Source organism: Streptomyces sp. NPDC103540 (assembly GCF_055584445.1).
Genome location: NZ_JBVJMA010000027.1, coordinates 1 through 56,109, shown reverse-complemented (window position 1 = coordinate 56,109; position 56,109 = coordinate 1). Strand labels below are relative to the sequence as shown.

The following is a 56,109-nucleotide window of genomic DNA, read 5'->3' as shown; positions in this document are numbered from 1 at the left end:
CCCGCGGAGCGGGTCCCTGAGCGCTGCGCGCTCAGGAGAGACCGGCCCCGCTTCGCGGGGCCGAGGGCCCTTCGGGCCCCACCCTGCGCTTCGCTCCGGGAGCCGGGGCTTCGCCCCGGAGGTCCGGCTTCGCCGGACCCATGGCCGGCCCTTCGGGCCGGGAGTCCTACGCTTCGCGCTGGCCTTCGGCAGGAGCCTTCGCTTCGCTTCGGAATTGAGGGTTCCGCTTCGCTTCACCCCTGGGCGGGGGGCCTGCTTTGTAGGCCCCCCGCAGGGCCGCGCTTCGTGCGGGAGATGACCGGTTTCACAAGGTCCGTGCCTTCGGCCCGTTCAGCGGGTCCGCTGCGCTTTCCCGCTCTGGGTCTTCTGGCTTTACCTGGCCAGGAATGAGCTCGGGGCAAGCGGGTTTGTCTCGATGACGCCGGTCGAAGCTCGACTTCCGAATCAGCGCTGAACGGTCTCAAACCACATCTGATTGTCGGTTCCGTTGGTCGGCCAGATAATCATTTGGGTGCCGGGAGACCTCGACAAGCCTGGAGGTTCAATCGACTTGCCGTCACGGTTCTTGAGATTGAAATTCAGTCCCCGGCTGACGCTTTGAGTATTCCCGCCGTTGCAGCTATAGACGATCACGGTTCCGGGGTTATGACCATTCCAAGTGTCAATGCAACTGCCGTACCCATTTACCAGCCTGGTCATAACCTCACTATCTGTTTCATAGCCCCACCAAGTCCACAGCTGCCCCCTCTCGTGCCGGTTGCAAACCTCTTGAGTCACCCAGGCGCCGGGGGTGCCTCCTGAACTTGCATGCAGGCACAGGCCGTTGGAGTTGGTCAGGGTGAACCAATCCCGCTCCCAACCGGATGAAGCGGATTGCTTCATTCCTTTCGAAGGCAGTTTTGGCGGCTCTTCCAGAGCAGACGCTTGCCCGGTTATTCCGATAACCAAGGAAAGCGTGGCACAGAGAACACCGAAGGCATTCAAAACTTTACGCGTCAGGTACATAAAACCTCTCCACAAGCCATCTTATCGCCTCACTAGACCAAGATGATCTTGGTAGAGAGTACATCCTTCGCCTAAAAAGACCAACCGGATTTTGCGCCCCTCTGGGTTGTCCCGGGGCCAGGACCGCCCCTGGCCTTCAAACCACCCCTTTCACTGCGCTTCTCGCAGCGAAAGGACCCCGTTTCACTGGGGTCCAGGCCTTCGGCCCGTTGGGGTGTCCGCTTCGCTTCCACCCCGGCCTTCCGGCTCCGCCTCCAGGCCAAGGGCCCACAAGCGGGCCCGGCCAGCAGCGGTCAGAGGGGGCGCACCTCTTCGGCTTGCGGACCCCGGCTGCCCTGGCTCGTCTCGAACTCCACGCGCTGGTTCTCGTCCAGGGCCTTGTAACCGGAGCCCTGGATCGCGCTGTAGTGGACGAAGACGTCCGGACCGCCCCCGTCAACGGCGATGAAGCCGAACCCCTTCTCCGCGTTGAACCACTTCACAGTCCCCTGCTGAGGCATCCCTGTATCCCCTTCTCTCCCGGGACCCATGCCCCGGCGCCAGAGGATCCTCCCCCGTCCCCAGGCGGGGCAACCGGGGACGGGGATGCCTGAACGGGTGAACCAGACCACCGGGGAGCGGTACAATCATCAGAATGCATCACATCCTGATGCGCTGTGTAGCATCCCGGGAATGTTGCCAGTCCCTTACGACGAACTGTTCTCAGCGGAGTGGCGAATGCAGAAGCCTAGTGGAATCACGCTCCGGCCTCACCAGGAAGAAGCCATTGAGGCCATCGTCAGAGGGCTCGATATTCCGCCCGGAAAGCGTATCCCCAAGGCTGGACTGCGGGCCACGGTGGTCGCCGCGTGCGGGACCGGGAAGACGTTCATCGCCGCCGCGGCCTCGCTCCGCCTCGCCCGGGGCGGACGGGTCCTGGTGCTGCTGCCGACCCTGGACCTGCTGACCCAGACCGCCGGCCAGTGGCGCACGGCCGGCCACGACGGGCCGGCTGTCGCGGTGTGCTCCCTGGAGGACAACGCCCAGCTCTACGGACTCCAGGTCCGCAGCACGACGTCGGCGCCGCAGCTCGCCCTGTGGCACGGGAAGGGACCGGTCACCGTCTACGCCACCTACGCCTCCCTCCCCGTCATCGCCGAGGCGCACCGCGGGGAGTACGGACTACCGATGGAGGCCTTCGACCTGATGGTCGTGGACGAGGCGCACCGCACGTCGGGGTCGGCGGGGAAGGCGTGGGCGGACGTGCACCGCCAGGAGGTGATCCCCGCGCGGCGCCGGCTCTACATGACCGCCACCCCCAGGATCTGGGCGGAACGGCCGCCCCGGACCCGGGCGCAGGAGCTGGAGCAGGCCGAGGAGCGGCGCAGGGAAGAGGCAGAGCGGCGGAAGGAGGCGGAGGCCGAGGGACGGGTCTACGTGCCCCGGTCGCGGTGGGACCGGCTCCCCAAGGACATGGCCTGTTCCATGGACGACCCGAAGGTGTTCGGGCCGGTGGTCTACGAGCTGTCGCTCGCCGACGCCATCGCCCGCGGGCTCCTGGCGCGCTATCAGGTCGTCGTCGCCGAGCTCGTCGACCCCGTCGTCACCCCGGCGCGGCTCTACAGCAAGGAACGACACGAGGAGCAGCTGCGCGGGGAGCGGCTGGCCGCGGTGCAGACGACGCTGTTGGAGACGATGGCCGAGCACGACCTGAAGACGACGATCACGTTCCACCACCGGACGGTGGAGGCGCAGGCGTTCGCCGAGGGCCTGGACCGGGTCGCCGGCCGGCTGCACGCCGTGGATCCGGTCCGGCATCCGGCGAAGGTGTGGACGGGGTGGCTGCGCGGGGAGCACGAGGCCGGGCACCGGGCCGGCGTCCTCGCCGACTTCGGGCGCCGGGCCGGGCGCGCCGTGCTGGCGAACTGCCGCGTCCTCGGGGAGGGCGTGGATATCCGGGCGGTGGACTCGGTGGCCCTGATCGACCCCAAGGGATCCGCCGTCGACATCGTCCAGGCCATCGGGCGGGCTCTGCGGCAGAAGCCCGGTGAAGGGAAGATGGCGACGCTGATCGTTCCCGTATTCTTGCGGGAGGACGAGAATCCCGAGGACATTCTCACGTCGAAATCGTATGGCCCCCTTATTCGGGTTTTGAACGGTCTTCGGGCGCATGATGAACGCGCCGTGGAGATGCTTGCAATTCCCCAGGAGAACCAGAAGCACATCGTGCAGCCGTCGCCACTGGTCGGGAAGGCGCCCGAGGAGGGCGAGGAGGAGAACCGGCTCCTGCTCCGCTTCGCCGCCCCCCGCGACCCGGCGCTCATCGCGAAGTGGATCTCGTACCAGGTGTTCAACACCGAGCGGCAGGACTGGCGTCGGGGCGTAGAGGCCGCGTACCGGTACCGCGAGCGCGAAGGCGACCTCCAGGTGCCCTACGACCACACCGAAGGCCCCCACCCGCTCGGACGCTGGCTCTCCGACCAGCGCAGGGCATTCCGGGCCGGAACCATGACCGGGGAGCGGGCGGACGAGCTCGAAGGGCTCGGGATCGTCTGGGACACCGCCGACCACGGCTTCGAGGAGAACCTCGCCGCCGCGCGGGCGTACCACCGGCTGCACGGCACCCTCGCGGCCCCGCGGGGCGCGGCGATCCTGGACGTGCAGGTCGGGCAGTGGCTGACGAACGTGCGCCGGCCCGGCGGGCTCGGGCAGGACCCCGTACGCGCGGAGCGGCGGGCGGCGGCGCTGGCCGCGGTGGATCCGGACTGGAACCCGGCCGTGCTCGGGTGGACGGTGGACTGGCAACGGCACTACGCCTACCTCACCCAACTCCTGGACGAAGGCGCTCGCCTGAAGACCGTCACCGCGGGGGTGACCCGGCACGGCGAAGACATCGGCCGGTGGCTCGCCACCCAACGACGGGACTGGGCCCGGTTGAACGCCGAGCAGCAGGTCCGGCTCGGCAGCCTCGGGGTGACCCCGGCACGGGCTGTACGGGCCCGTCAGGCGCCCCCAAAGGCCAGGACGAACGCAGGGTCCGGGCGGGGCGCAGCGGCCTTCCAGCAGGGTGTCCAAGCCCTGGCGCAGTACGTGGAGCGGGAAGGCGGCGGCCTGCCCGGCCGCCAGCACGTCGAGCACCTACCTGGGACGGTCCACCGCACCGGGGTATGGCTCGCCAACCAGCGCCAGCGCCGCGACCGGCTCGACGCCAGCCAGCTCGAAGCGCTCGCCGCACTCGGCATCGACTGGGCCTCATCGTGATCGCGTGCCGCCGGGTCGGCCCGCGTCCTGGGTCCAGGGCACTGCGGGCTGCACGAGGCGGCGGCGTCGGCCGGGATCGCGTCCGCCTCCGCTGTCCACATCTGTCTATTCGGCAGTGAGGCGCTGAAAAGCTTCGTACATGGGCATCTTCGAGAACGTCGTGTCTGGGGTCGTCGTCGCGCTGCTCCTCTGGGGCGCCCGGCAGGCCGGGGTCGTATGGCGCGGACGCCGTGCGGATGGCACCGCGGGCCACGGGTCCGTGGACGTACGCACGGCCGCGCACGAGCCGGTGAACAATGAGTCGGCCGCTTCGGCGGGGAAGGAGTAGGGGGCTGTGGGACGCAGCGGAAGCATCGAGCCAGCGGATCTGCCGCCGGGCGCCCGTCGTGATTTCAACCTGGCTCTGCACTACCTGCACCGCCGGGTGGGACGGCCCAGCGTCAGGGAGATCGCCGAGGCAAGGGGGCTGAGTCACGGGAGCGTGCACAACGCCTTCACGCAACCCAAGGTGCCCAGCTATGAGGTCATGGAGCACATCGCCGGGTACTTGACCCAGCGGGTCAAGGACTGGGGCCGCGACGCGAACCACGACGACCCGATCGGCAAGGAACTGCTCCGACTGGAAAAGCTGTGGCACCAGGCACAGGCCGAGGCCGACCACGTCGCCGCCCAGGGCGCGCCGCCCGTCATGTCCGACTACACCCGCGACCTGCTGTACGGGCTGAGCCCGGCCTGCTCGATGTGCGATCAGACCCGGGAGCTGGAGCGGCCGTACGACATCGTCGTCCTGGAGGACCCCGACGAGGAGAAGTTCGCGAAGTTCCCGGCACTGCGCAGGACCGGGCTGAAGCCCGAGGCCCCCAACCCGTGGCGTCTGCTCCGTCTGTGCCGCAGCTGTCGGCGGCGCCGCGATGCCGGTGAGTTCACCGGCCAGCACCTCCGTGAAATCCGCTTCGCCCTGGACCGGCGTGCCGGAGCTGCCCGGCACTACGCCGCCTACCTCGACCAGATCCTGCTCGGTGCCGAGCCCGTCACCGACATGAACGTCGCCGGCTCCGCACTCGCCATCGTCCAGGCCGACCCCGAGATGGATGCCTCCCCCTATGTCCTGGGACACGGCCAGATCAAGATCGACCGCACCAACGGCTCCCTCCAATGGGGGCAATACCCCTGCGAGGACGAACACCCTCCAACCGGCTGAACACCCGTCACCTTCCGCCGTCCCTCCCTGGCGGGGCCAACGGGACTGACGGGACCGAAATCCGGGACTGTGGTCACGGACGCGGATAGCCGTGGCCCGGCGGCGGGTACTCCCGGTCCGGGTCACCGCCCACACCCAGCAGCACGATCCGCTCGAACGACGCCTCCTCGCCCAGCGCGCGGACCCCGGCCTCGGTGTCGAAGGCCCGGTCCGCAGCCGCCAGCAGCCTGAGCGAACGCTCCTCATCCGCCCGCGCCCCCGCCGGCCGCCGACCGGCACACGCCCGCGTCCGTGTCCGGGGCGGGAGCCGCAGCGCGCCGGAGCGCCACGCGCTCTCACACACCAGCAGTGCGGCCACCGCAGACAGGACCAGGCCCACCACCGGCAGGCCCGAACGGTCGGCCCACCAACCGCACCCGGCCAGGACCGCCCCCGTCACACTGCCCACGAACACCCGCCGCTGCCTGCCCGACATCACCATCGCGCCCCCTTCCGGTCAGGCCGGCGGACCCGGAGCCCGGTCCCACCAGGCCGCCTCCACACGAAGCGGCCCACCCAGGGCAACGACCGACCCGTCGGGGCGGCACCCTTCCCGGATCCGGGAACCGCTACCGACCACGCCCCTGACACCGCACAGGCGCCTGCTGCCGGTGCGCGGGCACGGCAGGTTCTGCGGCCGGGGCCAAGATCACCTCATCCGCCGGTGCCGTACCTGACCCGGACGGAGCTGACCTCCTTCGAGAACCTTCCGAGGTCGGCGATGTCCTCGAAGAACTCAAGGGAACGCCCGCCGCAGCCCGCGTCCTCGAAGACTTCGACGGCCACTCCGGGAGCGACCTCCACCGAGGCGATCCGGTCGGCGAAGGGGGTGGGAAGGGTCACGCACTCCCCCCGCGCCTCCAGACCCAGACCGGAGCCGCCGAAGGCCCGGCCGGTGTAGAACGTCGCCGCATCATCGGCCGCAGCCGCCGAGCGGACATGGGACCGTGCCGCGTCGACGGCAGGAACGGCCGCCACCACAGGAGCGGGCGCAGCCGATGCGGCAGGCGGGACGAGGAACAGGGTGGTGCCGACCAGAGCCAGGGCAAGAGAGCGCGTGTTCATGATCAGCTCAACGTGGTGCGCCGACGCCGGTCACGCGCAACCCTCCCCGCCCGCCGGCCGCCGCCCGGGTGTCGGTTGTGGCCGCGGGCGACGGCGGCGAACATATGCGCCACCACGGCCGCCACATCATCTGGTGCCGCGTCGGCACCCACGACATCCTGCACCGGCCCTGATCAGCCCGGCCTCCAGCCGGTCGAGGAGGGCTTGTTCGTGGGCTAGGCGCCCCCTCGGAACGCCCTGACGAGCACGAAGGCGGCAGCGTTCATGCAGGACGCCCACGCCGCCGGGACGAGGACCTCGACGAGGCTGCCCCCCGCCGGGACCGTCCACGGCCCCAGAACCGCCCACAGGGTGAAGCCCACGACGACGGGCAGCGCCAGCGTCAGGACGCAGCCGCTCTCACCGCTCTCGGAGGCCTCCGTCATCAGGGCCCGTCCGTAGCGGAGCGTCAGCCACACCAGCGCGGGCACCAACGGCGCGGCGATCACCACCTCCAGGACCTGCCCCTTCCAGCCGCCCGGCAACTGCCAGGAGACGTGCGTACGTGCCGAGCCCGGCACCCAGCACATGCCCACCCACAGCAACCCCACCACGGCGAGCGCCACGGGCCGGGCCTCCAGCCGCTTCACCACACCTTCCGGCACTACTCCTCCTTCTCCGCGGCCAGGCGCCGCCCTTGAACGCTTGGTGCCTCGGGGCGGGCGGTCACCGGCCCCGCCCCGCGGTCCTGGCCGGGGCCGGCTGCTGCCGGTGGGCGGGCACGGCGGGCTCCGCAGGCGCGGCCTGGCCGGGTGCCGCGCCGGTGGGGGTGGTGGTGGAGCGGGAGCGGGCGGCGGTGGCGGAGGCGCGGGGGCCGTCGGGGACCGGGGCACCGGGCGGAGCGGTCAGGGCGCGCAGGGTCGTGGTGACCATGCGGCCCGCGAGCTCACCGGGCGGGCCCTGCTCCCAGTCGCCGTTGTCCATCAGGGCGGCCTTCAACCGCGCCCGCAGCCCCTGTTCGCCTTCCGGGCCGCGAGCGATGCCCGCCATGCGGGCGGCGAGCAGGGGCCAGGCCCGGGTGAAGACCAGCAGGGCGCTCTCCCGCTCGGAGCCGATGTTGTCCTTCACGATGTTCACCAGCCGGCTGTTCGCCGCTGTGCCGACGCCAAGCTGCTCAAGCGCGGCAGGCCGGTCGGACAGGTCCAGGTCGTTGGGGACGGTCAAGCCTTCGGTCAGCGGCCCCCACATCGCGCGGGCGTCCGCGCTCACCGCCACCGGCTCCGGAACTGGAGCCGGGGCCAGGGCCGGGGCCGGGGCCGGGGCCGGGGCCGGGGCCGGGGCCGGGGCCGGGGCCGGGGCCGGATCGGGAACAGCAGGGGCGGGGGCGGAGATGTCCTGCGGTGCGGCGGGCGCCGGGTTCGGGCCGGGGGCGGGCCGGGCGGCGGGCACCCCCGCCGCCGGGGCGGATCCGGCTGCCGCTGCGGCGGCGGGCTGGGCCAGGAGGGCGGCGACGGCCCGGTCGACGCCGACGCCCTGGCCGTGCGCGGCGGTCAGGAACCCGGCGACGTCGACACCGCTCTGGTCGAGGAGGCCGATCTTGGCGGCCATGTCCGGCCAGGCCGGGGAGGCGAGGATCGCGTCACGGACCAGGCCCTCGGGCATCGTCTTCGTGAGGAGGTCCGCCCAGATCAACCGCAACAAGGGGGGAAGTCATGCCGGACCCGAAGGCCGGTAGCCCCATTGCGGAGCCACGAAGACGGTAACGGGGGGGACGGTGGTGACGCCGCCGTGGTGCTTGTAGTTGACCGTCATCGAACCGACGGGCGACACGAACCGGAGGAGGACGACGGCGTCGAAGTCGACGCGGCGGACGCCGAGGCGGCGGGCGGCCTGGTCCGGGCCGAGGGGGACGTGCCGGTCGAGGAGCAGCAGCAAATCCCGGCGGCGGCCGAGGGCGGCCACCTGGTCCGGGTGGACGTCGGGGCATTCGGCGTCCCCGCCGAGGCGGACCAGCAGACCCGCGCGAACGAGGTGACCGCCCGCCGCCGTCACCCGCGGCCGGCACCGCAACGCGGCTCCCCCAAGGCCTGCGTCAGCCGGTCACCGGTACGCGGCCATGAGCCACGTCAACTACCCGGAACGGGATGAACCAACGGGGCAGAACGCCCTCTGCGCCCGCCCGCCGGGCTGAGCTCCCGGGCGCTGGGCCGGGGTGGAGCCCGGGGTACGGCCGCGCCCCCGGGGCGCCGCTGGGAGCGGCGGCCCGGGGGCGCGTGGGTCGTGGCCGTCGCCGGGCGGCGGCCCCGGAGAGGGGTCAGCCTGTCGGCTGGCAGATCGTGTAGACCTGTACGCCGGTGTCGCCCGCGGAGACCGGGTTCTTCAGCCACACCTGCCAGCGGTTGTTGGCGGTGTCCGGGTTCGAGGCCTGAAGCATCGCGTCCGAGGGGGTGACCGTCTCGTAGAAGCCGCCGCTGATCACCTTGGAGCCGTCCGGGCACACGGGGCCGTTGTAGTACCTGGAGGTGTTCCTCGGTACGGCCTGGGTGGCGCCGACGAGGACGATCGGGTCACGCGTCGGACCGGCCTGCCCCTGATCCCCCTTGTCTCCCTTCGGGCCTTGGGCTCCTGTCGCCCCCGCGGCGCCGTTCGAACCGGCGGGACCCTGCGGACCGGTGTCACCGCGGTCCCCCTTGTCTCCCTTCGCTCCCTTCTCTCCGGTGTCCCCCTTCGTGCCCTGGGGGCCCGCCGGGCCCTGATCACCCTTGTCGCCCTTGGGACCGGCCGCACCCGTGTCGCCCTTCAGGCCCTGCGCGCCCGGGTCTCCCTTGGCACCCGCAGCGCCGTTCGAACCCGCCGGCCCCTGGGGCCCGGTGTCGCCACGGTCGCCCTTGTCGCCCTGCTCCCCCTTGTCGCCCTTCGTGCCCTGGGGACCGGCCGGACCCTGGTCGCCCTTGTCGCCCTTGGGCCCGGCCGCACCCGCGTCGCCCTTCAGGCCGTCCGTACCCGGATCACCCTTCAGGCCCTGCGCGCCCGGGTCTCCCTTGGCACCCGCGGCGCCGTTCGAACCCGCCGGCCCCTGCGGACCGACATCACCACGGTCGCCCTTCTCGCCCTTGTCCCCGTTCGTGCCCTGGGGGCCGGCCGGACCCTGGTCGCCCTTGTCGCCCTTCGCACCGGCCGCACCCTGGGTTCCGGGGACTCCCGTGTCCCCCCGGTCGCCCTTGTCGCCCTTCGGGCCTGGTGCTCCGATGTCGCCCTTGGGACCGACCGGGCCGCCGGGACCGACCGGGCCCGCGTCGCCGCGTTCGCCCGTTTCACCGTCCGGGCCCGCCGGACCGGCCTCGCCCCGGTCGCCCTTGGCACCTGCCTGGCCGGCCGGGCCCGTCTCGCCCCGGTCGCCCTTCACGCCGGGCGCACCGTTCACCCCGTTGGTACCCGGCTCCCCCTTGTCGCCCTTCGGGCCGATGTCGCCCCGGTCGCCCTTCGGCCCGGCGGGGCCCCGGTCTCCGCTCTCACCCTGCGGCCCCTCGGGTCCGCGTTCACCCGCGTCGCCCTTCGGGCCCTGGGCACCGTCACGGCCGTCGGCACCGGAGGGACCGCGAAGGCCCGGGTCGCCCTTGGGTCCGACCGGCCCAGGGGCCCCGTCACTGCCCTTCGCGCCCGTGGCGCCCTCTCGGCCGTCGCGGCCCGGGGCGCCCGTGTCACCCTTCGCGCCGACCGCGCCGTCACGGCCGTCCCGGCCGTTCGCGCCGGAGAGGCCGTCCTGACCGTCGGCGCCGGCCGCGCCGGGTGCGCCGTCACGGCCCGCGATGCCCTGCGGCCCGGCCGGGCCGCGCTCGCCCGCGTCTCCCTTGTCGCCCTTGGGTCCGGATTCACCGCGGTCTCCCTTGGGTCCGGCCGCACCCGGCTCACCCTTCGCACCGGCGGGACCCGGGACACCGTCGCGGCCCTGCTCCCCCCTCGGTCCGGCGGGACCCGGCTCGCCCTGCGCCCCGGACTGCCCAAGGTCGCCCTTCGCGCCGGCCGGGCCCCGGTCACCGGTGTCGCCCTTCGGGCCCGAAGGACCCACCGCACCATCACGGCCGGGTTCGCCCTGCGGCCCGGCCGCCCCCTGGTCACCCTTATGCCCCTGGGGCCCCGCCGGGCCCGGGGCACCGTCACGGCCCGCGTCGCCCTTCACCCCAGGGTCGCCCTTGGACCCAGGGTCCCCCTTCTCGCCGGCTGGGCCCCGGTCACCGGTGTCGCCCTTCGCACCGGCCGGGCCCTTCTCTCCCTGCGCACCAGCCGGCCCCCGCTCGCCCGGCTCACCCACTTCACCAGGAGCACCGTCCTGTCCGCGTTCCCCCCTCTTGCCGGCCGGGCCCCGGTCACCCCGGTCGCCCGGGTCGCCCTTGGCCCCGTCCAGGCCCGCCGGACCGCGGTCCCCCTGCTCGCCCCTCTCCCCCGGAGCACCGTCCTGGCCCCGGTCCCCCTTCGGCCCGGCCGGACCGGCGGCCCCTTCCCGTCCCGGCTCACCCTTGGCGCCGGGATCCCCCTTCACACCCGCCGGACCCCTCTCCCCCGGATCACCCTTCGCACCCGGAGCACCATCACGGCCGGGCTCACCCCGATCCCCCTTGTCACCCTTGTCCCCTTTCTCGCCCTTCTCGCCCCGCTCCCCCTTCTGCCCCTTGCCGGTGTGACCCCCGTGGCCGTCCTTGGCCAACGGGGCCACCGCGCACCACGGCACGTGGTGGTGGTTCTTGACGTACCGCGCGGCCATCCAGCCCTCGCCGTCCGCGAGCCGGTACCAGATGTCGTTGCCGTCCACCTCCCCGCCGTGCACCTTGCAGTCCAGCCCGACACGGGCACCGCCCTTGCGGACACCGGTCCGGGCGGCCCGGGTCGTCGGGCCGTCGTACACCGGCTGGCCGGCCTGTGTGACCACCTGGCCGTCGGCCGCGCCTCCGGAACCCCCGAACGGGCTCGCGGCGGCCGATGCCGCCAGCGGTACGGCCAGGGCGAGGGAGAGCCCGAGGGTGACCGCTCCCGCAGCCAGCTGTCTGCGGGCAGCGGCAAGATCCGCCCAGGAGGCGAGAGACATGGGAGTGCGCCTTTCGATCGCGTCCGCGCGTTTTCCGGATGATCGTCAGATGTGACCGCATCCCCGATACGCCCGGCACGCAGTCTGCGGCCGGTCGGCCGAACGCAGATCACCCACCGGGCCGACGACCCGGTGGGTGATCACCGCACAAACCTGACCTGACCGCGCCCACCGGTCAGCCAGCCGCGCACAGCAACACCTCCACCTCGACGGCGAAAGCCACGGGGGGACTCGTGCGACGGGTAGCGGCCCGCGCAAGGCGTAGGCGAGTTGGCGTCGGACTTCGGCGAGGAGGTGGTGGCGCTGGAAACCGCCGCGCATCACGGACACCACGGCGGCGACGTTGACGGCGGCCAGCGCGACATCGACGACCGGACCCAGACCGGGTGGCGGCCGGAAGGCACCTCGCGCATCTCCCACGCCCACCCGAGCCGGGCGGTGACCTCCTCCATGAAGTGGAGGAGGTAGAGGGTGTCGGCCGCAACGATGTGGCGAGCATCAAGTCGGCCGACAGGTTGCCCCACGTCCCTGCTGCGGTCCGGGCGCCGGGCGCGGTCGACGGGGGCCGGAACACCAGGTCCATCGCCAGCCAGGGCGTCCGTTCCTTCGCCTTCTCGGTCTCGGGCGACTGGTTGTGCTCGATCGGGCGACCCAGCACCGTCGCCCGCCGAGCTTTCGCCGTGCAGTCCATGACCGAGCGTCCGTAGCCACGTGCACGATACGCACCGGTGCGGTGGTGCGGTGCGTGGTGCGGGTCCATCCGGTGCGCACCACGATGCGCACCACCGTCCGTCCGGTGCCCATCCACTCAGTGGGCGGTGCGCACCGACCCGTGGAAGTGGGGATCCGGTCGGTCCGTGCGGCGGAGTGGACCGGCTGAGCGCGGCGCGTTCCTCCGTGGCACGAGCCCACGTCAAGGGGAAATGCGGCAGGTGCACATCGGGTGGATGGACGCCATCGTCTCGGGCGATGGCGTCTACTCCCGCACGATGGCGTCCACTTCCACCGGGTGGGCTCCACTCGGTGGAGCGGAGCCGGTCACGGTGGCGTCCACTCCCGGGCCAGCGGTCTCCGCTCGGTGGAGTGGATGCCGCGCACGGTGGTCTCCACTCCGGTGCGGTGGCCTCCACTCAGTGGAGTGGGGTGCACCGCACCGGGTGCGGTGCACCCCAGGTCGTCTCAGTGGCCGGCCTCGCGGCCGCGGTGCGGTCCGGGCTCGGGCGGGCGGTGCGCCGGTTGGTCGTGCGGGCGCACCCGGCGCACCGCCTCGGCGTTGGCCGGGGCGGTGTGGCGGTCCGCGCGGGCGCGGGCTTCGGCGGCCATCTTGGCGGCCGTTTCCTGGATGCGGCGCAGTCGGTCGGCCGTGAGGTCGAGGGCTTCCACGTCCGTACGGGACTCCCGCAGGGCTCGCACGGCCGTCATGTCGATCGCCTCCTGGCGGCCGGGCTCCGGCTCCTGGTCGTCGTGCTCGGCTTCGGCGGCCGAGAGCGTGAGCAGCTGCTCGGGCATCGCTGCCTGCTGGTGGGCGACGACGGCGTACGCCCGGAAGCGCGCGGCGGCGGTCGTGGTGGTGCGCAGCTTCTCGCGCACCATCGCACCGGCGAGGACGGCCCGGTCGTACTGGAGCGGGATGCGGGGGATCTCCCACTCCCCCGCGTCCTGGCCCGGTGGCCGGGGCGCGGCCGGCTCGCCGGGATCGGCCGGGGGTTGCCGGTCCGGGTCGGGCGCGGGAGTGGGTGGGAGGGGCCGGGCGGGAAGGTCCCATCGGGCGGTGTAGAGGCGGTAGTCGGCCAGCAGGCCGATCGTGGTCTTCGGCTCGCTGATGTCCAGGCAGTGCGTCTCGATGGCGGCGGCCACGATCTGCTCGTCCAGGCCGGGGTCGCGGCGGCGGCCGCGACCGACGAGGGCGAGGTGGCGGCGGGCTTCGGCGAGCAGGTGCCGGCGGTGGAAGCGCCCCCCGTCGTTCATCACGAGCACGGTCGCGGTGACGTCGACGGCCGCCAGCGCTATGTCGACCGCGGCGGCGACGCGGGCCCGGATCGCCGCGGCTGCGGCGCGGGCGTTCTCGAGGAGGTTGGTGATGACGTCGGCGGCGACCCCGGAGGTGAGGATCGCGCTCGCCTTCCACCAGGCGCGCAGCTGCGCGAGCGGTCGGGTCTTCTGCTTGGGCGGGCGGGTCTTGCGGGCGGCGATCTGGTTCATTTTGGCGCGGGCCCGCTCGGAGGCCACGGGCAGGAACCGCGGCTCGCCGTCGTCGTCGACGGCGGTGACGTACTCGTGCTCCAGCTCGGCGAGGCAGGCGGCGATCTGGTCGCTGCGCCGGGCGGTCCAGCGGATCAGCTCGTGCGGCACCCCGGCAATCTCCATCACAGGCTGGCGCCCTGCCGTGACAATGCGGGGCTCGGTCGCCAGCCCCAGCGTCTCGCAGACCTCCGCGGCAACGAGCTCGTTGTAGAGCGCGGAGGCGGCCACGGTGTTCTCGTGCAGGGCCAGGGTGTGGATCGACCCCCAGCGCCCGTCCAGGCGCCGGCCCTTCACCGACAGCAGCAGATGGTCATGGAGCAACGGCCGGCCCGATCTCGCCTCGTAGTGGCGGAAGCGGGCGGCGACCAGACCGCCGGGCGGCCGCACCCGGTAGATGCCGTCCTGGCCGTACCGGATCACCGCGACCGTGTCCTCGATCCACTCCAGCACCCGTACGATCGCCCGCTCGTGCGCGGCCTCGATCACCCGCCGGGTCTCCTCATCCCCGAACGCCCACAGGAGGTAGATCGTCGGCTGCGGCCGGAACACGAAGTCGACACCGGTCACCATCACGCGGCGACCGAGGGCGCCGGCCCGATACGCCATCTTCGGGGAGTCGCCCGCGGCGAGCCGGTCGGCCTCGATACGGTCCGCGTGCGGGTGGCGGCCCCGCTCGCCGAACAGGTTCCGCAGCTGCGCCTCGGTGACCTCCTCACCCGGTGCCAGTCCGAGCGCGGCAAGTCCCCGGCCCATCCAACGACCGACCGGGACCCCGGCCTGCTCCTGGGCGGCGCGCAGCGGCGTGCGGGCCGGGCGGCGGCCGTCGCCGACGACGGTCTCGCGCAGGTAGTAGCGGTACATCTGCCCGGCACGGATGACCCTGATGTCGACTGTCATGGAGCAACGCCACATGGCCCTGACCTGCAAGGGAAGGGCGGTCAGCGGGGCTTCCCGCCAGGCGGAAGCAGCGGCCGAACTTTCTTCTCAGGTGCCCGCCGGGCGGGAAGTGGACCCGGGCCGAACGCGAATGTCATCGCTCTCCGGCAGCTGAGAGTGGGTGCGGCACGATTGTGGGACGGCTACCAGGTTTCCGTGGTGAGCGGCATGAGAGCGTCGAGGGCTTCGAAGCGGTGGATGTGGTTGATCATGGCCCCTGCCCCGCCGCTTGATGACCGGAGACAACTGCTGTGAGCGCTTCGTCGCGGACCCTGAAGCCCGCGCTGCTGCTGATCGTTGTGGAGAACACGATCGGGGAACAGGGCCAGGCGTAGCGAGCCGGCCAGGTCAGCCCTCGGTGCGCTCCCTCTGGAGCTTCTGCCACTCGCGGGCCGTGTCGATCTGCGCGCGGACCACCGTGTCGAAGAGGGCTTCCGGGTCGCCGTCGGGGCCGGCGCTCGCAGCCAGCAGTGAGGCGACTTGGGCGGCGAGGACGGTGACCAGGTCGGCCGTCCCAATGGGGCCCCGGACCTCGATCAGTTTGCGCACGGCGTCGTCGATGCGATCCATGGCTTCCTCGCTCTGGAGGAGCAACCCGAGTCGGTCGGCGAGGAACATGCGGACGACGGCCACACCGTCGGCCAGGGCGGTGTCCACGTTGAAGTCGGCGCGGGCCTTCTCCGACTCCTTGAGCACGGCCGGAATCGCGTACGTCCGCTGTTCCGGGATGAGGCCCTCCTTCTGCCACTCCTGGTACGGGATGGGGCCGACGGCGTCGCGGCGTGCACGGTGTTCGTTGGTCGGGCTGCCGCCCGCGGTGCGGCAGGCCCGCCCTGCGGCTGCCTTGCAGGTCGGGCATTCGACGCGGCGCTTCCACGAGCGCACGAGATCCATTGTGGCGTCGGAGTGAAGGTGGCGTCGCCACTCGCCGCCCCACGGGATGCTCTGCGATCCGTTCTCCACGCTCATTGGCCCCCCTGGGTCCGGTGGTGTGTGCCGTCTTGCCTGCCGTGAAGCTGACCGTACCTGCGGTGACGCCTCTCAGCGGTCGATCGGGAGAATGCCGTCCAGGCCGCTCTCGGAGAGGATCTGTTGGATCGTGTCGTCCAGGGTGCTGGCCGCGTCGACAACGGTTTCCAGGCCGCCTGGGAGCAGGTCCTTCTCCCGGTACCAGTCGCGTAGGTGGCCCTCGTTGACGTTCGTGAGAAGCTCGGCGTCTGGTTTCGTCGCGTGCCGGAGCACCGTCTCCTCGAAGGGCACGTGCAGGTAGTAGCACCGTGTGACGCTCTGGTGGGCGCGCACCAGGTCCTGGAGCATCGGGCCGTAGCGGTCGGCGTACAGGATGCCCTCCAGGACGACGTGGAAGCCGTGGTCGAGGGCGTAGCGGGCGGTGAGGTCGATCAGGCCGATGTTGGCGCCGCCGGGGCGGTCGCGTTCGCGCAGCACGGTCCGGCGGAGGTTGTCCTGGGCGACGATGGCGAGGTTGCGGCCGAACTTCTCGCGCAGGCCGGTCGCGACCGACGACTTGCCCGAGGCGCTGTTTCCGCGGAGCACGATCAGGCGCGTGTTCTCAGTCCCCACACTCCTTGTCCCTGGGGCGTTCATGATCCGGCTCCAGTGCGTACGGCTCGTAGGGGATGGCGGTTCCGTCGTCGTCGGGGCGGTCGGACGTGCCGATGTGGGTGAACCCGGCTTTGAGCAGGACGCGGCCGGAGGCGGGGTTGTCGGGGGGGTGCATGGCCTCCAGCCGGGTCAGGCTGGTGGTGGTGAACGCGGCGGAGACCACGTGGTTGGCGGCGTGGGTGGCGTAGCCGTGGCCCCAGCTGTCTTCCCGGAGGATGTAGCTGATGGTGCCCATGGTCGGGGTGCGTCGCCGCAGCGAGATCAGGCCGATCAGCTCGTCCTCGGCGACGATGCCCCAGCTCCACTGGGCCCTCGGGGTCTCGGCTGCTCGGGCGAGGGCTGCGCGGATCTTCTCGTGGGCCTGGTCGAGGGTGAGGGGTTGGCCGGTGGTGTGCCGGATGGAGGCGCCGCTGTAGACGCGGGTGAGGGCGGGTGCGTCGGCCAGGGCCAGGGGGCGCAGGGTCACCATGCGGCGGTCAGCTCCTTCGCGGTGGGGCGGTCGGCGGGGTCGGGGGCCAGGCACGCGGTGATGGCGGCCTCGAACGCGGGGAACGGCCAGGGCCGGACGTCGCGCAGCTCGGTGGTGGTGCCCTGGGCGATGACGGCGAGCTTGTCCAGGCGGTCGAGGTCGTCGTCGTAGGGGACGGGGCGGTGGCCGGTCCAGCACCAGAACAGGGAGGCTCCCAGGCTCCAGATGTCGGCAGCCGGTTGTGCCTGGACGTGGCTGTCGACGGGGGTCGCGAGGATCGTGGTGGCGAGTTCGGGGGCGGTGGTGTGGGCGAGGGCGCCCGGTACGGGACGCGCTGGTGACCGGGGTCGGGCCCGCAGGCGAGGGCGTAGTCGATGACCGCCGCGCGGCCGCCGGGCGTTGATGACGCTCTTTGAATCCTCACCCCTTGCTCAGCAGGTGACCAGACCTGCTCATGCCGATTCCCCAGCCGCACACCAGGCCGACGCAAGGCGGAAACGGAACCACACAGCCCTGACGGCCCTGGCCCTCTCAGCTCTCCCGGAAGATCAGAGCCACGCCGAGGGACGCTTCTGCCGGAACGAAGAGCTCCCCTCGGGCCGTCTCGCGTACGGGCAGGCCGTTCTCCGCAAGGAGCTCACGTACCCGAGCAATGCCGGGGACGGCAACTGTGCAGGCGACGAGCGCCGGGAGCACGGGCGGCTCCTCACCCGGCAGCAGATCCGGAAGGTCTGACTTGGTCAGGAGGGTGACCGGCCCCTCTGAGTAGACCGGTCGGCCTAGATACCGCTCGTACCGCTTGCTCACCAGGGGGAGTTGTCCGTCAGGCACGCACAGCACCGCCTCGACAAGGTCCTGGGCGCCGTTGGGGTGGTCAAGGTGACGGGTGTGCCGGAACTCCGGGTCCAAGTCGGCAACGACGCCGACCCGGCCTTCCGGCGCACCGTCGATCTCCAGATAGCGGACGGGTTCCGTGCGCAGGCCGTCGGGGGTCTCGACCGGTCGGCCGACGGTGTTCACCCCGCCGTGTCCGACACCGGCAGCGGCGAGCCTCTTCCCCGCTGCGTCGATGTCCGGCGAGGAGAACATCAGGATGTGGAGCCCTTCGAAGCGATCACGCCATCCGCCAAGCTGGGCGCTCGTTTCCTGGATCCGCGACATGACCAGGGGGAGCTTCTCCGGAGGCGCCTGGAGCGGAACGATCCGCGAGTCAGGTGGCAGGCCCGCCATGCTCCCCGGCTTCACCGGGGTCACCAACTCCATGAAGCTCCGGGGGAAGTCGGCGTGCGTATTTGCTGCCCCGAACGGCTCCGGCTCGGCACCCTCACGAGGTGCCAGCGCCGGCACGCTGGGCGGCGGAACGTGAAATCCGAGCCGCCGGTAGAGCGTTATGGCCTGTGCCATGTCGCTGACGACGTGCCCGACGTGATGTAAGCGTATGAGGTCGTGAGGCATGACCTCACCGTAGGCTCATGCTCGAAGAGCTCGCAGACCGGACCAAGCCAACATGATCCACCAGAGCGGGTACGAGGGCACGGGTGGATTGCTGCCTGCGACGCCTCAAGAGCTGTTCACGGAGCAGAGCTCCTCCGCCCTGCCCACAGACGAAGCCAGATCTCATGGCCCGACGCAAGCGACTGGGGAACGAGGAGCGACACTGGCCGTTTTCAGGGATCCTCATCAGCGTGACGAGGGTGTTGGTGGGCTGGACGTCGGCGTGGGCCCATCCGGCGGCGTGCATGCGGGCGAGGTGCTCCGTCCAGGTGCGGGCGATGCCCGCGAGCCAGGGGCGGACCGAGCACGTCTGGCCCGCCGGGGGCGCGGGGCCGGCGGGCAGGAACGTGGAGCAGCGGGTTCGCCAGCGTCGTGTCCTGGCCGCCCGCCCCGGGCAAGGAAGGGGACCTCTACCCCACGGCTACTGCGTGGGTAAGAGGTGTCGTCGGCGCGGACAGGCTTACCCACGGAGTCTGACCAGGGCCGACGAGGGGTGTCCGATTTACCGGGCTCCCACTCCCGGTCACACCTTCGGTCCCCCGCCGCAAGCAACCCTCCAGGCAACTCTCCAGACCCCCTCCGGTGCAACCCTGCCCACAGCTCCTACCGGTTGCCGCGGTGCTCGTGTGCCGAGACACGTTAGATGTCACCTGGACACGTTTGTTGTCACCGTGTGATTGTGTGGGCCACGGCTAGGATGAGCCGAGGCATGAGAGTTGACATAAAGGCAGGCGTGTTGTCACTCGGGGGCATCTGCCGGCAGCTGCGGGCACTTGGGCCGGAGTCCGCCTGCGCAGGCCAGCACTTCTGTCGCTGAGGAGTTCAGGAAGATCGTGAACACGGACGACCTGTCCACGGAGTAGACGAGACCGGTACGCACAAGCTCCTCCCCGGCCTGCCGGAGGATGTCGACAGAGGCGGCAAGGCCCCCGACCGTGCGGCCACGCCGAGCAGCCGTGCGGATACGAATCGCGAACACACCCGCGTGCCGGCTGGCGGGGACCAGACCGTCCGAGACGTCGAAGGCGCCTCCGGCAACCAAGGCGTCACGGGCAGGTCCGCATGCCGGGGTCTGTTCACGAAGCATGGCGATGAGGTCCTCGCGAGGAATGCTGGGCACCGGTACCCGTACGACCCAGGCGTCGCCCGTGTGTGACAACTGCAGCGCCTCTCTGGTGACAGCCCGACTGCTTCGACCTGCTTTCTTCGCAGGCTATCTGGTGCCGACGGTGACAACTACTGAGCCTCGGCACAGCTGAATCGCTGTCCGCTCAGTCGTCAAAGTGGAGTTCAGGTCGGGTCCAGAGGGTGAGGTCGCTACTGGTGGCGACCGCCAGGGTCAGTCCGGAGGGAGAGAACCCGGCTGCGCGGAGTTCTGAGTACTCGGAGTGGAAGATGTGCCACCACGTCCCTCCCGCCGGGCCTTTGTGGGACCCGCCGTCGGCGGAGAGGATGATCCGGTCGCGGGGCCACTCGGGGCTGACGACGTCCAGGGTCCAACCGTCTGGTGTGGTGCCGTGCAGGCCGCCGCCGAATAGCCCGGCGATACGCACCGGCATTCCCTCGATCGGGCCGAGCCCGGGACAGGTGAGCTCCGGCGACGCGTCCGGAGTGCTGGTGTCGGGGTCTGGGTCCCGATCGCGGGCGACCTTTTCGCCGGTGACCGCGTCGAAGAGTCCATGGCCGTCGCTGGACACGACCATTACGAGGTCGTGCCCGCTGTCGGGATGGACGGCGAAGCCAATGCCGAGCAGACCCCCGATGGGGGTCCTGCGGTCCAACACCGGCTGCCACGGCTCCGGGGCTGGCATGACGGTGGCGCCGATGTAGCGCTCGCGCAGCTTCTGCTGGTACTCCGTGATCAACTCGTCTCCCCGGGGCTGTCTGTGTCGAGAGTAGAGACCACAAACGATCTCAAGGTGACAAGGACGACGCACCTTCGGTGACAGCACCTTGCTCACGATGCCTCGGAGGGCGGGGTCGGGGCAGCTGTCAGGTGACAAGTCCGTGCTCAGGCAGAGGTCGATGGGGCCCTCCGGAAGCCGCCGTGTTTGGTAATGATCTCCTCGGCCGTTGCCGTACTGCTCTGGCCGCGTCGATGAGCCAGGAGGGCGACCTGGAGTGGGAAGGACGTCCCAGGCCTGGTTCGAAGGGCATAACCCACCTTTCGGTGAATGTAGGTCGCTTCGACCGCCAGGGGTTCGAGGTATCGGGCTGCCTCGTGTTCGTCCGGAGCGCTGAGGAAGCGGTCCGCCATCTCCAGGACCGCGGCGGTGACCGTGGGGTTCTGGGATGGAGCGATATAGACGCTGACTTTTCGGAGATAGGCGCCTGGGGTGTCCCGCACGTTCTCGAACGCCCGGTGCCGTTGCTCGGCTTCCTGATCGAGGATCTTGGCCAGTGTTGACGTGGCGGCATGGGTTCGTGCTTCGGGCCAGGTCATGAGGATCAGCGTGGCGACCGTCCGTAGGTCGGTGAAGTACTGGGCCGTGGGGACGAGCCAGCCAACACTGCTGACGTGCTCCGGTCCGTCCGATGCAAGGAAGGACACCAGCCGTTCCTGGGTGGCGAAGACAGCCTCGCGACTGCGACTTGCCGTGGGCAAGAAGTCTTGCAGTTGGTCGGTCTTGGCCAGATTGGCTCCGCAGGCCGGCCGGGCCGCCCGGAGGGTTTCGACCGGTGCGGATCCCCGGCACTGGGTGGGGTGGAGCTCTCCGTCCCGCGGCCGGGCGATCAGGTTCTTCGCCTCGCCCTGGACCTGCTCGCCGCAGTGGGGACAGCGCTGCCGAAGGAAGCGCCCGTGCCGAAGGCAGGCGAAGACAGCGGACAGTCGCCAGATCCGTAGCCATGCTCCGCCGTGGGCCTGCTCGATCTGCGACGATCTATCCCCGGCGAGGCAGTCAGGGCAGTACTGGGTTCGGTCCGACAGAACCCACGGAGAGACGAACCGTGACCGCGCATCGGCCTGGGACTTGGAATACTCGGTGCTCAGAGGTCCGTAGCGGACTCCCAAAGGAGCCACCAGCAGCCGGGTGACCTCCTCACGGGACAGGCGGGTCGTGCGGGAGAACGCGTCCAAGCTGACGTCGTCGAGGCTGAAACCGAGAGCCGGCGAGACCCTGGTGATCTTCGTTCCTTCGGGACGGGAGCCGGTGAGTCCGGTGCGGACGTAGAGGCTCAGGGGATCGACGCCGAGGCGATGGGCCAACCGCAGGAGGTAGCCGGACAGAGCCTCGCCCTCCAGCGGGTCCAAGCTTCGTGCGATAGGACGGAGTTGCCTCGCATCAAGGGCCTCAGGCATCCGCGGTTCGCCCACCCCGGTCGTCGAAGACAGTGTTTCGGCCCCTCCGGCGTTTGACGGTGCTCCTGGCAGACTCGGCGGCCGGGATCTCGGGGATCTCGCCGGCGCTCGGGTCGCGGTCAGCGACGTTGCCGAGCCGGATAGGGATCGTGGCCAGCAGTTCCGGCGTCAGTTCCTCGGCCCCCGACTCGATGGCCTCCCTGCAACCGTCCTCGATCAGCCGCTTGAGCAGGCCGACGATGCCGCGGGTGCGGCGGAAGAGGTATTCGGGCATCTCGCCGTCGGTGAGCATGCCGTCCTTGGCCCTCAGCAGCCGCAGCCGGTCCTCGAGGCCGGCCAGGTGGTCGATGAACGCCGTCATGCCCTCGGCGGTGTCGTAGTCGAACGGGTCAAGGTCGACCAGGTCGAACCGACGCTCGGTCTGGGTGGCCGCGGAGGGGTTGAAGCTGCTTCCGGCCTTGGCCGGGCCCAGAACCCACTGTCCCGTCCGGGGGTCTGCGTGACCGCCCCTGATCAGCCCTGAGTTCGGGATGTTGACGCCGACGAGGACGAGCGTGACGTTGAGGTCCATCAGTTCGCGGACCAGGTCGAGGGTGTCCTGGTCGTCCTCGCGGTGGAGCCGCAACCGGGTGATGTCGTCCAGCAGCAGCGCGGTGGTGTGATGGTCGCGGATCGAGTCGCGAACCTGTCGCATCATGCCGTTGAGCGTCTTGGGGTGCGGGGCGCCGAAGAAGTCGAGGATGGCCGCGCAGAGCCCCTTCGGTGTGGCCCGCACCGGGGTGCGGCAGTAGGCGACCGGCACGAACAGGTCGCGGGTTCCAGGAACCGGCCTGGGCAGAAGCTGTCGGTGCAGGTCCCGCCAGAGCTGCTCGAAGGCCGCGGCGGCCGCGCAGGCTGTCTCGGTCTTCCCCAGGAAGCCGCCGCCGCTGATCATGAGGCCGTCTCGCGTACCCGGCTCGAAGTTCAGGGCGTTGTTCCGCAGTCGGCCCCGCATCAGCTTGGTGAACCTCGCGCTCATCGGGGTCTCCAGCAGCCCCATGTTGACGTGGGTGACCGTGCGGTGCAGATCGTTCAGCGCCCGTCGCCTGGGGCTCAGCGCCGCGTACTCCTCCAAGGAGAGCCGTGGCACCGGAACGAACGTGCCGCGCTGCTGCTGCCACTGCTGCCAGCCCTCCCAAGTTGTGCGGTCCGGAGGCGGCCCCGACCGGAGGAAGGGGACGATGCCGCTCTCATCCTGCGTGCGGTCCGTCATGCGGCCCCTCCTCGTCGTCCTCCGGAAGGAGGAATAGGTCCCGTCTGCCCGCAGACTCGCCCAGTGCGGGCGGTGGCGCCGGGCGGCGCCGGACGGCCTGCTCGCGCCGGTGCCGGCGCTCTGCGTCGATGCTCTGCTCGGCCTGCCTGACCCGCTGGTTCCACCGCAAAGGCGTCACAACAGCTCCTTCTTCGGCCGCATCCGGGGTGCAAGCAGGTGACATGTCCAGCGGCCGGTCGGCTCGCGCCGCGGCCGCCTGGGTCACCTCACGGGCATGCTCGGTCCGCTCCGCCTTCCGCAGGCTCTTCCAGCCGCTGACCGGGGCCCGCAGCCCGACCAGCTCCAGCAGCACCGGCAGCAGCTCCCGGTCGGACTTCGGCTGCAGCCCGCTGGCGCGGACCTTGGCCATCAGCTCGCGTACCCGTGCATCCCCGAAGGCCGGGGCCTGGCCGTCGGGCGGTAGCCCGGTCCAGTCCAGCGGGTGCCAGTCGTGCGTGATCGGGTCCTGGAAGAACACCCGGCGACGGTCCCTCGGATCACGGCGGATGACCCACATGCCCTTGTGCCGGCCGCCCCGGCTGGACCGCTGGCCGCGGTAGTCCTCCAGTGCCGGGCCGTCATACCAAAGGTCGCGAATCTTCACCCCGCGCCGGTGGTGAATGCTGACGTAGTGGGTCGGCAGCAGTTCGTAGAACAGCGCCGGCGAGGGGATGTCCATGCCAAAGCCGGCCTGTGCGAACGATGCCGCGAACAGGGTGTTCGGGCTGTGGTCACCGCCCGGGTCCCAGCTCGGCGCGTACTCCCCCAGCCGCCGCCGCTGCCAGACCGACACGACCCACGTCGCGATCAGGTGCTCCATCGCGTCAATGGTCAGCACCGCATCGCCCTCCGGGTCGGCTCCGCAGTCGGCCGCGTCGATGCCGGTGTAGCCGGGCAGCTGCTCGAACAGCAGCGACCGGATCGAGCCGAAGGCCCGCTCAACGGTCTGCTTGTCTGTCGGCCGCAGCACCCGGGCCGGGAGGATGTTGCAGCCCAGCACCCGCTGAGCCTCCACCAAGTGGTGGTTGCGATAGACCGACCCGTGGTCCGTCGTCACGGTCTCGGGTGCGAAGAACGGCAATCCGGCGACCTTGTGACCAGCGAATTCGGCGACCACCGCCGCCGGCAAACCGGGATAGGGCCACTCCAGGTCCTCGCCCCAGTCGTCCCGCATCGGCAGCGGCAGCATCACGTCCCGCAGCAGCATCGCGACGTCGACCGAGGTATCGGACACCAGCGTGAGCCGGAACGCGCAGAGCGAGTGGGTGTGAACGTCCATCGCCAGTGTGAGGTGGGCCTTCACCGGCTCTCCGAACACGCTCTCCCGGACCATCACCGGCAGCACCGTGGTGTCCAGCGCGACGACCTGGCCCGGGCGGTGCACCAGCACGTGCCCGTTCTTCTCCGGCAGCTCGGCCGACCTGGCATACCTCTGGCGAGATCCTCCGGGGCCGAACCACTCCTTCCAGACCCGGCAAAGCGTCCGATACGACGGAACGTCCTTCTCGGGATCGAGGTCGAGCACTTCGCGTACGTACTGACGGATCATGCGGTCCTTCGTCCGCATGCTCACCCTGGAGCGGTGCAGTGTCTCCTGCCGGACGGCGAAAATCGCCTCACGGACTGCCTCGCTGACGCTCGGGTGCCCGCCGCTCTCCCGCAGCCACCGGTCGTCAGCACAGCCGATCAGTCCGAACCGGCGGCGCCCCTGCTCCCAACGGATCAGCGTGCGATAGCCGACGCGGCCCAGGCCCAGCAGCCTCGCCTGCTGCGGGTCCATAGCGCCCAGCTCGGCGACCTTCGCCAAGCGACGCTCCGTCAGCGTCGTCATGGCCGGGTCGTACTCAGGTTTCGGCTCACCTGGCCCAGGCCGCAGCGGGTCGCCACCTCGGAAGCCAGTCCCCACCTCCAGCAGGTGGGCCAGCCGCAATGCCGCCAGGTCCCGCTTGCCTGGCTCGAGGTCCTGCAGCGTCTTCGTCTGCCTGCCCCGGCCTGCCCCAGCGGATGACGTTCGTGAAGAGGAACGGCAGCCCGGGTGATTCGCCAGAAACCGGAAACTCACCCGCTGCCGGGTCCCATCGGGAGCCACCAACTGCACTCGGCCCAGCTCGGGCTCACGTAGTTCGACACTCCACTCCCTGCCGTCCAGCACCAGCCCGGCCCCCGGCGACAGGTCCAGCACCCGCGTCCCCGTCACAGGCCCGGCCCGGTGGAACGGACGACGAACGACGCATCGCCGAAGGGCCTGCTCAAATCAACGCCCACCTGACGGTGCCAGAGCAAGTGCAGCAGCTGAGCCCGAGCCACCGGAGGAACCGACGTCGCGTCCGCCAGCTCGCCGAACATCCCACCCTGCCGAGCGGCTTCAAGCAGGCCCGGACGCAGCCCCAGCGGATCACTCAGAGCCCGTCGCTGGGAGGAGAAGCCATCCACCGCCGCCACAACGTTCTCCCGCCACTGAGCGGCAACCACGTAGTGCCAACCGCAGGCCACCGCGATCTCAGCAGCCGCAGCGAACGCCTCCAGGTCTGACCTCTTGATCAGTGCCTTCGGCCGGACGTCGACCAGCCAGACGCCTGCCCTGGTAACGGCAAGGAAGTCCGGGGTGTGTGCCCGACGCTTCCCGCCGGCATCGAACCCGAACTTCACCGGCTGCGCGATCACATCGACCACTCCGCCGGCGAAGTCCAAGGCGAGCAAGACCCGGGCCTCTTCGAGACTCTCGGCGCCGTGATGCCGCCCCGTGCTGACAAGGAAGTGCAGACCGGGACGGTGCCGCTGGGACCGCCGCCACGAGAACCAGCGGGTCGGGCCACCATCCAGCACCGACGTCCGAGCAAGGTCCCGCACCACGCAGGACACCGGGCCGCGGCCCGAGGACCATGTCGCCGTCCATCTGCGGGACCACCCGTCAGCGAGATCCAGCTCTTCCAGGCCGTCTGCGAGCGACACCGGAACGAGGAGATCAGCCCAAGCACAGTCGTACGACCACAGCACCCCATCTGGAGGTGCCACCGTCACGTCGGCACGCATGCCGGACAGCCGCCCGTCGTCCATGCCCCCAGCCAACCGCCGGACCCATCAAGGGCGGGAGATTTCTCCGGATCTGGTGACAACACGACTGACCGCGTACCAGAGGTGACAACAAGCTTGGCCAACTGGTGACAACCACCGTGTCCCAGTCGTCGGAAAGGCGCAGACCGCTACCTCTCTCTGGTGACAGCTAGCGTGTCCCGGCACAGCTCGTAGACGGTGACCCGCAAATCGCTCATCGCCTCTGCCGCCCGAGCTTCGTCCTGCCCCTCGTCTATGGCTTCCAGGGCTGCGGCCGCCGATACCTGGATCTGGCGCGGCAGGCCCTCGTACGCGGAGAGCCGGTAGGCCACCGTCCGGCGAGCGGTGAGCTCTGCGGCGCTCACCCCGCCTCGCGCCAGGGGAAACATCGCCGCCTGGTACATGCACAGGCCCGCCACCACGTTGTCGGCGAGAGCTTCCGCGTCCCCGTCGACCGGCCGGGGGACCTCCCAGGCGGGCCGCAGCAGCTCCTTGAAGAAGCCGATGATCTGGCGACGGGAAAACAGCACCCAGGTTCCTGCGCCAAGCCCCCCGGCCCCGGCACAGAACAGGGACAGCATGCTGCCGGACAGCGTCAGGCCGAGTACGGCTCCGGCCAGCGCTCCAGCCACCGACACCACGAAGGCGATCATGAGATGCAGGCGGACAGGCAGCGGCGGCGTCATGGCCAGCAGTATGCCCAAGGCCACCGATGCGCAGGAGCCGCAGACCGGCCCCGGCAGCGGGTGGGCAAGCCTGCGCGGCGGGGGGCTTGCCCAGGGGAGCCTTCGGCTTGCCCGATGCCGTGACCGGCCATCGGTCACCGGTCACCGGCCACAGGGCCGCCGTGACCGATCCGGAACTCATCATCGGTCAAACCGCACGTCAGAGGGCGTGACCGGTCCATGCAACTCTCATACGGAATGACGGCTTGCCCAGGCTCCCATAAGGCTTGCCCGGACGCGGTCGGGGCGGGGTAGCTCGGATGGCCGCCCACTGCCTGCTGGGCGGCTGTCGCGGAACCATCGTGGAGGCATGTCCGCCAAGCTGATCGTCTATCCGCTTGACGAACAGGGGTGGCGCCGGGTCCGCTACGACGGCGTCGCCATCGGAGTCGCGCACCGCCCCGCCGATATCAGGGTCTCCCTCGCCGCCGCCGGCCTGGAGAACGCTGAGGACGTGGATCTCACCGACCCCGACTTCGTGGAGTGGAGGGGAGCAGGTCCCGAGGCATGGGAGCCGGTGAGGTAGCCCATGGCTCCGGAGCGGAGAGCTGGCCGGCCCTGCTGGAGGCTGGGCCGGCCCTCCGCACCCGCGTGTGAGCGGTCAGTCCTTCTCGGCGCTGGGGTGCATGGAGTTGTGGCCAAGGAGCAGAACCAGGGCCGGGTCCACGACTCCCCAGGAGCCCGTATACGGGAGGGCGCCCTCGGCCACCGCCTGGAGCAGCACCTCGAAGTCGGTGACCGTGAGGACACCGTTGGCCACCGCCCCGATCCGGACGGCTGTGTCGTCGTCCAGGTGCTCCATCGCCTTGCGCAGCTCGCCGACTGTCACAGCCCGGTGGCCCTCACCCTCCCGCCGGACCCTGTGGTTGAAGTGGAAGGTGTGGCGGCCGACGTGGTCGGCAAAGAGCAGGCATGGCTCCGGATCGGACGGGATGTTCTCGGTGTCCCGCTCGGTGCAGCCCGGCAGGATGATCAGCTCACGGGACCCGGGCCGCCAGCGGAGCCACCATTCGTCTTCGCCTGCGCTCTGCGCTCTGCGCTCTGCGCTTGGGCGTAGTGCCACTCTCCGTCGTGCCCCACTTGCAGGTCGCACCAGGTGAAGTCGTCCAGCACGTTGGCGCCGTACGGCAGATCTGCCAGGTGCCGGTGCTCCTCCACCGTGAACGAGGTGGCCACCGCACAGCTCTTGCGTGCCAGTCCCATGACGTCTCCCCCTTCGTGTCGTCGTTCGCGACTCCCATCCTCGTATCCGGCCGGGCAGCCTGTCCGGCCGCACGACAAATAGCCGGCCACGGCTACCAGTGACGGCCGAACAGGCCCCGGTTTCTCTTCCGCTCCGCTGCGGCCGCCTCACGGTCCGCGGCCTCCTCCGCCTCGATCAGGCCGCTGCGCCTACAGGGCCGCCGCCGCCATGATTGCCTTCGCCGCTTTGCGGACGACCTGCGCGCCGGGTTCTTCCGCTGACAAGCTGGCCCGAGCCGGTGGTGGCCTCCATGGGCCTCCACTCATACATGCACAGGGGGAAGCTGTGGGCAATGACAGCGCGTACTGGGAGTGGCGCGATGAGCAGCTTCTGGCTGAGAGTCGGGCGAAGGGTGGTGAGCCTTGTCGGGTCTGCGACCAGCCTGTACCGGCTAACGCGCATTGGAAGCATCGTGATCGGCACGTGTGTTCGCCGCGCTGCAATCTGAACCTGAATCGTCGCTTCAACCGGAAGGTGGAGCGCGGTGAGTTCACCCCGCCGCCTGTGTTCGCACCCGATCCGCAGCCGCCACGGCCGCCTCGCGTGTTTCGCACCTTGTCGGCGGAGGCTTCCTTCCCATACGAGCTCTTCGGCTACTCCCCGAAGCCCGGAGACCTCGTGGAACGACATGGGTCGATGACTGCGGTGCACAGGGCGGCGGACCTTCCTCCCAACGTTTTGCCCAGCGACATCCGCACGGATCGCTGGGATCTCAGTCGCGTGGCTGCGGCCATCCATACGCAAACCGGCTCGGCGTTTTACTACCTCACTGATGCCTCGTGGACGCCGACCAGTCTGATCCTGGGTCCGTACCTGGGGCTCCGTCGTCTCGAAACGTTCTCACCTTTCGAGGCTGAGGGCGGCACATGGTGCTGGTACAACGAGATCATCCGGGACGTGGACGTCAACGGTCAGGAGTACACCTGGTCAGCCTTCGTGTGCGGCGCACGCTCGGTGCCGAGGATGTGGACGCCGGCGTATGCCTCCAGATCGGAGCGTCAGAAGCGCGAGTCCCGCTCGGCCAACAGCTATGCGGCACGCATGCGCAAGTTGGGCATCGACGGCACGATCGAACGATTCGATCCGCACGCCGTCTACGAACGGGACAAATGGCAGTGCCAGATCTGCCGTACCCCCGTCGATCCTCAGCGGGAGTGGCCCGATATGTGGAGCGCCACTCTGGACCATCGCATACCTCTAACGGCTGGCGGCGAACACTCGCCCAGCAATGTGCAGCTAGGCCACTGGATCTGCAACCTCCACAAGGGGGATCGGTTCATCGTCGAACCCTGACAGCTCACGTCTCGATGGTCACCCTCTCGCTTCCATCTGGCACTGGCCGATCTCAGCCCGGACGGCGCCGAGCTCCTGGAGGTCATCCCGGCCGCCGTCGCCGCGCTCCGTGAAGGCGTCGAGCACGCCCCGGCCGCAGCCCCGCTGCCGGATGGAACCGGCGGTGCTGAGCACCGGCCTGCGGCGAGCTCTCGCCGCGCACAGCCTCACCGGGCACCGGGTCCACCAGCTCGGCCCCGCCCTGCTGACCGTCACCTTGGACCCGGCTCACGCCCAGGCCCTCGCCGTGCTCCTCGCCGCCCGACGCGAACTCCCCCGCCAGACGCCTGCCATCGAGGACGAGCCCCGGTGGGGCGGCAGGGCCAGCCGAGACGGCGGCGGCCTCCCTCGCGGTGGCCCTGGCCGGTTACGGGCCGGGTACGTACGCCCGGGGCCTCGCCTCCGGACAGGTCACCGCCGGCCTTTCCCCGACAGCAGCCGTGCAGGTGACCGCCGCGCTGAACACCCGCCCGACGCCCGCCGTCCCGGCATCACGAACCCGGCGCCGCGGGCTAGGGAACGGGTGGAAGCGCATCGACACTGGCTGCTGAGCGGCGGGAGCTCAGTTGTCGGGGGCCAGCTTCCGGTTCGTGCCGGACCGGTTGATGTCCAGGTCGAGCAGCGCGGTGAGGGCGGTGCCGCTGTTCCAGAAGCCGAGGAGGTCGATGTCGACGAGGACCAAGCTGTGGCGGGCGGCGAAGGCGCGGGCCTGCTTGGTGAACTTGCAGGAGGCGACGAAGAGCGGGACGTCCGCTCCGTGTTCGCTGCGGGCGGTGCCGTTGAACTTCTGGAGGTCAGGGCTGCCGACGGTGCGGTGCTTCGCGTAGCGCTTGCACTGCACCACGAGCTTCCGGCCGTCCGGCAGCCAGCCGATCACATCGGCGTCCAGGTCGTTCGCCGCACCCACACGCCGCACCTCGCTGCATCCGTCCCGGCGGCACAGTTCCGCGACGTATTCCTCGAACTGCAGCGGGTCCATCGCCCAGACCGCCTCCATCGACCGCACGGCCTGAATCCTCGCCTGTTCTGCGAGCCGTGCCTTCTCCGCTTCGGCTTCGCGGCGCCCAGACCGAACCAGGACCCCCACCAAGCCCCCCACAGCCAGGACGGCTATCAACAACAGCACCATCGCGCCTGTCCCCATGCTCTCCCCTCCCGTAGTCAGCTGTCCGCCAGCGGTACAGCTCCCCAGCCGAGGCGCCCTCTATCCCGGGTGCGGACAACGCCTGGACTGTCGACTGTCGATGCAGGCGGGGGCCGTGGCCCCTTAGAGGCCCTAACAGAAGCTGTTGATCATGTGACTTTCGGTTCGGATGGTCGTTGGCTTGGCTGTGGGGAAACGTCAGTCGCGGCCGTGGATCGTGTCGGATGAACTGTGTTCGCTGATCGAGCCGTTGTTGCCCGAGCCGGCGCCGAAGCAGGTGGAGGGGCGCCCTCGGGTGCCGGACCGGCAGGCACTCTGCGGGATCCTGTTCGTGTTGCATACCGGGATCCAGTGGGAGTACCTGCCGCAGGAGCTGGGCTTCGGATCAGGCATGACCTGCTGGCGGCGTCTGGCCGCGTGGAACGATGCCGGCGTGTGGGACCAGCTCCACTTGGTGCTGCTGAAGAAGCTGCGGGTCGCGAAGAAGCTGGACTGGTCGCGGGCGGTGATCGACTCCTCCCATGTCAGGGCAGCTCGGCGGGGCCCAAAAGCGGTCCCAGCCCGGTCGATCGCGCACGTCCGGGCAGTAAGCACCACCTGATCGTCGACGGCCAGGGCATCCCACTGGCTGTCTCGCTGACCGGCGGGAACCGCAACGACGTCACCCAGTTGATGCCGTTGTTGCGGAAGATCCCGCCAGTCCCCGGCCTGGTCGGCCGGCCGCGCAGGCGACCCGACAAACTTCTGGGCGACCGCGGCTACGACCACGACAAGTACCGCCGTCTGGTCTGGGCGACCGGGGTGAAGCCCGTGATCGCCCGCCGCGGAGTGCCGCACGGCTCCGGCCTGGGCATCCACCGGTGGGTCGTCGAGCGGACCATCGCCTGGCTCCACGGCTTCCGCCGACTCCGCGTCCGCTGGGAACGACGCGACGACATCCACGAAGCCTTCCTCGGCCTCGCCACCTGCCTCATCACCCACCGCCACGTCCAACGCCTCTGTTAGGGCCTCTTACGCGCCTCGTCCTCATTGCCCCTACGAGGGGTCGCAACGTGACCCCGGCCGCCGGCGCCCGGCAGACCAGTCTGGTCCTCATCGCCCCTACGAGGGGTCGCAACGAGCTGAGGCTCAGGGCCGCCGCGGCCTCCAGCCGCCCCCTCATCGCCCCTTCGAGGGGTCGCAACTTCATAGGCAGCCAGACGCTCGACGAGTTGACTCTGGCCTCATTGCCCCTCTGAGGGGTTGCAATGGTGGCGGCAGCCACCGCGTGGGCGCGTCCCGCGAGCCCGGCCACGGTCAGGATTACGGCGAAGTTGGCGAGGACGCTTCCGTCGTCGGCGGTGCGTTGCCGAGGCTTCTTGCTGGCGGCGCCGTTGCGCTTGGCTGTTTCCGGGGCCGCGAGAAGGGCCTGGCGTGCGAGGTCGACCCTGCTCAGCTCCGCCTCGGCGCTCATGCTTGCCCCCAGGTGGAGTAGCCGAGGTTCAGGTGTCCGAGCCCGGACTGGTGCTGCGCCTGGTCGACCACTTGGTTGCTGAACAGGCGTCGGGCCGACGGCTCGCCGTAGCGATCGATGTGGTCGAACACCACCTGGTGGTCTCTCAGCCCCCTCACTCTCTACTCGCGCACCTGCTCACGGGTCAGGTCCTCGAGGACGAGCTCCTGGTCCTCGTCGATGTCGACGACGGCGGGCTCCGGCTGCGGAGCGGCGACGGCCAGGCGCAACGCGGGCAGCACGACCGGTGCCACCGGCGCGGCCGAGGCGTCGAAGGCCGGCTGCGCGGCCGCGGCTTCGGCGCGGTGGGTCTTGGCGGCTGCCTGCTGGTCGCGAACCTGCGCCCACCGGTGCTCGCGGATCCATCCCTCGGCGGTCACTGCCTCGTGCAGCTGCCGGTCGGTGGCCGCACGGCGCTCGGTCTCGTACACCCCAGCCCGGCACGCCGGGCGAGAACCGTCTGGGTCAGCCCCATGCGCGCCATCCCCGCCCTCAGCCGCCGCAGCTCGGCCAGCGCCGGACTCTGTTCGTCGTGATCATCGTGCACGATGCGCGGCCCCTGACCGTGTTCGCCGGTGTCCATTTCCTCCCGGTGCACCCCGGCGGACACGGCTTCCGCGACCTTGGTGCACGTTAACACCCCACCGGATAGCGGGAGATTGCCGTGAATGTCGGCGTCGTCCCGCTCACGGCGGGCACTCGTGATCGTTCTCGCGCTGGCCGCCGCTGGCGCGGGCAAGCTCGCCCGCATGGACCACACCGGCTACCCGATGGCCCTGACCCGCGCCGCCGCCACCTTCGCCGCACCCCTCACCTGACAGCCGGCCCTCCTCAACTCCGAAGTGCCCTCGTTCCCGGCCTGGTGAGAATTCCGCTGGCGCCTTCCGCGTGGGCGCGACGACGATGAGAACCGGCAAACACACCACGGTTCGGAGGTAGGCCAGTGCCCGAGGAACGAGAGGACAGGAATCGGACCAGAGAGCCGGACGGCGATCCGCTCGCGGTACTGCGCCGCAGGCTGGCCGACGGGCTGGCAGGATCCCGGCTCGAGGGCAAGTCGCACCTTGCCGATCTGGCGGGTCTGGGACGTACGACGGTGCATGCGGCGCTCAGCGATGGCGGTGGGGTGCCTTCGGAGCGTACGGTCGCGGCCCTGGCCCGGGTGCTGAAGCTGCCTGCAGGGGAACTGCTGGGGTTACGGCGGGAGGTGGTCGGGGACATCGACCCGCATGGGCCGGGCAGGCCGATCGGTCAATGGGATCCGCACGAGCTGGAAGTCCATCCCGCCGGTCTCGACAGGGCCGCCTCCGGTGTGGATGCGTCCGGGGTCCGGGCGCTCTCCGGGTATGTGCGCCGCGGGCATGATCGGGTGTTGGCGGATGCGGTAGGGGACGCGATAGCGGGGCACAGCAGGATCGTAGTGCTCGTGGGCACCTCCTCGACGGGCAAGACCCGGTCGTGCTGGGAAGCGGTCCAGCCTCTGGCGGAGCCGGGGTGGCGGCTGTGGCATCCCTTTGATCCGACCCGCGCGGAGGCCGCGTTGGAGGAGTTGCACCGGGTCGGGCCCCACACGGTGGTGTGGCTGAACGAGGCGCAGCATTACCTCGGTGACCGTGCGGTCGGCGAACGGATCGCGGCGGCCGTGCACCGGTTGCTGGTCGATCGGAAGCGCGGGCCCGTGCTGGTTTTGGGCACGCTGTGGCCCGAGTACGCCCACCGGTACACCCTGCTACCCGTGCCGGGACAGCCGGATGCGCACAGCCGGGTGCGGGAACTGTTGGCCGGTCACACACTGGTCGTTCCGGACGCCTTCGACGCCGACGCCCTCGCCGCGGCCGCGGCCCTTGCCGAACGGGGGGACCGGCTGCTGGCCGACGCGCTCACCCGGGCCCGTGTCGGCGGGCGGGTCACTCAGGACCTGGCCGGGGCTCCGGAACTCCTGCGCCGCTACGAGCAGGCCACTGCGCAGGCCAGAGCGCTTTTGGAAGCGGCGATGGACGCACGCCGCCTCGGCGTTGGCCTTCATCTCCCCCAGGTCTTCCTCACCGACGCCGCAACCGACTACCTCTGCGACACCGACTACGACCAGCTCACCGACGACTGGGCTGAACGCGCCTACGCCGAACTCGCCGAACCGGTCCACGGCAAACAGGCCCCCCTGCGCCGCACCACTCCCAGGGCTCCGCGATGTCCGGCCACTCCCCTCACGGCCGAGAACCCGGCCGTGTTGTCTGCGGGGCCGGTGTTCCGGCTTGCCGACTATCTCGAGCAACACGGCCGCATAGCCCGCAACCACCTGTGCCCACCGGCTTCCTTCTGGCACGCTGCGCACACCCACCTCACCCACCCCGGTGACCTCAGCAACCTCACCCATGCGGCCGAGATCCGACACCGCCTGCAATGGGCCGACCACCTGCACCGCCGCGCCGTCCACCAGGGTGCCACGGAGGCCCTGGTGCGTCAGGCGGAGATGCGGGAGGAAGCCGGGGACCGGGAGAGCGCTGAGGACCTCGCCCGGAATTCCGCTGAGCACGGCGACACGGAGGTCCTGGTTCGCGTGGCCGAGTTGCGGGAGAAGGCCGGCAACCGGGCAAGCGCCGAAGCCCTCTTCCAGCAGGCCGCCGCCCGAGGTTCCGCCTGGGCCCTGTTCCGGCTGGCGGAGCTGCGGGAAGAGGCCGGGGACCGGGAAGGTGCCGAGGACCTCGCCCGGAAAGCCGCCGACCAAGGCTCCATGTGGGCTTTGGTTCGTCTGGCCGAGTTGCGGGAGGAGGCCGGTGACCGGGAAGGCGCCGAAGCCCTCCTCCAGCACTCCCCCGACCACAGCGCCGCCGAAGCCCTGTTTCGACTGGTCGAGCGCCAGGAGGAGGCCGGGGACCGGAAAGGCGCCGAGGACCTCGCTCGGGAGGCAGCCGCCCAAGGTGCCGTCTGGGCTTTGTTCCGTCTGGCCGTCATGCGGGAAGAGGCCGGGGACAGGGATAGTGCCGAGGAACTGGCCCGGGAGGCAGCCGGCCAAGGTGCCATCTGGGCCCTGTCCCGTCTGGCCGTCATACGGGAGAAGGCCGGGGCCCGGGCAAGCGCCGAAGCCCTCTTCCGACAGGTCGTCGACCACGGAGACACGCAGGCTCTGTCTCGGCCGGCCAAGCTGAGGGAAATCGTCGACAGGCTATGGCCGTACGGGTTGGACCCTGACGGTACGCCGACGCCCCCATGGAATCGTCGGTGAGCGCTGGGGGGCGGACGCATACACGTGCCCTTGCGAGAGCACTTTGGGCGACGTGCCGACGATGAACCGTAGCCGGGCGCGGGTTCGGCGGAGGTGCCTGCCGTTATCGACACGAAGGCCTGGGCCTTCCCCACGTGCTGTGGGGAAGGCCCAGGCCCTTTGGTGTGTTCCGCTGATCGAGGTCGTCAGGCCGATCGTGCGAGCGGTGCTCGATGCCTTAAGAGGTCGTTTTCGTCCGATGTTTCATCCCGGTATGGGTTCATTAGCGGCGTTCTTCGGGTCGCGCCCCTCTTCGGGATCGAGGTGAAGCCCCTGGTCCCGGGCCTGCGAGTGGTGATCTCCACGTCGATGCCGAGGGTCGCGATGTGCTCGAGGTGCTGGCGATAGCCACCATCGACCCACACCGCCTGCGCGCGATGGGCCTTCTCGACCTCGGCTGCGGTCACCTGCTCGTCGAGCCGGCGGTAGTCGGGCTGTCTGGCGAGCTTCAGCACCCGGCACGCGACCGTGACGAGCACTCTGTCACGGCCGGCTCCTTCACGAGGGGGTAGATCTTTCTCCCGGCACCCGCGACAGAAGGGCCGCTGCCCGCCGCAGGACCTCGTTCTCCTGCTCCAGCAGCTTGATCCTCCGACGCGCTTCCCTCAGTTCCGCACTCTCCTGGCTCGTCGTCCCGGGCTTCACGCCGTCGTCGATGTCCGCGCGGCGCATCCACTTCCACAACGTCATCGCGTGGACGCCGAAGTCGGCGGCCACCTGCTCGACTCGTGCGGCAGACCCTCCGCCCGTCGTCACACACGAGAAGGACACCGACATGCTCACCGGCTGGACCGCGGAGACCCTGGGCGGCCTCACGCTGCAGGCGGGGGCCACAACCTGGGGCCGGCATCGCTGGCGCCGGACCCCGGCCGCCCCGGCCGCCGAGACCATGCCGCCCGTCCGCACCTACACACTGCTCGGAGCCCGGTCCGCCGACCGCCAGCCGGTCCACTGGCCCAGCGGCCTCTCCGCCGGCGTCCGGATCACCTGGAGCGACCCCACAGGGCAGCGGGAGCGGTGCGAACTCCTTTGACCGCGGCCACGCGCTGCGAAGGTCTTCTTCCCGTCTGTGACGGGAACTCGCGCCTCCAGGTGCCTTGGCTACCGGTTGGCCAGCAGGTCGGTACGGTGCTCCTCAAGATCGGTGACACCGTCGAGGTCCACCAGGACCGTGTATCGGCGCACGCCGTCGGGACCCCTCTCCTGGGTCAACATCAGGTTGTTCACGAAGCCCCAGCTACCGCCTGTGTAGACGCCCTTGAGCCAGCCGTCCACCGTCCCCACCGCGTCGAAGGGGCCGCCATCCGCTCGGAAGGTCCAGTGGGTCCGGTACCAGGCGTCCAACTGCTCCGGGGCGGCCAGAAAGTGTTCCCCACCCGGGTCCCGGGAATCGGTGACGAGACCCTCAGGTCGCTCTTGTCCGATGGTCAATGCAATGAGGCCCGAGGCGTCGGCCTCGGCCGCAGCCGGATACGTCCGGCCCTGGTAGACCGCGTAGGACTTGGGTCGGAAATGGTCAACCTCGTTCAGACGCCGTACCAGAGCGTGCCGAGGCTGCAGCAGATCCTCACGGTGCTCCTCCAACTCGGTGACCTCGTCGCGCGGGAAGACGCCGCCATAGCGGATGCCCCAGCGTTGGAGATGTTCCTTGGCGAAGTGTTCGTCGGAGCCGAGATGGTAGCCCGCGAGCGTGGTGGGCGCGGCGTCGGTGCACTCGAAGAGCTCGCCGCGCCAGCGGAACGTCCACGTCACGGCGTACCAGGCTTCGAGACGCTCGGGCGGGACCGGGTATCCCACCGACCCGTTGGCGCTCTCGCGCGGCGTGAGCCCTTCGGGTTCGGTGCCGCCGGGCTCGGGCAGCAGCTCGACGCACGGCCACAGGCCCACGGCGTCACGGACCTGGTAGAGGTCGCCGTGAAAGACGGCGACGTCGCCCTTGACCGGGCAGGGGAAACCAGCAGTGTCAGTCATGTTCTTTTCCACAACCCTTCCTTCTTGTCGAAGTAACCAATGGCTTCTTCGGTCCCATCGGCGTGCATACGCCAAATCTCAGCATGATGCGGGAAGCCGGTGGGCTCGGCGTTCCACTCCGGGATACCCCCGCCGGTGTATCCGGTGCCGAGGAAGGGGTCATCCATGGTCTCTCCCTCGCTCAGGCCGGCCATCCCCGCGACGTGGTCGGCCAGCCCCTGGTCACCGACGGCGCCAAAGCTCGGTTCGGCGCGCATGCCGTGCGGCGCCGGGAAGCGCAGCTGGTACGCCTCGGACGCGCCCGGAGGGACAGGGGTCCAACCGGCCCCTCCATCGTCAAGAGCCAGCCCGTCGCGCAGTTGGTCCATGCTGCGCAAGTCGGCGGTGTCGCAACCGCGCGCGATGGAGCGGCGAAACTCGCCGGGGTTGAAAGGGTACTTGCCGAACCTCGTGGCGTTGTCCAGGTAGGCCTGCATCACCTCGGGCGTGATCACCTTGGTCACCATGCGGCCCTCGTCGAGCTTGATCGCGTCGCGGACCCCGACGACCTCTCGGGCCTGCGCCTCGCTCAGCTCGTTGGTCCGGGTGAGTCGGAGCTTGTCGTGCTCGGAGCGATCGAGGCCGCGAGCCTCCAGCTGGTCGTCGATCTCCTCCTGGTAGCCGGGGCCGTCGCGCAGCGCGTCGTTGTCGAACTGTTCGGCTGCATCGGCGGAATCAAGGTCTGCATCGAGACCGTGCGCAGCCTGGTCTCCGACCGGGGCCGCACCCTCGGCGTGGGGGTGTTCCTCGCCGATGCTGCCCTCGGTCGCGCCGCCTGCCGGCGAGGGGGAGGCGTCACCACTGCCGGAGGGTTCGAGAGGATGCTCCTGGACGGTGCCCCTGTTGTGACCGGCGCCGGAGTGTTCGCCGTCCGGGCTCGGTTCGGCCCCAGACGTGTCGGATCCGTCGCCCCTCGTCAGCCTGTCCGTGATCGCGCCCTCGGCGAGACCCTCGTCGTGGCGTGCGGAAGCGTCGCTGTCCGCCGGAGTTCCGGCCGGCGGGGCGATCTCTTCCCCACCTGGCGCAGGTGCTTCGGCTGGCGCGTCCGCTGGGGCCGGGGCCGTAGATTCCGGCGCGCTTTCGTCTGCCGTGTCGTGGCGGGGAGCGGACGGTTCAGCGACGTCCGGAGCCGCGTCGGGGGGAACAACCGGCTCCGGGGCGGTGTCGGAGTCCGGCGCGAGCTCCGCAGAGCGGGGCTCGGCCGAGTCGCGTACGGACTCCTCGGGCGCGGGCACGTCCACGGGCGCAGCCGGATCCGGCGCGTCGGCGACGTCCAGGCAACGCGGATCCGTGGTGGCCCCCTCGGGCAGGTCCGCGGGGGGCGTGGGGTCGGGCGCTTCCCACGGGGAGGGCGCATCCAACGGCTCAGGCGCTTTCCGATGCTCCGGGGTGTCCTCGTGTTCGGGCCGATCCGGGGTCTCTGCCGGGGCCGATAGGGGCTCGTGCGGAGCCGGAGCCTCGTCCGGGTCATCCCGTACCGGTTCCTGGAACACAGGAGTGTCCCTGGACGCTGCCGAATCCAAGGTGTCCACGGAGCCTGTGGGTTCGGGCGCGGTGTCGTCGGCCGGGTTCGATCCGGGGCCGGGCGACTCGGCCTGGTCCGGGGCGGAATCGTTGCCCTTGGGTACGGACTCGTGCGGGTCCGGGGCAGCGTCGGGATCTGACGCGACCTCGGGGGAAGCCGTCTCCGGTTGGGCGCCGGTGGCAGGGGCATCCGTCGGCGGGTTCGGGTTCGGGGCGTCGGTCGAGGCGTCGTGGGCCGGGGCGTCCGGCGGGCGCGGAGGCTGCTCGGGCGGGCGCTCGCTCATACTTGTACGTCAATCCCCCGTTGTGCTGACGTATTTGATCATGCCAGGCGAGGCACCGGTAGCCAACCCAGCTGCGACCTCTCGGTTGGGTGAGAGTGGTGTCGAGCTGCACTTCCCACCCTCTCTCAACTGCCACCGCAGAGGCAGGCGGAGCCGTATTGCCGTCCCCTTCGATGATCCAGCAAGTCCTTTGCAGGACGCCGTAGGGCGGTATGACGCGGATGATCGCGATCAGGCGCAGGCGGGGCAGAGGCAGTGAGTAGAACCAGCCGTCGTCCAGCAGGTGGATGCGTCGCAGGCCTCCGGTGATTCCTTTGCGGCCCCCTTCGCCGACGATGCGATTCCGACCGAAGCAGTCAACGCCGACCTTCGCACCATGGACCGGTTGCGCGACGGACTCGTTCGGGACGACGGCGGGGCGAATTGGACTCCCATGCCGGACCTGAAGGCGATGCCCGCCATGACCACGAACGTCGAGTTCGGCCTCGATGTCGGCACGGGCAGGACGTTGCTGGGCTGCCCGCCCGACTGCCCCAACCCCGAACGCAACCGCTGCTTGATCTACGTCGCACACCGCCACGGCGCACCGGTCCGCACCACCCTCACCAACACCGCACGGCAGCCCTCGCCCTCGTCTTCACCGCCCACCCGAGCAGCTCCGATGAGCGCCGCATGTTCCGGCGCTGCGCCACACCGCCCGCCACCGGCCTTGACCCCGAGGACCAGGTCGTCGTTGCCCGGTTCCCTACGACGCTCCCCGCCTTACGCTCCCCGGAGCCGTGGACGCCCGGTAGCGGTCAGGACGTCGCCGTGCGCATCGGACCGTTCATCGAGCGGGCCGACCCCACGTCTACTCGGCGGCGTTGGAACCAGATCCCGCAACGCCTTCGGCCAGCTTCTTGAGAGTCAGAAGTTGCTTTCGCATCATCACGAGATCGCCGTAGGCGAGGAGCCGCCGACGCAGCCTTCGGCCCGCTGTTTCCCCGACCTCCGCGACGACTTTGACGACCAGACGAGAGCCGTCGCCGTGTCGACGCACCGTGTAGCTCACGGCCATCTGGCCGTGCTGCCTGGCCAATGCCTCGGGAAGCAGGCCGGTGATGTGCTCGCCGGTCGTGAAGCCGGCGATCTCGAAGACGAGGAACGGCTGTCCGACGGACAGGTCGGGCAGCTCCGGGAGAAGCACGTGCGGACTCTTGCGGCCGCGGAAGCCGATCCAGTCGTAGCTGTACGGAGCAACGCTCAACTGGCGGACCCACCGGAAGACGAGGCCAGGCGGTGCCGCGACGTCGACGGCCCGTGTCCAGCCCTCGGACCGGGCCGTCACCAGGAGGTCGCATGGATACGGCGCACTCTGCTCCGCGTTCGTGGCGCCCCAGACCCTCCCGGTCAAGTCCATGCCACGACCCTATCGCCCGCAGCCGTCCAGGACGGGTAGGCGCTTGACCAGCCGTCCGAACATCAGGTTGCGGCGGCCCGGGCGCCTGCCGGGGGCCGCAGGGGCGGCACGGCGCAGAGTCGAGCTGCTGCACGTCACGGCAGGCACGGCTGCCTGGTGATGCGTTCACCCACCCCGGGGTGCTCCGGGCGCTGGTGGCATCCGCGTTGCCGGCCCCGGTCTGCGCACTGATCGGTCTGGGGCTCGGCGTCCTGATCCGGCGCAGCGCCGCGACCATGGTCACCAGCGTCCTCACCCTGCTCATGCTGCCCCCCGTGTTCTCGGCGAGCGATCGCTGGTCGGCGGACATCAACCACGCGATGGTGTCGGCCGCCTGGAAGCGCCTGGTTCAGAACTGGGAGCCGGATCCCGGATCCCTGGGCTACACCGCCACGGTCCCCGGCTCCTGGATCGTGTAGCGCTCTGGCCGCTGATCGCGGTCGCACTCGCCGTACTCGTCGTGAGACGCCGCGACGTGTGAGCGTGCCCTCGAAGCGCGCACATCGTGCCCGGAGGCACGCTGGGGCGAGGACCGGCAGGGGCCTTGACCCCGCGTCCTGGACACGGGTCGTGCGGCTGGTGTCGGGGTTGTCGATGTCGTTCGAGGGCCGTCTCGTAGGCGATAGGCGATCAGGCTCGTGGGCAGACGGACGCGGGCTCTGCGATAGGCGTCGGTGGGCGCACAGGGTTTCGCCTAAGGTGATCCTCTCGGGGGGCGGGGCAAGGTCAGGGCGATTCCGGGGCGGGTACGGGGCTGTCGCAGGCGACCCCGTGTGAGGCCTTCCGCCCTGGGTCGGCCGTGCCGGCCCCCTCCGCGGCGCACGCGTCCCGCAGGTGAGGAAGGAATCGGCGTGAGTTTCGGCGGTCAGAATCCGTACGGCCCGACGTGGCACCCGCACAACGGCCAGGCACCGCCACCGCCGGGCATGCCACCGCAGGCCGGCCCCTACCCGTACTACTCGTACCCGGCCTCGAACCCGTACACGGTGCCCGGCCAGTACCCGTACCCCGGGGCGCCGACCTCCTACCCCTACGGGCCGCCACGGCCCCGATCGCTGGGGCAGCAGTTCCGCGACGGGGACTGGCCGACGCTGCGGGAACTGCTGCGACGCACCCGCGTCCCCGGGTGCGCGTGGGTCGCGGTCCTGTTCTGCTTCTCTCCCGTGCTGCTGTTCCTCCTCCTCTACCCGCTGGTCCGCTCGGCCCGCGTGCGGGCACACGCCACGTTCCCCGCGCACGCCTACCTACGCGTCCCCGACCCGCAGGTACTGCGCGTGCAGAAGACCAGGGCCCTGGTGGCCCTGGTCGCGTCCTCGCTGATCCTCGTCGTCTACGGAACCGAGGCGGACTTCGCCGAGCTCCAGGGGCAGTACACGCTGCGGCTCGCCATCACACCGTGGCTGCTGCTCCTCACCGCGCCCGCGGTGATCCTGCTCCTGTTCCGGCTCGCACCCGAGGCCGCGAGGCCGGGCATGCGGACCCGCCTGCGGCCCGCCGTGCGCTCGGCCCTCCGCTACTTCGGCGCGTTCACGGCCGTGCCGCTGCTCTTCGTGGGCGTGATGCTGCTCGGCGAAGTACTGCCCTCCCCGCTGATCACGCTCGCCCTGCTCCTGGCTCCCTTGTGGCTGCTGCTCTTCGTCGGCTTCGCCTCCCCGACGGTGGTCCGCCACGCCTTCGGCACCTCCGAGGTACACGCCGCGCTTCCGGCCCTGCTCACGGGCGTACTGGTCTGGGAACTCGCCGCCATCAACCTGGCCGTGACCGGAATGCCACCCGGCCCGCCGTTCCTCCAGATCAGCGCCCTGATCGGCGGACCGGCATCCGTCTCGGCGGTGGCCTGGTGGGAGATCTCCCGTCTGCGCACGAGGTACGGCGTGAGGCTACGGAGCCGTTAGGGCCGCCCGCTGCTCCGGACGACACGTCAGCAGGCCCCGTTTCACAGACGCGTTGACGGCTGCGACGGGCTGCGGTGGCGTGACGGCGTTCTCCACACCGGGCGAGGGCGCGGCGCGACGCGCGTCGCGCCACAGCCGCCGCGTTCCGGCCGCGTCCGTTCGGTCGTGACCCCTCCCGCATAATGACGGAGCCGCGGAACAGGAGGCATCGGGTGCGGGTACGGGAACGGATCGAAGGCCGTTACGAGCTGGAGGAACTGCTCGGCAGCGGAGGCTTCGGGGAGGTGTGGCGAGCCTGGGACAACCGGGTCGGCCGGTGGATCGCCGTCAAGATCGGTTACCCCGGTTCCGCTGACGACGTCCGCCGGCTGGAGCGGGAGGCGAACCTCGCGGGGAACCTCTCGCACCCGAACATCGCCACCGTCCACGACGTGGGCCGCGGCCTGCGGGAAGGCCAGGACATGGTCTTCCTGGTCATGGAGCTGGTCCAGGGAAACACCCTCGCCGCCATCCTGAGGTCCGGTCTCCCCGAGGTCGCGGACGTCCTGGAGTGGGCGGCGCGCATCGCCGACGCGCTCGGCACCGCACACCGGGCGGGCATCGTGCACCGGGACGTCAAGCCCGCCAACGTGATGGTCACCGAGAGCGGGGTCGTGAAGGTCCTCGACTTCGGCATCGCCAAGGCCCAGGGCGGACCGGCACCGGCCCTCACGAACCTGACGGCCACCGGCATGATCATCGGCTCGTTCCCCTACATGGCTCCGGAGCGCTGGACCGGCGGCGCGGACGGGGTTCCCGTGGACGGGCGCGCCGACCTCTACGCCCTGGGCTGCGTCATGGCCGAACTGCTCACCGGGCGGCTGCCGTTCACCGGTGGCGAGCTGCACGAGCTGCTGGCCCAACACCTCCAGGTCCCGCCGCCCGCCCCGAGCCGGCTGCGCCCCGGGATACCCGCCGAGCTCGACCGGCTGGTCCTGGACCTGCTCGCCAAGGACCCCCGGCAGCGTCCCGCCGACGCGGAGGAGGTGCTCCGCCGCCTGGGGAACATCGCGCACGCGCGGCCCGCCGTCCCGGCCTGGCCCGCCGCCGGCAACCCGCCCGCGACCGTTGTGGACACTCCCGGGCCGATCCCGCCGCGCCCCTCCCACCTTCCGACGGTCCACGAGGCCGCACTCGATGTCCGCACCCCGGCCGACCCGACGGGCGACCCGGTCCGCCTCCTGCTGGACCGGCGTCTCGAACAGCTCGTGGCGACCCGCTACGACAGTCCGGTCGGCTACGGCGACCGGCTGCGCGTGCTCGCGCACGACCTCACCGCGGAACTCGGCCCCGACGACTGGCTGACCGTGGAGGCCACGACCCTGTGGGCGTGGGCCGTCCGCCGAGAGATACCGGACGTGCTCGAACGGATCCTGCCGCGCATGATGCGGGTGTTCGGAGCGGACCACCGCGAGACCATCACCGCACGCGTCATGTGCGTCGGCGAGGCGGCGGCGCACGGCCTCGGCGACGGCCGCCGGTACGAGGGCGAACTCCTCGAGGTCATCGAACAGGCCACCCGGGTGCTCGGCCCCTCCGACTCCGTCACCCTGGCGGCTCGCTACTACCTGGCCTGCGCCTCGTACCGCGGTTCCGGAGTCCTGGACGAGACGTGGGCGCGGCGCACTCCCGAGGAAGCGGCCCGACAGTACGCCCTGCTGGCACCGCTCGTGCCGGAGCTGCTGTCGGCGGACGACGACCGGGGCGCGTCGGACGACCTGCGCTACCGGGTGGTGCACAACGCGTGGCTGACCGGCGATTTCCATACGGCCGCCGCCCTGTACCGCCAGATCTACCCCAACCTGGGCGAGCTCGCCGAGCGGGGCGACGCGGAGGTGGCGTACCGGGTGGCCCGCAGCATCGGTGAGGCGGGGGACCCCGAGCAGGCCCTGGCCATGATCCAGCCGCTGCTCCCCCGGGTGGAGTCCGCCTTCGGCGGCAGCCACTGGCTGACGCGGGAGGCGACGGAGGCCCGCAAGCGGTTCCGCAAGGCGGAGCGGGAGCACCGGCGTGCTTCGGGTTCGAGCCGCTCGTGGGGGTTCGGCCCGCGCTGACGGGCCTTGACCCCGAACTCTGAACCCGGGCCATGCCGCGCCCTCAAGTCATGCCCAGAAGGCTTCGGTGACGGCGAGTCGGGGTTCGGCGTGCCGGCGGAGGGAGTGTCGGAGCGACCCGATCCAGGCCGGCCTCCGCACCGGGTGCTCCTCCGCGTCATCGGCGCCGGCACGAACGCGGCGTACGGGGGTGCGGGGGGCGTGGGGCGGGGGGCTGTTTCGCGGATCTTCACCGGGATCGGGGGCGGGTTCGCGCTCGCGCCTCTGCCCGCGGGGAGGGGCGGAACCCCGAGGCGGCCCCATGCCGACGTCGGCGGATCGTCGGGGTCGGTTCCCCCTGCGGGACGATGCCCCGGTGCGGGACCGGAGCGAGAGTGGACGGCATGCGCACCCCCTCATCGAAGACCACCGTGGCGGCTCTCGTCCTCGCCCTGTCCCTCGGCGCGGGCACCGCCGCCGCCGTCCCCTCGACGTCACCGTCGCGAACCGACGCGCCCGTACGGTTCGAACTGCCCGAACCGACCGGCCGCCTGGCCGTCGGCGCGACCGAACTCCACCTCGTCGACGACGACCGGGTCGATCCCTGGGTCACCGACCGGAAACGTGAACTCATGGTCACCGTCTGGTATCCGGCCCGTCCGAGCGGCCATCCCCGGCAGCCGTACCTACGGCCGGGTGCCGCGCGCTCCGTGGACGAGTCGGGCTCCTTCGGCCTGGCCCTCCCCGGTCGAGTGGACTGGGCCGGCGTCCGGACGGCCGCCGCGTCGGGGGCACCGGCCGACGGGCGCGCGAAGCGTCCGGTCGTGCTGTACTCGCCGGGCCTCGGCATGCCCCGGGCCCTGGGTACCTCGACCGCCGTGGGGCTGGCGAGCCGCGGCTACGTGGTGGTCGCCATGGACCACACCCACGAGTCCACTCCGGTGGAGTTCCCGAACGGACGCGTCGAACTGCGGAAGGAACCGATGGCTGGAGTCGACACGGTCAAGAAGGCCGTCGACACCAGGGTGCGCGACACCCGGTTCGTCATCGACGAGCTCACCGCGATCGGCGCCGGCCACAACCCCGACGCCGAGGGGCGCAGGCTGCCCGCCGGACTGGGCCGCGCGTTGGACCTCGACCGGATCGGCATGTACGGCCACTCGGCCGGCGGCATCACCGCGGCCGAGGCCATGCGCGTGGACCGCCGCGTCGACGCCGGCATCAACATGGACGGCACGCTCCAGTACAGCGGCACCGAGTTCCTTCCCGTGGCCCTCGAAGGACTCGACCGTCCGTTCATGCTCATGGGGAAGGCGAGCCAGACCCACCTGAACAAACCGTCCTGGCAGTCGTTCTGGGACCGCTCGACCGGCTGGAAGCGCGACCTGAGCCTGGAGGAGGGCGGCCACTTCAGCTACACGGACGCACAGACCATCGTGCCCGCGCTGGACGAACGACTGGACATACCCGCGCAGACACGCGAACAGTTCATCGGCACCGTCGACCCCCGCCACAGCACCACGGCCCAGCGGGCCTACACCACCGCGTTCTTCGACCACATGCTGCTGGGACGCCCGCGCCCCCTGCTGGACGCGCCCTCCGCGGACCACCCCGCCGTCCGCTTCATCGGATGACTCCTCCGGCGCAGCAGGCTCGGCGCGGGCCCGTTCCGCTCTGACGGACATCGGCGGGGCCTCGACCGCGTGACGGGGCGCGCCCGTCAACCGAGGGCCGCGGTGTCATTCCCCGAACCTGCGGGGAGGCGCGGAGCTCGGCCACGGGCCCTGGAGACCGGTGCTGGTGGGGCGCGCGCGACGGTCGAGGTGGGGCGCGTGCGCCGGTCCGCGCGCACGAGTGCGCCGGAGGCGCCCCGTTCGGTGCCAGCATGCGTCGCGAACAGCGTTTCGCGCGACGAGAGGTCGGTACGTGGTACCTCAGGCAACCCGGAACCCCACCCGGCAGCCCTCCTGTGGGCAGCGGGCGACATCGGCAGACGCCGACGGCCCCCCCGACGGATCCCCCGACGGATCCCCCGACGGCGCGAACGCTTCCGCCGCCGGCGTACCCGGCCCCGCACGGCCCGGGCCGCCCCCGGTCGGGAACGCCGGGCGCACCGACACCGAACTGCTCATCGCCGCCTCCGTCCTGCTCGCCGACGCGGCCCTCGCGGCCAAGCGGGCCGGGGCCGACCTCACCGGCGCCCTGGCCGGTGGCCGCTTCGCCCTCCAGGCCCTGCGCCGCCCCGCCTGGGCCGTCGGCGCGGCGGTCTCCTGCGTACGGGCCCTGACCGGGTCCGCCGGCCTCGGCTTCGGGGCGAACGGCGGCGTGGTCGGCGAACTCGCCCGGGTCGCGGGCAACGTGACGCGGCGCCGTCCCGCCGCCGTCGCCATGGCGGTGGACGCCTTCGCCCTGCGCATCGAGGCCGCCACCGTCACCCACCCCAATCTGGATTCCGCCCACGCGCGCCGCCTCACCGGCGCCCTCGTCGCCGGAGACCGGCTGGAGGCGGCCCGCGCCCTGCACGCCCTGGTGGAACGGCTCGGCGTCACCCGCGCGCTGACCACCATCAGCCCGGTGATCATGGAACTGCTGGCGCTGACCGGCCTGTTGGACGAGTACCCCCTCAACGACGAGTTCTCCTGGGTCACCCTCGCGGGTGGCGTCCCCACCACCGACCCCTTCCTCGGCCTGCCCAGCTCCCTCCTCGCGTACCTCAACCCCGGCCCCGGCCACGCCGAGCGCGCCGAGCCCGACCCGATCCTCGCCAAGGTCCTCGGTACGTCCCGCAACGACATCGTCAGCTACGTCAACGACATCGGCGCCCTCGGCAACCACGGTCTGGTCCTGCTGCGCGGCGTCGACTGCGCGGACGGCGCGCGGCGGTACGTACTGTTGCTCCCCGGCACCAGCTTCGCCCTGCTGAGCAACAGCACCCCACAGGACCTGGTCGGCGCCTTCGACGGCTGCCTGCGCACCGACACCACCTACACCCGGGCCGTCAGGAAGCTGCTGCTGCGGGCCGGGGTACCGGCGGGATCCGAGCTGATGCTGGTCGGGCACAGCCTGGGCGGGCTGACCGCGATGAACCTGGCCTCCGACGTGGACGTGGCCTCCGAGTACCGGATCACCCATGTGGTCACGCTCGGGTCCCCGATCGACAACAAGCGGCCCGCCGACCACACCACGCGGGTCGTCAGCCTGGTCAACAAGCACGACGTAATCCCGATGCTGGACGGTCGCGGCCCCGCCTCCCCGAACGACATCCCGGACGGCTGGCTGGAGTTGGCCTGGCTCGACGAGACGTACGACTACCCCCTCTCGCACGCCCCGCAGGCGTACTCGGACAGCCTGCGCGGCGAGATGGCTCCCTACCGCGAGCAGGTGAACGCGCTGATCGGCCGTTATGACGGCGAGATCACCGACAACCAGCCCTACATGCTGCGCGACAGGTGACCCACGGCCGGCCCACCCGCTCCCCCGCGCCCCCAGGCGCGCCCCGCACCGCCACACCCCCGCACCGCCGCGCCCCGTCCGTGACCCCGCGTGACCCGAGGGAGAACGCCCCCCGATGACCACCCCCACCACCGCCTGGCCGCTGGAGAACGCCGTGTTCAGCGCGGCCATGCTCGCCCACCGCCTGCCCTGGGCGGACGCCCCCGCCCGCGCCCTGGGCCTGGACTCCCTCACCCGTGAGGGCGCGGCCCGAGCGGTCCTCGACCATCTGCGCCGCAGCCGCTCCGGACGCCCCGTCCGGCTGCGGACCCCGTTCGGTTCGTTCCTCGTCCCGCTCGACCCCGCCGACGCCGCCGCCCTGTTGGCCGCGGGAGCCTCCGCCGACGCCCTGGCCCCCGCCGTACGCCTCGACGCCGCGGGCCGGCGGCACGGTCTGCACCCCCACGTCCCGCTGCCGCGGGATTTCGCGCCGCCCGTGCCGGATCCGACCGGGGCGCAGGCCGAGGAACTGGGGCGGCTCGCCGGGGCCGCCCACCGCGACGGCCGGGCCCTGCCCTGGCAGGTCTGGCGGTCCGGGCTGTCGCGCGCGGCCCGCAGGGTGGTCGTGGGCGAGGCGGCCGCGGACGACACCCTGCTCAGCGAGCTGCTGTCGCGGACCGCGGCCGCCTCGGGCAGCCGCGCCCACACCGCCCGGGACGCCGCGCTGCACCGCAGGATCGCCCCGTATCTGACCGACCCGGAGCCCGGCACCGTGGCGTCCGCCCTCGCCCGTCCGCCGGTCGCCGGACCGGGCGTGCCGGCCGCCCGTACGGAGGGCTCGGGGGCCGCCGAGGAGGCCGGGCGCGCGGCGGCGCTGGCCCACACCCTGGCCGTGGTCTCGGTGGCGGCCGTCGACACCGCCCTCCAGGCCCTCGCCCTCCACGCGGCGGGCGTCCCCGGAGCGGCCTGCGACCCTGCCGGGGCGGTGGCCCTCGCCCTGGACCGCTTCCCGCCGGTGGAGGCCGCGGTGCACGGCGTGCGGGCCGGCTTTGTCTGGGAGGGGCTCGCGGTCGAATCCGGTACCGAGATCCTGGCCGCCCCGGGCTGGTTCCGGACGGACCGGACGGGCCGGACGGACGCGGGATGGGCCGCTCAGGTCTCCCCGCTGTGCGGGTCCGCCACCGGCTGCGCGGCCGAGGCGTTCGCCGTGCGGGTCGCCGAGGCGATCGTCCGGTTCTTCACCGAAACCGCCCCGCCCGTTCTGCTGTCCCCGTCCCTCACCCCGGACCGGGTGTCGCTCACCCTGCCCCCGCACACCCTGCTGCTCGCGTTCCCCTCCCCCGGCACCGCCCCCGGTACGGCGGGCGCTCCGGGCCCGTCCACGTTCGCGGTGCGGGCGGGCGCCGACGCCGACCGGCTCGACGCCCTCTCCCGGGACCTCGCCGACTGCGCCGCCGCACCGGGCTGGAGCGGTGACGAGACCGGCGAGGCCTTCCGGATGCGGCTGCTGGACCACGCGGACCGGTGCGCCCGGGCGGCCGCCGACGTCCGTACGGCCGCCCGGCGCCTCACCGGCTGAGGTGCCGGGGCGCCCCGGTCGTCACCGCACCAGGGCGTCCCTCCGCTCCCGATCCCGCTCCACCATCTCCTGCAGGGCGCACTGGACCTCCAACGCGAGCCCTCGGGCCAACGCCGCGCGCTCGCCGAAGGCCCTCGGTCGCTCGGGCGGGACGATCGGCTCACCGATGGTGATCAGCCACTTCGCCGGCAACGGGAAGGGAGAGGTCAACGGGAAGTACGGGAGGTCCAGGAACCTCGCCAGCGCCGGGACCTCCCCCATCCTGGGCGAGGACTCCTCCGCCCCGATGACGGTGACCGGCACGATCGGCGCCCCGGCGTGCAGCGCCGCCACGGCGAACCCGGGGTTGAACGGCTGGAGCCGGTAGCGTTCCCGGAAGGGCTTCTCCAGGCCGGAGAGGCCCTCCGGGAACACCGCGACCAGTTCACCGGCGTCCAGCCGCTGCATCGCCGCCCGCTGGTCCACGGGTACGGCGCCCTGGCGGGCGGCGTACCGGCCCAGCACCGGAAGCCGGAAGACGAACGGCGCGGCCAGGACGGACAACTCCCTGCGCAACGACCGGACCAGGGTCTTCTGAAGGACGAAGGCGTCCAGCCCCCAGGCACCGGAGTGGTTGGCGACGAGCACCGCCGGGCCGTCGGCGGGAATGTTCTCCAGCCCCGACACGTCCAGCCGGAACCAGTCGTCGATGAGCCATTCGAGCAGTTGCTCCCACACGTTCTCTCCGACGTCCGCGGCCATGCTCCGCAGGAACCGCATCTCGCCGCCGGCGACCGCGATGACATCGGTCACGCTCTCGGACACCGAGCCTCCCCCTTCTTCCACACGGGACATCCCTGCGCCCTCACGGCGAGGGCCGTCACGATCAACGTCGCCGAGTGCCTTTTGATCACGTGGATTCGGGGTACTGCCGAATCGACCCTTCGTTCGTCCGGTCGTCCCGCGTCCCGACCCCCGGCTCGTCCCGTGTCCCGACCCCCGGCTCGTCCCGCGTCCCGAACCCCGGCGGACGTGGGCACCGAACGGGAGTCCGCGAGGGGCCGGCTGGGCGGCCCGGGCCGCCCGCGTCCCCTCAGGGTGAGTGGACTAGGCTGCCGGGACTCACCGCGACCGAAGGACACCCATGGCCCGCCCCTACCCCTCCGGAGCGAAGCGGTTCGTCTTCGGCGCCGGTGACGGCAGCACCCAGCAGGTCTCCGCGGGCGATGCCCAGGAAGCCTACGTGGCGTTCTCCGCGTTCTTCCGGAGCCGGAACTCCGACACCTTCACCATCGCCGACGAGGCGACGGGGCAGAGTCTGGTCCTCATGCCCGACCAGGGTGTCGTCGCCCGGGTCGAAGGGGCGGACCGCCCCCGGTCGGAGTACCTCCGGGTCGACCGGGCCAATCGCCACCTGCCGAGCGCGATGCTGTTCTTCGAGAACGGCTACGCCGGCCTCGACCACTTCGGCCAGTGGTTCGGAGACCTCCGCGACCTCGACGCGCCCCCGGAGACCCGGGGCGCCGCCCGCGCCGCCGCGTTCACCACGGAGGCGGCGGCGCTCGAAGAGGTCGGCCGGATCTGGGCGGATTCGGGCATCGTCGACCCGAGCGACCGGTTCCACGTCTTCTTCGACTCCCACGACGTCGACGACGACCGAGCCGAACGAGCCGAGCTGCTCGCCCTCATCGAGTTCCTCGGCCTCGAACGGGTCGACGCTCCGGCCGGCTCCCCCGGCGGCGAGGTGTGGGTGCGTACCGACGCACGGCTGGACGCCGCGTCCGCGCGGTGGTCGTGACGGGGCGCCGAGCCACCGCGCAGGGGGCCTGAACCCATGACCATGAGAGACGTCGTGTTCACCCGCGGCAGCGGGTGGCTGCCGGTCGTGATCCGCGAGGACGGCGGGCTGAGGCTCATGCTCGGTGCCGGGGCCGACACCAACCACGATCCGCGCACGTTCACCTTCCCCGTCGAGGAGTCCCATCTCGCGGTGATCCGGGAGGACCTGCCCCGGCACCTGCTGCTGTGGAGCGCCGTCCTCCCCCTGTGCGACGACGCCGGAACCGGCGGCCCGCTCGACGAGGACGCCGCCGTCGGGCTCCTCGACCCGATCCTCCTCGCCCCGCCCGCGGACGTCGACGCGCTCTTCCGACGCGTCCGGTGGGACAGGAGCCGGCTCGTCGCCCACGGCGCCGACCTCGACCTCCTCGAACGCGGGCAGGTCTGTGCCGCGATGCGGTCGGCGACCGCGACGGCGGACGAGAAGCGGGCCCGGGAGCACCACGCGGACCGCCGTCGCGCCGCCCGCGGAACCGTCCTCGGCCCGCTGGACGCCGCGCTGCTGCGGTACACGGGCCGGTACGCGCACGGCGGCGCGGTTCTCCGCCGGCTGCCCGAAGCCGTCGACGGCGCGCTCCTGCCGGAGGTGATGCGGGTGATCGCCACCGCGGAGCGGGCGTGCGCGGGGATGTGGATCGGCCTCGATCCGCGTCGGGGCAACCGCGCCACGGACAAGCAGGAGTGGGACCGGGTGGCGGCGGCGGTCGAGGCGGCCGTGCGCCGCGCGCACCCGGCGCTCGTCGACGACGCGGTGCGTACGGTGGGCTTCCTGATGTGCACGGAGACCGCGGCCCGCTCCAGGAGCACGTCCGCGCAGGACGACGCGGGCGCCGACGACGCGGGGGCCGACAGCGCGGAGGCCGACAGCGCGGAGGCCGACGGCGACCGGAAGACGGCCCTGTCCTTCACCGACGACAAGGGCGTCGAGAAGAAGTGGTCGCGGGGCGGGCCGCGCAGCGCCGCCACGGAGTTCTGGCAGTTCGTCGCCGATCGATCCGCCGCCGACAACGAGGTGTTCACCATCGAGGACGAGGAGCGGGGCGAGGGGATCCAGCTCCACTTCTACGCGGACTCCGTCGCCCGGATCACGACGACCCGCGCGGGGAGGAAGGGGCGGGATCCGGAGTACCGGGTCGAGTACGGCCTCGTCGACGGGCTCGGCGCGTACCGGAACCTGGTCCGCGCCTTCACCCGCGGCGGCTGCGCCGCACTCGACCCGTACGGTCCCTGGATGTCGGACGTCGCCGAGTTCGAACGCGCCCGCCGAGCCCGGCGTGCCGCCCGCTGACGCCTTCGCGCGCGGGGGTCCGTCGCGAAGATCCTGGTCGTCAGGCGTTTCGGGACGGGGGTCCGCGCGTCCACAACCGCGCCGCCCTTCGGTACCGCGCCGGCCTACGGGTCGGTGGGCGTGACGGCGCCGGCCTCGGCCTGCCCCGGACGCTCCGGTTCGTATCGGCCGGCGGGCGGGCCGCTCGCGGCGGCGAGGGCGAGGGTCGCGACCGCGCCGCCCTCCGGGGCGTTCGCGAAGCTGAGTTCGGCGCCCAGGACCTTCGCCTGCCCGAGCGCGATGGTCAGTCCGAGTCCGTGGCCGCGCCCGCGCTCGGGGGTTCCCGTACGGAAGCGCTGCGGGCCGTCCGTGAGCAGGGTGGCGGGATAGCCGGGCCCGTGGTCCCGTACGCGGATCCGGGCGCCGGTGGTGGTGGCCTCCACGGAGACCTCGACGGGGTCGGCTCCGTGCCGGTGGGCGTTGGTGACGAGGTTGACCACGATCCGTTCCACCCGGCGCGGGTCGGTCTCCAGGATCCCGGTGGTGCGGACGGTCACGGCGGTCGGCGTGCCCGTGCGGCGGACGATGTCGGTGACGAGTTCGCCCAGCGGCACCGCGTCGGTCCGGGGCCGTTCGGCTCCGGCGTCGAGCCGGGAGATCTCCAGGAGGTCCTCGACCAACCCGTTCAGGGCCCGGGCGCGGTCCCGGACGAGCTCGGCCACCTCGTCGCCCTCCGGGAGGAGCCCGGCCGCGGTGGACAAGCCCATCAGCGGGGTGCGCAGTTCGTGCGCGACGTCGGCGGTGAAGCGGCGCTCGTCCTCCAGTTTCCGCTGGAGGGCCGCGGCCATCTCGTCCACGGCCGCCGACATCTCGGTGATCTCGTCGCGGGCCCGGCCGCCCGGACCGATCCGGGCGTCGAGGTCGCCGTCGGCGATGGCGCGGGCCGTGCGGGAGCCGCGGCGCAGTCTGCGGTTCATCGGTTCGGTGGCCAGGGCGGCGAGCGGTACGACGACCAGCAGGGCGGCGAGCACGGCCTTGACGATGCTGCGGTCCAGGAGTTGGAGGCCGCGTACCTCGGAGCTCATGTCCGTCCGGGCGACGAGCACCCGGCCGCCGTCGACGGGCATGGCCGCCCACGTCCAGTACCAGTTGGGGGGTTTGCGGTCGTTCCAGGTCGCGTACAGGGCGGCCGGGTCCTTGGCGGCGAGCGCCCGTGCGAGCGGCGGGTCGAGCCGCTCCGGTGTGAGGACCTCGACGCCGAGCGGCGCGCTGCCCGTGCGGGTGTACTCGCGCTCCGCGGCCGCCAGGCTCGCGGAGAGGCGTTCGTCGCCGGTGCGCTCGCTCCGTTCGGCCATCGCCCGGTGGACGAGGACGCCGATCACGGCGGCCACCGCGCAGCAGGCGGTAGCGGTCAGGGCGGCGATCTTCCAGCGCAGGGCGCGCGGGTTGAGCAGGGCCATGGGTGCGGGGGTCCCTCAGTCGCGGACGAGTTTGTAGCCGAAGCCCCGGACGGTCTCGATGCGTCCGGCTCCGATCTTCTTGCGCAGCCGCAGCACGCACAGGTCCACGACCCGGGTGTCGCCCTCCCAGCCGTAGTCCCACACGTCCCGCAGGAGACGGCGGCGGTCGAGGACGACGCCGGGGGCCGCCGCGAACTCCAGCAGCAGCCGCAGCTCGGTGGGGGTCAGCGGAACGGGCCGTCCGCCCCGGTGCACCTCCAGTCCGAGGGTGTCCACGGACAGGTCCCCGAAGACCAGCCGCCCGGGGTTCGCCGCGGCCTCCTCGGGGGCGGGCCCTCGACGCGCCGGTTCGGCGGGCTTGAAGGTGGCCCGGCGCAGCAGGGTGCGGATGCGGGCGACGAGGACGGGGGTGTCGACGGGTTTGACGACGTAGTCGTCGGCGCCCGCCTCCAGTCCGGACACCACGTCGAGGGCGTCCCCGCGCGCGGACATCATCAGGACCGGGACCGGGCTCTCCTCGCGGATGCGGCGGCACAGTCCGATGCCGTCGAGTTCGGGCAGCATCACGTCCAGGATCAGCAGGTCGTGCCCGCCGGCCCGGAAGGCCTCCAGGCCGTCCAGTCCGTCCGCGGCCACCGCGACCTGATAGCCGTACCGCTCCAGCGACAGTTGTACGGCGCGGCGGATGGTGGCGTCGTCCTCGACGACGAGGACGCTGACGGGGTCCGGGACCCGGGGTGCCGACACGCCACCTACCTGCTCGGATACGGACATTTACGGAGTCCATCCTAGTCAGTGGGCTTGCGGTGGGGTCACAGCCGGAAGGTGGCGGCGACGGGGAGGTGGTCGCTGCCGGTGGCGGGAAGGGTCCACGAGGAGGTCGCGTCCATCCCCTTCACGAGGATCTGGTCGATGCGGACCACGGGGAACGACGCGGGCCAGGTGAAGCCGAAGCCCGCGCCCGCCTCGCGTTGTGCGGAGGTCAGCCCGGAGGTCACCGGTCGCAGGGCGGAGTCCTCCGCGGTCCCGTTGAAGTCGCCCATCACGACGACCCGGGCCAGCGGCTCGGCCCGTACGGCGGTGGCGAGCTCGCGGGCCGCGTCGTTGCGGCGGGCGGTGGTGAATCCGGCGGTCGGGGTCACGCGTACGGAGGCGAGGTGGGCGGCGTAGACCGCGACGGGGCCGCCCGGGGTCTCCACGGTGGCCCGTACGGCGCGCGTCCACGGCATGATCGGGACCGCTTCCACGCCGCTCATCGGGTGCTTGCTCCACAGGCGGACGCCGAGGGTGTCGGAGCGGTAGGGGTAGCCGGCGGCGAGTTCGCGTTCGTAGACGGGTGTGGCCTTTTCGGACATCTCCTCCAGGGCCAGCACGTCCGCGCCCGACGCGGCGAGCGCTCGCGCGGTCCGGGCGGGATCGGGATTCGCCTCGTCGACGTTGTGGCTGACGACGGTGAGGTTCCCGCCGCCCGACCGCTCGGACCGCTTGTCGGCGAGGGTCCCTCCGAAGAGGAAGCCCCAGACGATCACGGGGGCCAGGGTGGCGGCGGCCGCGAGGCGGGAGCGGCGTACGGCCGCCGCCACGAGGAGGACGGGAACGCTCAGCCCGGCCCAGGGGAGGAAGGTCTGGAAGAGGCTGCCGAGGTTGAGGACGGCGTTCGGGATCCAGGTGTGCAGGGCCATCGTCAGGGCCGCGCACACCGCGCCGGCGGCGATCCACCGGCCCGGGCCGGTGGGGACGAGTGCGCGGGTGGGGGCGTCGGCGAGGGGCGGAGGCGGGCCCGGCGGCCGCTCGTCGGCGTTGGTCTCGGAACGGTACGGGGTGCTGCTCTGCACGGCATTCGCCTTCCGATGTCGCGTACACCGGTGATCGGGTACCGGCACAGCATCGGAGGGGCGCGCTTCCGGGGCGTCAGGAGAGCCCTTCGAGGGCCCTCCGGTTGTGTTTCGGCTGGGTATCGGTCGGTGGTCGGTACGGGGCCGGCGCGCCCCGGGGGGGGCGGGGGGCCCCGGGGGGGGGGGGGGGGGGGCCCCCGCCCCGGGGTGGGCATTACGGTGTGGGCGCACGTCCACCCCATCGAGCCGGGCCACTTGTTAGACCACGTCATG

The 56,109-nt window shown here is 71.3% G+C and carries 49 protein-coding genes and 3 pseudogenes; 17 read left to right on the top strand and 35 right to left on the bottom strand.

What is annotated here, in order from left to right:
- Positions 1-444: 444 nt before the first annotated feature.
- Together ACZ6ZI_RS38355 and ACZ6ZI_RS38350 are read right to left on the bottom strand one after the other, a co-directional pair.
- The gene (locus ACZ6ZI_RS38355; protein ID WP_469529292.1) at positions 445-1,005 is read right to left on the bottom strand and encodes an RICIN domain-containing protein; all 561 of its coding nucleotides are present in this window, start codon (positions 1,003-1,005) and stop codon (positions 445-447) included.
- Positions 1,006-1,298: 293 nt separating this feature from the next.
- Positions 1,299-1,505, bottom strand: a complete 207-nt coding sequence (locus tag ACZ6ZI_RS38350; RefSeq protein WP_469529291.1) for a cold-shock protein — start codon at positions 1,503-1,505, stop codon at positions 1,299-1,301.
- A gap of 172 nt (positions 1,506-1,677) precedes the next feature.
- Between ACZ6ZI_RS38350 and ACZ6ZI_RS38345 the strand changes: the two genes are divergently transcribed.
- The 3 genes from ACZ6ZI_RS38345 (at position 1,678) to ACZ6ZI_RS38335 (ending at position 5,446) form a co-directional block, all read left to right on the top strand.
- Positions 1,678-4,245, top strand: a complete 2,568-nt coding sequence (locus ACZ6ZI_RS38345) for a helicase associated domain-containing protein (RefSeq protein WP_469529298.1) — start codon at positions 1,678-1,680, stop codon at positions 4,243-4,245.
- A 139-nt stretch (positions 4,246-4,384) separates the two neighbouring features.
- Entirely contained in the window at positions 4,385-4,573 is a 189-nt protein-coding gene (locus ACZ6ZI_RS38340) for a hypothetical protein (protein WP_469529289.1), read from the top strand.
- Between the two features lie 6 nt (positions 4,574-4,579).
- A complete protein-coding gene (locus ACZ6ZI_RS38335; RefSeq protein ID WP_469529287.1) occupies positions 4,580-5,446 on the top strand; it encodes a hypothetical protein in 867 nt (288 codons plus the stop codon).
- 73 nt (positions 5,447-5,519) lie between these two features.
- Here the strand turns inward: ACZ6ZI_RS38335 and ACZ6ZI_RS38330 are convergent, their stop codons facing one another.
- From ACZ6ZI_RS38330 to ACZ6ZI_RS38305, 6 genes are all read right to left on the bottom strand, one after another.
- Positions 5,520-5,921 (bottom strand): hypothetical protein, encoded by a 402-nt coding sequence (locus ACZ6ZI_RS38330; protein WP_469529286.1) that lies wholly within the window; start codon positions 5,919-5,921, stop codon positions 5,520-5,522.
- A 218-nt stretch (positions 5,922-6,139) separates the two neighbouring features.
- Entirely contained in the window at positions 6,140-6,550 is a 411-nt protein-coding gene (locus tag ACZ6ZI_RS38325; RefSeq protein ID WP_469529284.1) for a hypothetical protein, read from the bottom strand.
- Positions 6,551-6,765: 215 nt separating this feature from the next.
- A complete protein-coding gene (locus ACZ6ZI_RS38320; protein ID WP_469529282.1) occupies positions 6,766-7,194 on the bottom strand; it encodes a hypothetical protein in 429 nt (142 codons plus the stop codon).
- 61 nt (positions 7,195-7,255) lie between these two features.
- Positions 7,256-8,230 (bottom strand): hypothetical protein, encoded by a 975-nt coding sequence (locus tag ACZ6ZI_RS38315; RefSeq protein ID WP_469529280.1) that lies wholly within the window; start codon positions 8,228-8,230, stop codon positions 7,256-7,258.
- Between the two features lie 9 nt (positions 8,231-8,239).
- Positions 8,240-8,599 carry a hypothetical protein gene (locus ACZ6ZI_RS38310; protein ID WP_469529278.1) on the bottom strand — a complete coding sequence of 120 codons (360 nt, stop codon included), beginning with the start codon at positions 8,597-8,599 and terminating at the stop codon, positions 8,240-8,242.
- Between the two features lie 244 nt (positions 8,600-8,843).
- Positions 8,844-9,935 carry a collagen-like domain-containing protein gene (locus ACZ6ZI_RS38305; protein WP_469529277.1) on the bottom strand — a complete coding sequence of 364 codons (1,092 nt, stop codon included), beginning with the start codon at positions 9,933-9,935 and terminating at the stop codon, positions 8,844-8,846.
- A 1,947-nt stretch (positions 9,936-11,882) separates the two neighbouring features.
- Between ACZ6ZI_RS38305 and ACZ6ZI_RS38300 the strand changes: the two genes are divergently transcribed.
- Complete coding sequence (locus ACZ6ZI_RS38300) at positions 11,883-12,080, top strand: hypothetical protein (RefSeq protein WP_469529299.1); 198 nt, start codon at positions 11,883-11,885, stop codon at positions 12,078-12,080.
- Here the strand turns inward: ACZ6ZI_RS38300 and ACZ6ZI_RS38295 are convergent.
- The 13 genes and pseudogenes from ACZ6ZI_RS38295 to ACZ6ZI_RS38235 all read right to left on the bottom strand — a co-directional run.
- Positions 11,993-12,291, bottom strand: a pseudogene (locus tag ACZ6ZI_RS38295) (MobF family relaxase); the annotation flags it as partial. The gene ACZ6ZI_RS38300 and the pseudogene ACZ6ZI_RS38295 sit on opposite strands and share 88 nt — an antisense overlap.
- A 500-nt stretch (positions 12,292-12,791) precedes the next feature.
- A complete protein-coding gene (gene mobF / locus ACZ6ZI_RS38290) occupies positions 12,792-14,753 on the bottom strand; it encodes a MobF family relaxase (RefSeq protein WP_469529276.1) in 1,962 nt (653 codons plus the stop codon).
- Positions 14,754-15,140: 387 nt separating this feature from the next.
- Positions 15,141-15,686 (bottom strand): zinc finger domain-containing protein, encoded by a 546-nt coding sequence (locus ACZ6ZI_RS38285; RefSeq protein WP_469529274.1) that lies wholly within the window; start codon positions 15,684-15,686, stop codon positions 15,141-15,143.
- 147 nt (positions 15,687-15,833) lie between these two features.
- Entirely contained in the window at positions 15,834-16,397 is a 564-nt protein-coding gene (locus ACZ6ZI_RS38280; RefSeq protein ID WP_469529271.1) for an AAA family ATPase, read from the bottom strand.
- The gene (locus ACZ6ZI_RS38275) at positions 16,363-16,884 is read right to left on the bottom strand and encodes a GNAT family N-acetyltransferase (protein WP_469529269.1); all 522 of its coding nucleotides are present in this window, start codon (positions 16,882-16,884) and stop codon (positions 16,363-16,365) included. The genes ACZ6ZI_RS38280 and ACZ6ZI_RS38275 overlap by 35 nt, the downstream gene beginning before the upstream one ends.
- 531 nt (positions 16,885-17,415) lie before the next feature.
- On the bottom strand, positions 17,416-18,339 hold the full coding sequence (locus ACZ6ZI_RS38270; RefSeq protein ID WP_469529268.1) for a VOC family protein: 924 nt from the start codon (positions 18,337-18,339) through the stop codon (positions 17,416-17,418).
- 229 nt (positions 18,340-18,568) lie between these two features.
- Positions 18,569-18,685, bottom strand: a pseudogene (locus ACZ6ZI_RS38265) (protein kinase domain-containing protein); the annotation flags it as partial.
- Positions 18,686-19,649: 964 nt separating this feature from the next.
- Positions 19,650-20,243 (bottom strand): hypothetical protein, encoded by a 594-nt coding sequence (locus ACZ6ZI_RS38260; RefSeq protein ID WP_469529266.1) that lies wholly within the window; start codon positions 20,241-20,243, stop codon positions 19,650-19,652.
- 146 nt (positions 20,244-20,389) lie between these two features.
- Positions 20,390-21,631: a TniQ family protein gene (locus ACZ6ZI_RS38255; RefSeq protein ID WP_469529265.1), complete on the bottom strand. Its 1,242-nt coding sequence runs from the start codon at positions 21,629-21,631 to the stop codon at positions 20,390-20,392.
- 40 nt (positions 21,632-21,671) lie between these two features.
- Entirely contained in the window at positions 21,672-22,931 is a 1,260-nt protein-coding gene (locus tag ACZ6ZI_RS38250) for an AAA family ATPase (RefSeq protein WP_469529263.1), read from the bottom strand.
- Entirely contained in the window at positions 22,909-25,167 is a 2,259-nt protein-coding gene (locus ACZ6ZI_RS38245; RefSeq protein ID WP_469529260.1) for a transposase, read from the bottom strand. The genes ACZ6ZI_RS38250 and ACZ6ZI_RS38245 overlap by 23 nt, the downstream gene beginning before the upstream one ends.
- Positions 25,164-26,027 carry a TnsA-like heteromeric transposase endonuclease subunit gene (locus ACZ6ZI_RS38240; RefSeq protein WP_469529256.1) on the bottom strand — a complete coding sequence of 288 codons (864 nt, stop codon included), beginning with the start codon at positions 26,025-26,027 and terminating at the stop codon, positions 25,164-25,166. The genes ACZ6ZI_RS38245 and ACZ6ZI_RS38240 overlap by 4 nt, the downstream gene beginning before the upstream one ends.
- Before the next feature lie 146 nt (positions 26,028-26,173).
- Positions 26,174-26,710: a hypothetical protein gene (locus tag ACZ6ZI_RS38235; protein WP_469529254.1), complete on the bottom strand. Its 537-nt coding sequence runs from the start codon at positions 26,708-26,710 to the stop codon at positions 26,174-26,176.
- Between the two features lie 349 nt (positions 26,711-27,059).
- On the opposite strand from ACZ6ZI_RS38235, the gene ACZ6ZI_RS38230 reads away from it, so the two are divergent.
- Positions 27,060-27,275, top strand: a complete 216-nt coding sequence (locus tag ACZ6ZI_RS38230) for a hypothetical protein (protein ID WP_469529252.1) — start codon at positions 27,060-27,062, stop codon at positions 27,273-27,275.
- 75 nt (positions 27,276-27,350) lie between these two features.
- Here ACZ6ZI_RS38230 and ACZ6ZI_RS38225 read toward each other — a convergent pair whose 3' ends face one another.
- Together ACZ6ZI_RS38225 and ACZ6ZI_RS38220 are read right to left on the bottom strand one after the other, a co-directional pair.
- The gene (locus ACZ6ZI_RS38225) at positions 27,351-27,578 is read right to left on the bottom strand and encodes a hypothetical protein (protein ID WP_469529250.1); all 228 of its coding nucleotides are present in this window, start codon (positions 27,576-27,578) and stop codon (positions 27,351-27,353) included.
- Between the two features lie 143 nt (positions 27,579-27,721).
- Positions 27,722-27,952 (bottom strand): hypothetical protein, encoded by a 231-nt coding sequence (locus ACZ6ZI_RS38220; protein ID WP_469529249.1) that lies wholly within the window; start codon positions 27,950-27,952, stop codon positions 27,722-27,724.
- Between the two features lie 325 nt (positions 27,953-28,277).
- On the opposite strand from ACZ6ZI_RS38220, the gene ACZ6ZI_RS38215 reads away from it, so the two are divergent.
- The gene (locus tag ACZ6ZI_RS38215; RefSeq protein WP_469529247.1) at positions 28,278-29,285 is read left to right on the top strand and encodes an HNH endonuclease; all 1,008 of its coding nucleotides are present in this window, start codon (positions 28,278-28,280) and stop codon (positions 29,283-29,285) included.
- A 601-nt stretch (positions 29,286-29,886) separates the two neighbouring features.
- Here the strand turns inward: ACZ6ZI_RS38215 and ACZ6ZI_RS38210 are convergent.
- On the bottom strand, positions 29,887-30,321 hold the full coding sequence (locus ACZ6ZI_RS38210; protein WP_469529296.1) for a restriction endonuclease: 435 nt from the start codon (positions 30,319-30,321) through the stop codon (positions 29,887-29,889).
- Positions 30,322-30,637: 316 nt separating this feature from the next.
- Here ACZ6ZI_RS38210 and ACZ6ZI_RS38205 point away from each other — a divergent pair.
- Positions 30,638-31,473, top strand: a protein-coding gene (locus ACZ6ZI_RS38205) for an IS5 family transposase (RefSeq protein WP_469529246.1) whose coding sequence is annotated in 2 segments (ribosomal slippage) — positions 30,638-30,985 and positions 30,988-31,473 — 834 coding nt in all. Because the reading frame shifts where the segments join, the coding sequence is not laid out codon by codon here.
- Between the two features lie 444 nt (positions 31,474-31,917).
- Here the strand turns inward: ACZ6ZI_RS38205 and ACZ6ZI_RS38200 are convergent.
- Both ACZ6ZI_RS38200 and ACZ6ZI_RS38195 read right to left on the bottom strand, forming a co-directional pair.
- Positions 31,918-32,079, bottom strand: a complete 162-nt coding sequence (locus tag ACZ6ZI_RS38200; protein ID WP_469529245.1) for a hypothetical protein — start codon at positions 32,077-32,079, stop codon at positions 31,918-31,920.
- Positions 32,080-32,082: 3 nt separating this feature from the next.
- Positions 32,083-32,391, bottom strand: coding sequence for a hypothetical protein (locus ACZ6ZI_RS38195; protein ID WP_469529244.1), 309 nt, complete (start codon positions 32,389-32,391; stop codon positions 32,083-32,085).
- A gap of 512 nt (positions 32,392-32,903) precedes the next feature.
- Between ACZ6ZI_RS38195 and ACZ6ZI_RS38190 the strand changes: the two genes are divergently transcribed.
- On the top strand, positions 32,904-35,183 hold the full coding sequence (locus ACZ6ZI_RS38190) for a tetratricopeptide repeat protein (protein WP_469529241.1): 2,280 nt from the start codon (positions 32,904-32,906) through the stop codon (positions 35,181-35,183).
- Positions 35,184-35,452: 269 nt separating this feature from the next.
- Here ACZ6ZI_RS38190 and ACZ6ZI_RS38185 read toward each other — a convergent pair.
- A pseudogene (locus tag ACZ6ZI_RS38185) lies at positions 35,453-35,587 on the bottom strand (IS5 family transposase); the annotation flags it as partial.
- Between the two features lie 133 nt (positions 35,588-35,720).
- Positions 35,721-35,939: a transposase gene (locus ACZ6ZI_RS38180; RefSeq protein WP_469529238.1), complete on the bottom strand. Its 219-nt coding sequence runs from the start codon at positions 35,937-35,939 to the stop codon at positions 35,721-35,723.
- Positions 35,940-35,997: 58 nt separating this feature from the next.
- Between ACZ6ZI_RS38180 and ACZ6ZI_RS38175 the strand changes: the two genes are divergently transcribed.
- Positions 35,998-36,255 carry a hypothetical protein gene (locus ACZ6ZI_RS38175; RefSeq protein WP_469529236.1) on the top strand — a complete coding sequence of 86 codons (258 nt, stop codon included), beginning with the start codon at positions 35,998-36,000 and terminating at the stop codon, positions 36,253-36,255.
- A gap of 68 nt (positions 36,256-36,323) precedes the next feature.
- On the opposite strand, the gene ACZ6ZI_RS38170 is transcribed toward ACZ6ZI_RS38175, so the two are convergent.
- From ACZ6ZI_RS38170 to ACZ6ZI_RS38160, 3 genes are all read right to left on the bottom strand, one after another.
- On the bottom strand, positions 36,324-37,205 hold the full coding sequence (locus ACZ6ZI_RS38170; RefSeq protein ID WP_469529234.1) for a hypothetical protein: 882 nt from the start codon (positions 37,203-37,205) through the stop codon (positions 36,324-36,326).
- A complete protein-coding gene (locus ACZ6ZI_RS38165; protein ID WP_469529231.1) occupies positions 37,190-39,040 on the bottom strand; it encodes a hypothetical protein in 1,851 nt (616 codons plus the stop codon). The genes ACZ6ZI_RS38170 and ACZ6ZI_RS38165 overlap by 16 nt, the downstream gene beginning before the upstream one ends.
- Positions 39,041-39,890: 850 nt before the next feature.
- Positions 39,891-40,439 carry a hypothetical protein gene (locus tag ACZ6ZI_RS38160; RefSeq protein ID WP_469529228.1) on the bottom strand — a complete coding sequence of 183 codons (549 nt, stop codon included), beginning with the start codon at positions 40,437-40,439 and terminating at the stop codon, positions 39,891-39,893.
- A gap of 194 nt (positions 40,440-40,633) precedes the next feature.
- Here ACZ6ZI_RS38160 and ACZ6ZI_RS38155 point away from each other — a divergent pair, with 194 nt between their 5' ends.
- The 6 genes from ACZ6ZI_RS38155 to ACZ6ZI_RS38130 all read left to right on the top strand — a co-directional run bounded on the left by ACZ6ZI_RS38155 (position 40,634) and on the right by ACZ6ZI_RS38130 (position 49,456).
- Positions 40,634-40,897, top strand: coding sequence for a hypothetical protein (locus tag ACZ6ZI_RS38155; protein ID WP_469529227.1), 264 nt, complete (start codon positions 40,634-40,636; stop codon positions 40,895-40,897).
- 432 nt (positions 40,898-41,329) lie between these two features.
- Complete coding sequence (locus tag ACZ6ZI_RS38150; protein ID WP_469529224.1) at positions 41,330-42,373, top strand: hypothetical protein; 1,044 nt, start codon at positions 41,330-41,332, stop codon at positions 42,371-42,373.
- Positions 42,374-42,585: 212 nt separating this feature from the next.
- Positions 42,586-44,466 carry a serine/threonine-protein kinase gene (locus ACZ6ZI_RS38145; protein WP_469529222.1) on the top strand — a complete coding sequence of 627 codons (1,881 nt, stop codon included), beginning with the start codon at positions 42,586-42,588 and terminating at the stop codon, positions 44,464-44,466.
- Positions 44,467-44,849: 383 nt separating this feature from the next.
- Entirely contained in the window at positions 44,850-46,079 is a 1,230-nt protein-coding gene (locus ACZ6ZI_RS38140; protein WP_469529220.1) for an alpha/beta hydrolase family protein, read from the top strand.
- Positions 46,080-46,371: 292 nt separating this feature from the next.
- Complete coding sequence (locus tag ACZ6ZI_RS38135) at positions 46,372-47,898, top strand: lipase family protein (RefSeq protein WP_469529219.1); 1,527 nt, start codon at positions 46,372-46,374, stop codon at positions 47,896-47,898.
- A gap of 115 nt (positions 47,899-48,013) precedes the next feature.
- A complete protein-coding gene (locus ACZ6ZI_RS38130) occupies positions 48,014-49,456 on the top strand; it encodes a hypothetical protein (protein WP_469529217.1) in 1,443 nt (480 codons plus the stop codon).
- A gap of 21 nt (positions 49,457-49,477) precedes the next feature.
- On the opposite strand, the gene ACZ6ZI_RS38125 is transcribed toward ACZ6ZI_RS38130, so the two are convergent.
- Positions 49,478-50,260 (bottom strand): lysophospholipid acyltransferase family protein, encoded by a 783-nt coding sequence (locus ACZ6ZI_RS38125; RefSeq protein WP_469529216.1) that lies wholly within the window; start codon positions 50,258-50,260, stop codon positions 49,478-49,480.
- Between the two features lie 319 nt (positions 50,261-50,579).
- Here ACZ6ZI_RS38125 and ACZ6ZI_RS38120 point away from each other — a divergent pair, with 319 nt between their 5' ends.
- Both ACZ6ZI_RS38120 and ACZ6ZI_RS38115 read left to right on the top strand, forming a co-directional pair.
- Positions 50,580-51,233, top strand: coding sequence for a hypothetical protein (locus ACZ6ZI_RS38120; RefSeq protein ID WP_469529214.1), 654 nt, complete (start codon positions 50,580-50,582; stop codon positions 51,231-51,233).
- A gap of 42 nt (positions 51,234-51,275) precedes the next feature.
- Positions 51,276-52,562 carry a DUF6357 family protein gene (locus tag ACZ6ZI_RS38115; RefSeq protein WP_469529295.1) on the top strand — a complete coding sequence of 429 codons (1,287 nt, stop codon included), beginning with the start codon at positions 51,276-51,278 and terminating at the stop codon, positions 52,560-52,562.
- A 104-nt stretch (positions 52,563-52,666) separates the two neighbouring features.
- Here the strand turns inward: ACZ6ZI_RS38115 and ACZ6ZI_RS38110 are convergent, their stop codons facing one another.
- The 3 genes from ACZ6ZI_RS38110 to ACZ6ZI_RS38100 are packed head-to-tail and all read right to left on the bottom strand — an operon-like array spanning position 52,667 to position 55,716.
- Complete coding sequence (locus ACZ6ZI_RS38110; RefSeq protein ID WP_469529212.1) at positions 52,667-54,001, bottom strand: sensor histidine kinase; 1,335 nt, start codon at positions 53,999-54,001, stop codon at positions 52,667-52,669.
- A gap of 15 nt (positions 54,002-54,016) precedes the next feature.
- Complete coding sequence (gene cseB, locus ACZ6ZI_RS38105; RefSeq protein WP_469529210.1) at positions 54,017-54,775, bottom strand: two-component system response regulator CseB; 759 nt, start codon at positions 54,773-54,775, stop codon at positions 54,017-54,019.
- A 38-nt stretch (positions 54,776-54,813) separates the two neighbouring features.
- Positions 54,814-55,716, bottom strand: coding sequence for an endonuclease/exonuclease/phosphatase family protein (locus ACZ6ZI_RS38100; protein WP_469529293.1), 903 nt, complete (start codon positions 55,714-55,716; stop codon positions 54,814-54,816).
- Positions 55,717-56,109 lie beyond the last annotated feature (393 nt).

Bases quoted from the DNA above. Each gene is read 5' to 3' on its own strand.
- ACZ6ZI_RS38355 (WP_469529292.1), bottom strand. From the start codon at position 1,005: ATGTACCTGACGCGTAAAGTTTTGAATGCCTTCGGTGTTCTCTGTGCC.
- ACZ6ZI_RS38350 (WP_469529291.1), bottom strand. From the start codon at position 1,505: ATGCCTCAGCAGGGGACTGTGAAGTGGTTCAACGCGGAGAAGGGGTTC.
- ACZ6ZI_RS38345 (WP_469529298.1), top strand. From the start codon at position 1,678: ATGTTGCCAGTCCCTTACGACGAACTGTTCTCAGCGGAGTGGCGAATG.
- ACZ6ZI_RS38340 (WP_469529289.1), top strand. From the start codon at position 4,385: ATGGGCATCTTCGAGAACGTCGTGTCTGGGGTCGTCGTCGCGCTGCTC.
- ACZ6ZI_RS38330 (WP_469529286.1), bottom strand. From the start codon at position 5,921: ATGTCGGGCAGGCAGCGGCGGGTGTTCGTGGGCAGTGTGACGGGGGCG.
- ACZ6ZI_RS38325 (WP_469529284.1), bottom strand. From the start codon at position 6,550: ATGAACACGCGCTCTCTTGCCCTGGCTCTGGTCGGCACCACCCTGTTC.
- mobF (WP_469529276.1), bottom strand. From the start codon at position 14,753: ATGACAGTCGACATCAGGGTCATCCGTGCCGGGCAGATGTACCGCTAC.
- ACZ6ZI_RS38285 (WP_469529274.1), bottom strand. From the start codon at position 15,686: ATGGATCTCGTGCGCTCGTGGAAGCGCCGCGTCGAATGCCCGACCTGC.
- ACZ6ZI_RS38280 (WP_469529271.1), bottom strand. From the start codon at position 16,397: ATGAACGCCCCAGGGACAAGGAGTGTGGGGACTGAGAACACGCGCCTG.
- ACZ6ZI_RS38275 (WP_469529269.1), bottom strand. From the start codon at position 16,884: ATGGTGACCCTGCGCCCCCTGGCCCTGGCCGACGCACCCGCCCTCACC.
- ACZ6ZI_RS38270 (WP_469529268.1), bottom strand. From the start codon at position 18,339: ATGCCTCACGACCTCATACGCTTACATCACGTCGGGCACGTCGTCAGC.
- ACZ6ZI_RS38250 (WP_469529263.1), bottom strand. From the start codon at position 22,931: ATGACGGACCGCACGCAGGATGAGAGCGGCATCGTCCCCTTCCTCCGG.
- ACZ6ZI_RS38240 (WP_469529256.1), bottom strand. From the start codon at position 26,027: ATGGACGACGGGCGGCTGTCCGGCATGCGTGCCGACGTGACGGTGGCA.
- ACZ6ZI_RS38235 (WP_469529254.1), bottom strand. From the start codon at position 26,710: ATGACGCCGCCGCTGCCTGTCCGCCTGCATCTCATGATCGCCTTCGTG.
- ACZ6ZI_RS38230 (WP_469529252.1), top strand. From the start codon at position 27,060: ATGTCCGCCAAGCTGATCGTCTATCCGCTTGACGAACAGGGGTGGCGC.
- ACZ6ZI_RS38220 (WP_469529249.1), bottom strand. From the start codon at position 27,952: ATGGGACTGGCACGCAAGAGCTGTGCGGTGGCCACCTCGTTCACGGTG.
- ACZ6ZI_RS38210 (WP_469529296.1), bottom strand. From the start codon at position 30,321: ATGGAGGCGGTCTGGGCGATGGACCCGCTGCAGTTCGAGGAATACGTC.
- ACZ6ZI_RS38175 (WP_469529236.1), top strand. From the start codon at position 35,998: ATGCTCACCGGCTGGACCGCGGAGACCCTGGGCGGCCTCACGCTGCAG.
- ACZ6ZI_RS38165 (WP_469529231.1), bottom strand. From the start codon at position 39,040: ATGAGCGAGCGCCCGCCCGAGCAGCCTCCGCGCCCGCCGGACGCCCCG.
- ACZ6ZI_RS38160 (WP_469529228.1), bottom strand. From the start codon at position 40,439: ATGGACTTGACCGGGAGGGTCTGGGGCGCCACGAACGCGGAGCAGAGT.
- ACZ6ZI_RS38140 (WP_469529220.1), top strand. From the start codon at position 44,850: ATGCGCACCCCCTCATCGAAGACCACCGTGGCGGCTCTCGTCCTCGCC.
- ACZ6ZI_RS38130 (WP_469529217.1), top strand. From the start codon at position 48,014: ATGACCACCCCCACCACCGCCTGGCCGCTGGAGAACGCCGTGTTCAGC.
- ACZ6ZI_RS38120 (WP_469529214.1), top strand. From the start codon at position 50,580: ATGGCCCGCCCCTACCCCTCCGGAGCGAAGCGGTTCGTCTTCGGCGCC.
- ACZ6ZI_RS38115 (WP_469529295.1), top strand. From the start codon at position 51,276: ATGAGAGACGTCGTGTTCACCCGCGGCAGCGGGTGGCTGCCGGTCGTG.
- ACZ6ZI_RS38110 (WP_469529212.1), bottom strand. From the start codon at position 54,001: ATGGCCCTGCTCAACCCGCGCGCCCTGCGCTGGAAGATCGCCGCCCTG.
- cseB (WP_469529210.1), bottom strand. From the start codon at position 54,775: ATGTCCGTATCCGAGCAGGTAGGTGGCGTGTCGGCACCCCGGGTCCCG.